This window comes from Staphylococcus sp. HMSC62D11 (assembly GCF_001839145.1).
Classification (GTDB): domain Bacteria; phylum Bacillota; class Bacilli; order Staphylococcales; family Staphylococcaceae; genus Staphylococcus; species Staphylococcus lugdunensis.
In genome coordinates, this window is record NZ_KV840184.1 from 1 (window position 1) to 57,671 (window position 57,671).

The window sequence follows — 57,671 nt, forward strand, 5'->3', positions numbered from 1 at the left end:
CATACGCATAGCGTATGGTTTTCTTTTTATAATAATGAAGCAGGCCATTTCTATGAATTTTCAATAGAAATGGCCTGCTTCAACTTGTCAGAGGCATTTACGTCTCAGTCGGTTTTTGTTGTAGGCTTATTTAAATGCTTGTTTAATTTTAGCTAATTGATCTATCGTTAGTTTGTTTCCACCTTCACCAAAATACCAAGCGTTAGATTCAAACTGATAAACTTGACCATTTTTAATGGCTTTGACATTTTTCACAACATCATTTTTTAACTCATCTGGCAATTGTTTGTCATTACCTTTTTTAGTACGATTAATAACAAAAATTTTGTCAGGGTTAATTTTTGTTAAGTATTCATTGCTAATAAGATTACCAGCAGAATTAACTTTCATTTGTTTATCAGCATGTTTGATGCCAAGATCATGATTAAGGAAGCCCCCATAACGACCACTTGAAGCAAATGCTTTCATTCCTTTATCATCAACAGCTAAGAATAGCACACGTTCATCTTTAACTGCTTTTTTTGTTTCAGCAACTTGAGTCGAAAGTTTATTGTTTAACTTTTCTGCAGCTTTTTTCTTATCGAAAATTTTTCCCATTAATGTTGTATGTGCTTTAATAGATTTAATATAATCGTCATTATCTGGACTGACAAATAAAATTTTAGCATTTGGGGCAGCTTTTTTCATTTCATCTAATGTTTTGGTATGTGCTTGTCTAAAGGAAGCAAATATAATATCGGGTTTCGCTTTGGCTAACTGATCGAAATTCGGACGTCCAGGATTTCCTAAATTCATGTATTTGTCATTTTTAAATTCAGAGAGGGAAGAAGGGAGGAAAGCGTCACCTTGACCTTTAGCAATAGCTACAATACGATTTTGAACGTTAAGCTGTTGCATGATATCTAAAGCACCGTAATCTAATACGGCAACACGTTTAGGATTAACTGGGACCTCAACTTTTTCTGTTTTCATTTCTCCTTTATCATGAGTATTGTTTTTATCTTTAAATTCATATGTATTCTTGACGCTAATCGTTTTACCATCGTGGTTACTTGAATTATCATCATTCTGACACGCTGCTAATAATAGCAATATTATAAATATCGTACATACTTGTATAATTTTTTTCATAAATAAAACCTCCTAGTTGTCATTATAAATGATATTGATAATCATTTTCAATTAAATTTTTAATTTGTTGCAATATATTTGTCGATTTGATTGCAAATTGCATTAATATCAGCATTTATAACTGAAATATGAGGTTGATTATTTAAATCATCTATATAAAATGTATTATTAGATACAAGTACACCATTAGTAGCATGTTGCAATAGTCCAATATCATTGTGATCATTACCAAATGCAATATAGGGTGCATCATTTTTTAATATTGATTGTAATGTTTTGTATTTATTGATGCCATGCGCTGTAATATCAATATTAGATTCATTTGAATGGTTGATGAGTTCTAAAGTAGTTTGATGTTGCATTAAGTGCTGAGCAATTTCTGAAAAATGATGTGATTTAATATTAAGAAAGATTACCTTTATAGGATGTGTTATTTCATCAAGTTGACGTAACTCAGCCAATTTGTGAGGATCTAAACGAGTATAAATCGTATTATTGGCGTTTACATTTGCTGCATAATCCCAGGCATCATCGACAATATAACTCAAGTTATAATTTACTATTAATTCCTTTATGAGTTCAAAATCATCTTGATTAATATAATCTATGACTTTAATTTTATTATCAGTTGAAATAATAGAACCATTGCCGCCAATCAACGTATTATTTTGAAAATCAGGTATCACTGGCAATAAGTCACGTATAGGTCGTGCTGATGCAAAAATCACTTGGTGGCCGTAAGATTGCAATTGCTTTAGACGACTAATGATTCTATTGTCAATATGTTGACCGTCGAAGCAAAGCGTGCCATCTATGTCGAAAACAAAATTCATAGTAGAAGCTCCTTAGTTAAGATATAAAATAAAGTATAGCATACTTGAAAAAGGTTAGAAGATAGTAAATATATAACTTCCTATAATATATATTATGTAAACTAAAATAAAAAAACGAAATAGGGGTGAGCATTTATAAATAGTGAGCAGTTAGTTATAGTTTATTAAGTTTTATCTGCTATATGTATGTGTTCAAGTCATACGAATTGTTTGCTGTGGTGAATGAATGATTATGACAGACAAGTTGAATTTATTGATGTACTTTATAACTAATATTAACTTTACTTGCAAATAAACAGGTTTATTCTAAGCTTTTAACACTATTTTAGCGCATTTAATATGAATCTGTACGTATTTCATTTATATGTATAATAATAAAATGTATAGTATTAGTAAAAATGCAATTAAAAATTATTGTAGAGTATAGTTGTAATAGTGAAAATATATGCTAATATTAAATTGTAGGACGCAACACGAAACTACATCTCAGATTACTCTGCCTACATCTTGTATCAAGTCTCTATCACTTGATACAAAAAAGAAAAGCATTGTGGTTGTTTACCTTAATGCTTTTCTTCTTAATATCTAGTTACTTTTTGATTTTCTTACGTATACGATCTAATGTTGTGAATAGCCAATATTTAACTTTATTAATTGGTTTATAAAAATCCCCTATTAATTCCTCAATATGAACATTGAAGCCTCGTTTAAAGCGATAAACACCGTAATCTTCACTATCTTTAGTAAAATCACCGGATACTCCATAGAAGTTATACCGATCATAGCCATGTTCAAAGCAATAGTTCATCATATACCAATGCATCATATATGGACCCATAAAATGATTGTATTTTGCTGAAGAACCTCCAGAAAAATAATTTAACTCATAAGCATTAGCAAAGTATACGCCAGCAGCTAAATTTAGTACGGCACCATCAGTTTGACGTAGTTCGCTAGAATTTAAAAGTTCTTTTTTATCGTGATCTATTTGTTTGTCTAATTCTGCAATCTTATTTAGTTGCTTATCGCTTTTATTTTCTTTAGTCATCATTTGGTCACGTCGAGCTTCTTTATCATTAATAGCATCTTGTAATGATGAAATATATTCGTCTAAATCTATATATGCTAATGGTACTAAAGCTTTATCACCATATGTATCGATGAAATTGTAGAAATAATCATCTGTTTTAGAAACAAAACCAGTGCGTTCTTCAGTTTCACGATAGAGGTCAAGGAACTGATCAAAGTCGTCTCTACCAAGGAATTTTACCTTAACTCCAAAGTTTATCGCTTTATTTATATTGCGTTTACGTTGACTATCGAATTGTTTTTTTAGTGATTGAGGTGTTTCGTTTTTTAAATATAAAACCCCCATCCACCGCACTTGACTAAAGGAATCATATTTTGTAGTGAATCCATGATGTTCATAGCCGTGAGACTTTAATAAATTAATCATTGCATCGTTTTTGTCATGATTTTCAAGCGGGTTAACATCTTTATCATAGATTTGATAAATCCAATACGGATCTAATTTGACATATAGACATTGATGATGATGTAGGTATTTGTCTAGTTCTTTTAGATAGAAATCAACTAATCCAAGATCGGTATAATCCATGACAGGGCCACGATTAGAATAATAGACATAGCTACCCATTGTTGGTATTTTTGAGAAAAGACTAGCAGCAAGAACTTTATTATTTTCATCTTTTATTCCTAATAATACCACTTGAAAACCATCATTTTCCCTTGTTACGATATTTTCCTTTACTTGGAAGTAATGACTTTCTAATGATGGATTTTGTACAAAGTTTTCATATTCTTTAATTGTTAACTCTGTAAATTTCATAATTAATCCATTCTCCTCTATAGCTTATTTTGAATTCGTTTTAACACTGAATAAAGTTTATACATAGGTTTATTTATAGGTTTTACAAAATCACCAACGTATTCAATCACTTCTGCACCATAACCTTTTTTAAAGCGAATGACACCTGCGTCTTCAGCATCATCTGAGAAGTTTCCACTAATGCCGTAGAAATTATATCTGTCTATGCCGTGTTCGATAGCATAGTTAATCATAGTCCACTGAACCGCGTAACTACCTGCAAAATGACGATATTTATTAGCGGTACCTCCAGCGTAGTATACAACTTCAAACGGATTAATAATAAAGAAACCGGCAGAGATAGGTAACTCATTACCGTGTTCCGCTTGTAACTGATTAGCCTCATTTAACTTTTGTTGATTGGCATCGAGTTGTTGTTGTAGGTTGTCTCGTTTATTATAAGCTTTTTTGTTATCTGGTCGTTTCTCAATGTCTTTAAGTGCTTTGCCTAAATCTTTTTCTAAAGTTTGTCGTTCATTCGTTAGTTCTTCTATATATTCATCAAATTTTAAATATGCTAGAGGCACAAGCACCCTATCTTTATAGTACTTAAACCGATTGTAATAAAATTGGTCGTCTCTATCAGAGAATTCTTTAGATTCTGACGTCTGCTCCATAAATGAACGAAAGATAGGTAGTTCTTCTTCAGTAAGGAACTTTACTTTGACTCCATTTTTTTGAACTTTTTTTGTATTTCTTTTACGTAAACTATCCATATTATTTAAAACATCTTTAGCTGTCTTATCCTTTAAATTAAGAATAGAATGGAATCTGATTTGTAATATTGGATCAAATCCTGTTGTAAAGCCATCATGATGGTATCCGAGTTGTTCCATTTTATTGAAAAACCAATCATTGCCAGCATTTGCCGTTATATTACCGTCATGGTCTCTATATTGATAAGGTAAGTATGGATCTATGCGGACATAGAGACAGTTATACTTTTTTAAATATTTAGTTAGCTCATTAAAGAAAAAATGTACAAGTTCTTGGTTAGCATAATCTATAACTGGGCCTCTATTGCTGTAAAAGTATTTAAAAAACTTCATGACTGGTACAGCTGTCAATAAACATGCTGCAATTACTTCGTTATTATTATTTTTAACACCAACTAAATGTGTTTCTGTTTTTTCGGCAACTTTTAAATTATAGTTACCTGTCATTTGAGTAAAATGACTATATGGCATTTGATCTGTGAAATCACCGAATTCATTTGCTGTTAAATTTGTAAACTTCATTCATATAACTCCTAATTATTATTTGATTAATTTCTAGTATTTAAATGTAGTCAATGAACATCAAAATCTCTAAAATTACTGATATATTCAATTGTAACACCATATGCTAATTGAATTAAGTATACAATAGATACTGGTAAAACTAAAATATTAACAATGATATTGAGTATATCTATTTTAGTTATATTATGATTATAATGAATGCTCAATAATTCGTATTTGATTGAATAAGATGAAATATTTTAAAACAGATGCTTTAAGATCAATTTTGGATATTAATGTAACGTATATATAAAGAAAATCTTTTATTAAAATTTGAACGTCAAAATCTTTTCTTCTGGTTTGGTTCCTTAAGAGGTACTATTTGAATGTATTAAAACGTCAATTTCTATTGTTAGCATATATTTTTATACACTCGGTACCTCCTTCATTTAGTTTAGTGAAGTCTATTAAATAAGATGAAATAATGTCAATAAATTAGCCAGTAAATGAATTAACAAAAAACTCATTTACTGGCTAATTTTTCTGGCCCCAATTCGTCCGCTTCGAGTGGTATTGACTTTGAATTTTGTAAGCTTTGCATTTATTTATGCATGCTAATGATTGAGTATAATTATCTCAGTAAGGTAATATAAAACGGAGTTAGGGTTAATCAAATTGACTGCTTAATCTTTGGCGAATTGAGTTGATGTAAGTGATAATGTCCTCTTGAGACTGAGATTTTAAGCGTTTTACAATTTCACTTCCAATGACAACACCGTCTGCATATTGAATGATTTCGCTAACTTGTTCAGGTGTACGTATACCAAATCCACAGACAACAGGAATTTGCGTAATAGACTTTAATAGCGCTAATTTTTGCTTTAATTCAGGATGAAATGATTCATTTTGACCTGTTACAGCGTTCATAGTTACTGTATAAATAAAACCTTCTGCATGTGTGGCAATTTCTCTTATACGTTCTTCAGGGGCTGTCATAGCTACTAATGAAATTATTTTAACTGAATAGTTAGTCACTTGTTCTTTTAATTTCTCAGTGAGTTCAAATGGTAAATCTGGAATAATTAAACCATATACCCCTGCTTCTTCGCATGATTTAAAGAATGCTTCTATACCGTAAGTCATGACAATATTATAATAAGTCATAAGGATATAGTTTGCTTTAATTTGATGTTGGTTCTGTTTAAGTTGTTCAAATATAGTATCAATAGTTACATTATCTTTAATAGCTTGGTTGGCTGCCTTCATAATGATTGGTCCATCGGCAACAGGATCTGAAAATGGTACACCAATCTCAATGTAATCAGCGCCATGTTCACTTAATAATTTGACATGTTGAATGAAATCTTTATCTCCCATTACATATGGAATAAATAATTTATTGTGCATGGCTATCACCTCTTTGTTGAATGTATTGTCTTATAGTTTCCATGTCTTTATCACCACGACCAGAAATCGTCACCACAAGCAACTGATCCTTATCCATTTGTGGCGCTAATTTTTCAACATAACTTAAAGCATGCGCGCTTTCTATGGCAGGGATAATGCCTTCATCTTTAGTAAAACGTATGAGTACTTCCATTGCTTCTGTGTCAGTTGCATTCGTATAATGGACTCTACCAATATCGTTATAGTATGAATGTTCTGGACCAATGCCGGGATAATCTAAGCCAGCTGAAATAGAATGTGCAAGTTCTATTTGACCGTGTCTATCTTGAATAAGATACATTTTTGCGCCATGTAGTACACCTGGTTTACCTTTGCCTATAGCAAGTGCATGTTTGTTTGTATTTGCACCTTCCCCAGCAGCTTCAACACCATATAATTGGACTTCATCTTTTATAAAAGGATAAAATGTTCCTATCGCGTTAGAGCCACCTCCAACACAAGCAACAACGGCATTAGGCAAGCGGCCTTCTTTTTCTAATATTTGTGTTTTAATTTCATTTCCGATAACACTTTGAAAATCTCTTACTATCGTAGGAAATGGATCAGGTCCTAGTGCTGAACCGAGTAAATAATGTGTATCATCAACATGACTAACCCAGTATTGTAATGCTTTATTAACGGCGTCTGATAATGTCCCTTGACCATCTTCAACTGAGACTACCTTTGCGCCTAAGAGTTCCATACGAAACACGTTTAGTTGTTGACGTTGGATATCTTCTTTCCCCATAAATACAATTAGTTCCATATCGAATAATGCTGCAACGGTTGCACTTGCTACACCATGTTGTCCTGCACCAGTTTCCGCTACCAATTTACGTTTGCCCATACGTTTTGCCAGTAAAGCTTGTCCAAGCGCATTATTTATTTTATGAGCACCAGTGTGATTTAAATCTTCACGTTTTAAATATATCTTTGCGCCGCCTAAACGTTGTGTGTAAGATTGTGCAAAGGTTAATGGTGTGGCTCGACCTACGTATTCAGTTAAATAATCATTTAGCTCTTGTTGAAATTGAGGATCTTTTTTTGCTTTATTATAAGCTTGTTTTAATTCTAATACTGCTGGCATTAATGTTTCTGGTACAAATTGTCCACCGTATTCGCCAAAAAAACCTAATTGATCTGCTTCTGTTTGAATATTGTTATACATGATAAATCGCTCCTTTAACATGTTGAATGATTGCTTTCATTTTATTTAAATCTTTATGATTGTCTGTTTCTATACCGCTAGAAATATCGTATCCAGCATGGCTCAAATTTAAGGTTTCAATATATTTTATTTTGTTCAACGTAAGCCCACCAGCTATTAAATAATTTATATCTGTAGGTAAAGACTTTAAAATCTGCCAATCATATGACTGTCCTGTGCCACCATATGAAGCAGATGGAGTATCAATAATAAAACTATCTGCAACCTCTCGATAATATTTAATTTGTTTAAGTAGTTGTGAGTTAGCAGGTAAAGCTTTAATTATTTTAATATTCTTGAAATTCTGTTTAGTTTTAGAGATAAGTTTAATATTTTCAGTTCCATGAAACTGTACGCAATTAATCTGCGCATATTGAAGTATATATTGCAAATTGTCCCATGATGGATTAACGACGACTAATACACATTCAATTGCTTTGGGAATTAGCTGTGATAAATAAGCGATTGTATCAGCTTGAATATGACGCTTACTTTTATCATAATAAACCATTCCTAGTGCATCGATGTTGAGTTGTTGTGCATTTAAAATATCTTGTTTTGTTTGGAAACCGCAAAATTTTAATTTCATAAATTTACCTTTTCTAACATAAGACTTGGCAAGAATTCAGAGATATTTGTGCAATTCATTAAAGCACCGCCAATGAGTATACCAGATATTCCTGTCTGTACTATTGATAGCACGTCTTCTCTCGAATGGATACCACTTTCAGAAATGTAGAATCTGCCAGAATGTTTTTGACGTAATATTTGATTGGTATGTTCTACATGAGTGTTAAAAGTTGTTAAATCCCTATTATTAATTCCGATTAATGATGCATTAAGTTGATGCGCACGTTGTAATTCTTTAATGCTGTGGACCTCAACCAGTACTTCCAAACCTAGTTTATGTGCATATTTGTAAAGTTGTTTTAGTTTACTATCTGTTAAACAATGAACGATTAGTAATATCATTGAGGCCCCAGCTTTCTTTGCAACATCGATTTGTATCGTATCAATAATAAAATCTTTACAAAGTATAGGAAGTGTTGTATGGCTGTATAAGTTTTGTAGACGTTCAAAACTTCCATCGAAATAATGTTCATCCGTTAATATAGAAATTGCAGCTGCGCCATTAGCCTCATATTCTTGAACTTGTTTAACTAAATCTTTTACATTGAATTTTGGAACTGAAGGACTTTTCGTTTTAATTTCAGCAATGATAGATAAATGTTTACTTTTGCTAAGTGTAGATTTAAATGTAGGCTTATTTATTGGCGTTAAATCTTTTAATGATTTTAGTTTGTTGTCATAGTAACCATTAGCTAATAGTCTTTTTTTATAATCAACAATTTCAGTTAAAATAGTCATCATTACGCATTCCCTTCTACAATTAAGCATTGTTTCATAGCAAGTCCATTGTCTATTAAATACTCAGCTATTGATATTCCAGCTTGAATGCTATGTACTTTTTCAGCGACATAAAGTGCAATTGCTGCATTAAGGACGACAACATCTCTTTTTGATGATCTGTCTTTTCCGTTTAAAATATCTAAGGTAATACGTCTATTTTCTTCTGGGCTACCTCCTTTAAGTTCGCTATCAGGTGCATATGAAAATCCTAAGTCTTGTGCATTTAATGTGTAGTGGTTTACGTTACCATTTTCATCTAGTTCATAAATTAAATTATTACCTGATAATGTGGCTTCATCCATGCCGTGCGCACCATGTAAGACAATTGCTCTACGTCGTCCTAAATCTTTTAAAGTATGGATGATTGAGTCCAATTGGTTTGGATCAAAGACCCCCATAACTTGATAAGTCAGTGCAAAAGGATTAATAATAGGACCTATTAAATTAAAAAATGTCGGTTTACCAATCATTTTTCTTACTGGTTGAATATATTTCATTACAGGATATGCTTCAGGTGCACTTACAAAGGCTAAACCTTTATTATCTAAGCGTTGACTTACGTCTTCAACTTTGGTTGTTTGAATATTAAGTTGTTGTAGTAAATCAGTGCTGCCAGAATGTGATGTTATACTTTTGTTTCCATGTTTAATAATTGGCACGCCTGCTGCTGCAACAATAAATGCAACGGTTGTAGAAATATTAAAACTATTTGATTTATCTCCGCCAGTGCCACAGACACACATTGCACCTGGGTAGGATGGTTGGACAGGGTACATCGTTTGAATTAAGCTGCGAACCAGATGTGTTAATTCTTTCTGTTGTAGTTCTCTGTCTGTAAATGTTTGTAACAACTCAACTTTGTCATGGTTTTCCACTTTGGGATCAATGAGTATTTTAATCAAGTTGTTAGCATCTGCTTGAGAAAATGGGTGATGGTTAGTTAGTGATTCTGTTGATTTCATATTGTTGTCAGCCTTTCTGTGTGATGTTTAAGAAATTAGTAATAATTTGTTCTCCATAATCGGTGGCGAATGATTCTGGATGATATTGTATGCCATAATGCGGACGTTTATTGTGCTCATATGATTGAATAGAATCTTCCGTTTTTCCTGTAATGATTAAATTTTTAGGAAAATGATTGGCATCTGAAATAAGTGAATGGTAACGCATGATATTAAATGACGAAGGACACCCTTTATACAATAATGATGAATAAGTTTGGTGCATAATATCGACTTTACCATGCATGACAGTGTCAGATTGGATTACTCGACCACCGTAATAACAAGTCAACGCTTGTGCGCCTAAACAAACGCCTAATATTGGTAAATTTTTGTATGTTTCTATTATTTGTAACAGATAATTGTTATCTAAAGGATGGCCTGGACCAGGGGAAATAATAACACCAGATACCGTTTCTTGATATGTTAATGCATCTGGATCGTCAGGATATTTTACGATGACATTTTGATGTTTTGACACTATGTCAACTAAGTTATAGGTAAATGAATCATAGTTATCGATAATTAATATCATGGTGTGACCTCCAATAAACTTTTTGCTTTTAATTGCGTTTCTCGTAATTCTTTTTCAGGAATCGAATCATAAACAACACCGCAACCTGCTTCAACATGAACTTCTTTGTCATCTATTAGCATTGTACGTATAGCAAGTGCAAAATCTAAATCTTGATTACAATTTATGTAGCCAATGCCCCCACTATAGATGCCACGTTTATATGGGTGGCTTTCATAAATCCGTTGAATAGCACGTAATTTTGGTGCGCCTGATACAGTGCCAGTTGGCAATAAACTTGCAATTATAGTCATCGGTGATAATGATTTATCGACATTGCCTCGTACTTCACTAACGATATGCATCACATGCTCGTATTTTTCAATTTCCATAAGTTTTAATATGCTGGTTGAACCTGGTAGCGCTATTCTATTGATATCATTTCTACCTAAGTCAACAAGCATACTGTGCTCGCTGCGCTCTTTAGAATCATTGAGTAGTTGTTGTGCATGAGCTAAATCTTCATCTGGTGTTGTACCACGTTGAATTGTTCCAGCTATAGGATTAGTGTAAACTTTATCTTTATGAACTTTGACAAAGCTTTCAGGAGAACTACCTATGATAATAGGCTCATCCATATTAATATAGTACATGTAAGGACTTGGATTTTGTCTTTTCAAATTTTGATACAATTGAAATGTTAATTGATGTAACTGATTGCCAAAGTGATGTTGATAACTGTAGATGCGTGATGGGACAACTTGAAACATATCTCCAGATTGAATTTTTTGTTTATATTGGCTAATCATATTTAAAAACGATGTTTTATCAATATTGCTTGTTATAACTTTATGATGTTGAAAATCAATAGTTTGATGAAGCGGTTGAATATTGTAGAGTCTTTTTATATTATTCTCAACACGTGCTTCTAATTGTTCTTGTGATGCTAATGAAAATTGATTGGTCGCAATAACATACAAATCATCTTTATAATGATCAAATACATATACATCTTCAATCATGAAAAATCTTGCATCATGTTCATTGTTTAACTTGAGTGGTGTTTTTTTCAAAATTGGAAATTCATGGCGTGCTAAATCAAAACTACATGAACCAATAAATCCTGAAATAAAGGGTAAGTCCTGCAAGTCAGAATGCGATATGGACTCATTAAATTGATTTATATAATTTTTAAAATAATCATAAAAATGAGTTGTTATCGTTTCTGATTGTTGCTGCGTCTTAATTTCTAAAAAATCATCATATAGTGTTATTGTGCCGTAATAATCTAAAGCAACAATTGAGTAGCGACCTTTGACCTGAGTTTGATTAGCACTTTCTAAAATAATCTTTTTCGTACTTAATTGTGCAAGTGCTTCTGGCGTCATCGTTGCCTTCAAAACTTTGTAATAAATTTTCATTTTAAGCTCCTTCCATAAAAAAACAGCATCCTCTATACAAAAGGACGCTGTTGCGCGGTACCACCTTGATTAACAATATCGGTTAGATATTGTTCACTTTAAAATATAATATTGATAAAATTTACTGAACCCAATTTCATCATTCAAGGTGTTAGTTTTCATCAACCACTAACTTTCTAAAACTACCGTATAAACAACTACTAATTTCAGTAATTAAAGCGTAAAAAAACACGTTAACGCTAAACACATAAGGACGCGTTACCGTGGTGCCACCTTAATTAACAATATACATTGCTCACTCATTAATATAGTCATATTTTAAACTTTGAAGACCCAATTCATTTAACACGCCGTGCTAATTTACATCACCCATTAGCTTTCTTATTGTTACGTAACGTAAAACTACTTATTCTTCAAATTATCTGATAATTCTTATATTTCAGTATATTACATCACCTTTTTAATAATGTCAACCCTTGTTCATAATATGGTTAAAATTAAAAAAGATTGATTTATTAGAGTTGTTTATAATTAATTATGTGCGTCTCCCATTGTCTATAAATAAGAGTCATTAACATCATTCATTTTGAATTCGTATTACCGTATCTGCAAGGTTAACTAGACTTGAAAAAAGCTTGGTATAAGCGTATTTTCAAGCCAGTCAACACTGCCACTTTATACAGTTCATAGTCTAAACATAATGATGTCCCAAACGGTTCTTTATTTGTAATGCTTCGTATTTTATGGTTTCGCTTTCCTAGGGTGTTGTCTCAGTCTCGGCTCTAACTAGCATTACTTCCTCAAGCGTCATGCCATATACAATATATATGTGTGTGATTTTACAACTTTTGTTTTTTACTTTTAAATTATGTTACTTAACTAAAGTTAGTCGCAAGATATTTACCTGAGACAAATAGTTCATGTTCATTACAAATTGACAATATATTTTGTAACGTATTGGCGTATGTCATTTTATCAAATAATGACTCTGTATCTAGTGGTACGTTGGTATATATTTCAGCAAGTTGTTTAGAAAGTTTTAAGTCATCAATATGACTATTAATCTTTGTTTGTTGGCCTTGGGTTAGCTTACTAATATTACTAAGGACACCTTCGACACTTTGATGTTCTTTTATTAACTTAAGTGCCGTTTTTTCACCTATACCTTTAACTCCGGGATAGCCGTCTGCTGTATCTCCCATGAAAGCTTTAACATCAATGAATTGCTTTGGTGTAATTCCATAATCTTCAAGAAAACGTTCAAGTGTGTAACGATTATATATATTAAAGCCTTTTTTGGTTAACCAAACTTCTACATTAGGATTGATACATTGCAATATATCTTTGTCCCCAGTAATAATAAATACCTCATTTTGATCTGAATAAGTTTGGGCTAAGCTACCTATAACATCATCAGCTTCATAATTGACAACACCAATATTTACAAAACCAAACTGAGTTGCGATTTCTTTGACATAATCAAATTGTGGAATGAGTTCATTTGGTGGTGCAGGACGGTTTTGCTTATATGAAGCATACATTTGATTTCTAAATGTTTCTTGTCCCATATCCCAGCAAACTGCAACATGACTTGGTGCTATATCATGAATAGCTGAAAAAATGTGTCTTACAAAACCTTGAACGCCATTTGTAGGTATACCTTTCGAATTATACATAAATTGATTGTGTAAGCTTGTTGCGTAAAAATGTCTAAATAATAATGCCATACCATCTACTAGTAATACTCTATTCGTCATAAGTGCGGCCTTCTTTCCCTTGTAAAATATGATCTAATTGACGCGCTGCATGTTCTATAGATGTGATAAGTTGATTGTCCAGTTTAAATGATAAAAGTGTTTGAATTTGTGTCTGTACTTCGTTTTCTAAGTCTAAAAATACATGTTCGTATTGATCTTCCATGTCCTTTATGACTTTTTGGAGCTTGTGACGTAAGTCGTTTAAACCATTTTGTATTAAATGTAAGGTTTGCTGTGCAATATTTTGTTGTATTTTTCTTTGAATATTATGATTTAAAATATTACGTTTTGTTAGATTTTTAGGTAATACCTTTAACATATCTTCTAATTCAATAGTAAGTATCGGTGTATTGCTAATTTCAATATTAATATTTAGTTCAGGTTGAATGAAAATATGAACTTGTTCTAATTTTTTTAATACTGGAGATAGTTGACGTTCTATATCTTGTTGGAAATGTTTTTTAATTCGTTCAGTAATAAGTGTTTGTTCTAAGTAAAAACGTTGGTGAATTTTAGTTAAATAGTCTTTTGTGGCGTCTGACTTTTGTTTTGAGAAGTCAGGATGCTGAGTCAATTGACTATTAAAAACACTTTTAACGTCGTCTAATAATTGCAATTTTAATCTATCATTTAAATAATAAATTTGGTCATCAATTTCATTAATAGATAATTGACTTGATGTTGTTATGAGTTGTGTAGCAACATGTGTTTCTTGCTGATATTGTTGTAATTTATTATTTCGAGTTCTTAGTTGTGCTTCGTTGTTATAATAATCATCAATTAATTCTGCATAGGCCTGTTTAATTTGTGCTAATTGATGTATCATTTGTGTTTCTAAAATAGACTTTGCTTCTACTTTTGCAAAATAATCAATACTATCTCTTAAGTTAATGATGCCTTCATCATTTCTTTTAAGGCCGATGCGACTTGATACTGTATAAATTTCAGACTTTAAACCCACCTGATTTAAAGCATTAAAAACATATTCTTTTACACTATCAATGTCATTTTTTGATTCTGCTAAGTCAATTGCATTTACTATCATTTTAAACGATTGATGATCATTTAATTGATTCATTGCCTTCATGTGTTCTATAAAGGCCTTATCATTATCTGTAAATGAGTGATTAAAGTAGCTAACATAGAGAATTAAATCTGCCGAAGTTAAAATTTGTTCAGTTTCATTAGTATGACGTTGGTTATTTGAATGTAAACCTAATGAATCAACAATAATTTTATCCTGTAACCATTCGATTGGCAGTTTTAAGTGTACAGTTTTTACGAAAGCGGCATACGCATCTTCAGAACTCCATTTTTTAATTTCTGCTTGTTCAATATTATGTTTTGTACCTTGAGTGAGCATAGTTTGATACAATGAAGCATGTTTTTCAATAGCATTGATAAATGCAAGTTGATTTTTAGGTAATTTTTGTTTGATTTGATTTAAATCACTTTTTAACAGTGCTTCAAGGCTATCAAATGATAAGTGATGATACTTCAGTATATCGTTTAATTCGGCTACTAATTGGTCATTTGTTTTTAACGTGATATAACTTTGTTCACCATATGACAATTCGGTAGTGGCTGCAGTTGTAGGATTAGGAGAACTAACTAAATATGTATCTCCAAGTAAAGCATTAATTAAACTGCTTTTTCCTGCACTAAATGTGCCAAATACTGCTATTTTTACTATGTTTTGGTTCATGCGTTTTAAAGTGTCTTGAATATCCATTTTTGTTTGTTTAAAAAGTGGTATATCTTTTATGATGTTTAAGCCTTCAGCTATATCGGCATGTTGTGTTTTTTCTTTATGCTTAACTGTTTCCATATGAGCGTGTTCATGTGAATCTGTAGTTTCTGATAACATATAATTTGTTTCGGTGCGTCCGATGAGTTTATCTAAAGAATCATCCAAATGTATATAATAATGACGATAATTCTTTGTTGTGAGAGACTCTTTTAACTGTTTTAATTCAATAAACCGTTCATAAATCGTTAAATCATTGTCTGCATCATCAGATAAATCGTTAGCTTGAGCATACTTAGATGCCTGCTCAAATAATGGTTCAGATTCTTGTTCTACAAATTTACGAATGGCCTTTAATGTATCATCAGAAAATGTAAGTACATAGGTATTACTAATTGCTGTTTGAGGTTGGTATAAAGATGATACCAAGGCTTCATCGATGTGATAATGTTGATTTAATATGTTTGAAGTTACTGTACTATTATTGATGAAGCGTGTTAAAAAGGACATATCTTCTCGCATAGGTTGACGAATTTGCTGATTGACTTTGTCTTGTAACATATCGATTACAAGTTTAAGGCGACGTTGTTGTTCCGCTTCCTTCTTTTTCTTCTTATTTAGAAAACCGTGCACTTTAAAATCTTTTGACATACTTTCTAGATAAAATCGTATTTGTTCACGCATATCGTGTGTCATGATATATGCATTTTCAAGTATGTCTTTCCGTTTCATTTTAAGAAAACGCAATAATTCTTGTGGATTATTTAACATCTTTGCTTCTTCGCTTACAGCTTGATTTTGTTGAAAACGTAAATATGCTTCTTGAAAATCTTGTTCCTCAATATCCAAAGTTTCTAAAATATTTTGAAGCTCACTTTGAATACATGACAGTTGTGAATGCGCGATAAAATCTAATGTTCGCTCGACGTATTGATTGATGGATTCTCTATGTTCATCCATAGTTACTAAGTCACGTGACAGGTCTTTTAATTGATTATGTGGATGTTCAAATTTAGAGACATAGTAAATTTGCTCTACATTGATATCCCATTCTTTAATGGATTGTGCTACCTTTTTCTTAAATGTATCGAAGCTTAGTTCTTCTTCCTGGTGTTTATCAATTTGATTAATAACAAATACTACGGGCAATCCTGCTTCGTTCATACGTTTTAAAAATTTGAAATTCAAAGCTGATTGCACATGATTGTAGTCGACTGTATAAACGATAAGATTGCTTGTATACATATATTGTTCGGTTGAAGATAAATGTGTTGATATATTTGAATCTACACCAGGTGTATCTTGCAATGTAAATCCTGGTTTGAATTTTGTTGAGTTAATTGCAATTTCTATTGATTCGACATCTACATTTAACCTATTCATCTGTTTGACTTCATCATACGTCTTAAGTCTGGTATATTGCTGACCGGTAATATTAGCAATAATCCCCTCTTCTTCTGCAACAGACACAATGGCTGTATTACTTGTTGTTGGAACAGGAGAACTTGGTAGTATATCTTGTTCTAATAGTAAATTGATAAGTGTAGATTTACCGGCTGAAAAATGACCGACAAATGAAATGGTAAATTGATTTAAATATACTTTTTTAATAACTTGGTTAATTGTGTTAATTAATTGTTTGTTGTTAGATTTTTCTATTTCTTTTTTTAGTTTATATAAATGGTCTAATTGACTTTGATTTATCATAAGCGCTTCCCCTTTGTCACAGTACATAGCTTTATTTTACAAATAAATACGTGCATTAATAAAGTGAAAATGGCTGGAAAATGAATATAAACAAAAAGAATTACAGTCAAAAATGATTTCAATGTTTTTCACAACAACGATTAAGAACGCAAAGCGCTTAATAAAACACTTTACGTTCTTGAAAATTTTATTGAGTTTTTTTAAAAGTTGATGTGGCTGTACAGCTTTAATTTAATTATTTTTCGACATAGTGACTTGGATTACTACATCCATGCTGGTTTGTCTCCATCAGTATTTGGCTTGTTTACGCCAATATTTTCTTTGGAGTGCAGCGATGGATTTTTTGCTATTTTAACTGCTAAATTAGCAACACTTTTTCTTGATACTTCTGTACCTTTAAATTGCTCTCCTTTTTGGGTCACTTCATAATCGGTTTCATTTTTAAATGTAAACCAGGCTGGACGAATAATTGTATAGTCTAAATTTGAAGCTTCGATAATATCAGCTGCTTTACGGTATTTTAACAATTTATTACCAAATTGTTCTTTATTAAATTGATTGAATTTATCTGGTAATTCATCATAAATTCCTGGAGCAGCGATAAAGATAAGGCGAGAAACATTTTTTTGTGCCATTGCATTTACAATAGCTGTTGCTTCAGCGTCCATAGAGCCTGATAGACTAGCAAAGACAACATCTACTTTATCCAGTGCTTTAACGATATCTTGTTCATTTTTAGCGTCACCTTCATATACCGTGATGCGATTTGATCTATAGTCGGGTATACGATGCGCATTTCTTAAAAATAAATCTACATTATAAGTTGTATTTTCCAAAAATATTTTAGTAGCTTCAATGGAAACTTTACCATTGGCACCGATAATTAAAACAGTCTTCATATTTATCTCTCCTAACTATGATGTAATTCTTCTGTATATGTTAACTAAAAACTCAGTTATCCTTACTTTACAATAGTAATGATAAGAGTGCGAATGAATTATTTGTGACTAAATTTGTTATTGCAGATTAATATTGCGGTTTTTTACCCCAATATTGATAATAATTACATTCGATATAACCGTTAAATAATTTACGACGTTTTGTCGCTTTACGATTAGCTAAAAACTCAAATTCTTTATTGCTCGTTAAAATGTAAGTTGATAAGAAGGGATGCTGTGCCATCAATTTACCAATGTAACGATACATTGTTTCGACCTCTTCTCTATCGCCGATACGTTCACCATATGGTGGATTGCCTATTAATGCCATTGGTTCTTCACGATGAATAGTTAGTGTATTCACATCTTTAACTTCAAATTGAATGATATCACTTAATCCTACCTCTGCAGCGTTACGTTTAGCAATTTCAATCATATCTGGATCGATATCATAGGCATAGACTTCGACTTCTTTATCATAATCTGCTTGTTGGTCGGCTTCGTTACGCAGTTTTTCATAAAGATCTTCTGGAATAATATGCCATGCTTCAGATACAAATTCCCTATTAAACCCTGGCGCAATATTTTGTGCTATAAGACATGCTTCAATAGCTATTGTTCCTGAACCACAAAAAGGATCGATTAATGGTGTTTGTCCTGTCCAATTTGCTAATTTTATCAAACTTGCAGCTAAAGTTTCTTTTATAGGTGCTTCACCTTGAGCTAAACGATAACCCCGTTTATTTAGCCCAGAACCAGAGGTATCTATCGTTAATAACACATTATCTTTTAAAATCGATACTTCCACAGGGAATTTTGCACCTGTTTCATTTAGCCATCCAGATTCTTGATAAGCATATTTTAAGCGTTCAACAATCGCTTTTTTAGTTATAGCTTGGCAATCAGGTACGCTGTAGAGTGTTGATTTAACGCTTTTTCCTTGGACTGGAAAGCTGCCATCTTTATCAATAATAGTTTCCCATGGTAATGATTTTGTTTGTTCAAATAATTGTTCGAAAGTTGTCGCATTAAAACGACCAACTACAATTTTTACTCGATCAGCGGTACGTAACCAAAGATTGCATTTTACTATGGCAGATTCATCGCCTTCAAAGAATATACGCCCGTTTTCTACCTGAGTTTCATAGCCTAGGTCTTGAATTTCTTTTGCGACCACTGCTTCTAATCCCATTGGACAAACAGCTAATAATTGAAACATGTTTAATCTCCTTTAATTAAGTGATTTCAAAGTCTATTTTAACGAATAATCATAGTTCTGAATAGTTTAGTAATGAAATTACATGAAAAAAGCTCTCCGCACAAAGGGAGAGCTAAACTAGTAAATGATATTTCTGTAAGCCATGTTCTGTTCCGTTGTACTCATAATGTGTACTAGCTGCACTGGTACGCGGGTGGTAATCATCTGTCTACCTATCATCTTATTTCAGATGAAATGTGTCTCGTTTATACGTTGAATTCCGCTAAACAAGTGCTCCTACCTAATTTGGATTGCTCACTCGAGGGGTTTACCGCGTTCCACCTTTTATATTTCTATAAAAGCTACGTCACTGTGGCACTTTCAAATTAATTTAACCTTATCTGATGACTTAGGTTATTTCATTGCCGTCAAATTAATGCCTTGATTTATTATTTCATCAAGCACGAACACTACAATCATCTCAGATTGTGTGAGCATGGACTTTCCTCTATATTGCTATAGCGATTACCCAAAATATCACTTTTGCGATTATACCATATTATATTTCTTAGTAACAAACGTAAATGTCTTTATTTACCAAATACAGCTTTTTCAAGATTTGAAATTCTTTTTAAAATATCGACGTTATTGTTGTTAGAGTTGGCACTGCCAGAAGCGAAAGATTTGTTGTCTTGGGGTCTAGATGTTGCTACACGTAATCTTAATTCTTCCAGTTCTTTTTTTAATTTGTTATTTTCTTCTGATAATTTTACAACTTCACTGTTCATATCTGCCATCTTTTGATAGTCAGTAATAATGTCATCCAGAAAAGCGTCTACTTCTTCTCTTCTGTAGCCACGTGCCATAGTTTTTTCGAAATCTTTCTCATAAATATCTTTAGCTGATAGCTTTAAAGATACATCTGCCATTTTATCCACCTCATTTTTCAAAACTTTAATCTTCAGCCCACTGTAAATCATTAATGAAATCTTGTAATTCATCAAACGTCACAATATCACAAGTATAGTTTGTTTTAGACATAAAATCAACTAACATCGCTTTAAAAAACTTGGGACTCCCCTCTTGCTCTTCATCATAAATAAGTAGCGTCAAATCAGAATGTTCCAGCATAAAGCGGTCAGCCTGTTTAAACTGAAAAGCCCCCTTATATTGACTATGATAAATACTATCCACATAATCTGCTTTGGCTACCAGTTGGTTATAGACTAATTGATTTTGCTCATTCCAGCGTTGCGTATGACCTTCAAATGGTGTGATAATCGCTAATTTTAGTTCGGGATATTGTGCTTTCAACTCAATAACAACTTGAGCTGTCCACAGTTCTATACCCATTTGACCTTGAATTAACACCCATTCTAGTCCTTCATCAAGATAATTTATTAATTTATGACGTATAAATTGTTTTAAATAATAAACTTCCGGAGCGTCATCTTTAAAAATATTCAACTCAAATGATTTATAACCAGTTATATAAATTGTTTTTACCATATTATTCCCCAATTTCAAGTTGTGATGCCATGTAATTTAAAACATAAGTCACATTTTTAAATTTCTCATTAAAAAGTTTGCGACTTGTTCTATAATAATGACATTCAACTGATAATTCTTTCACCATTTGTAAAAATATCTGCCATTTATATTCATTTAAATAAGGTAATGTTACGATGTCATCTTTATAATAGGAAAACTGTGTAAGAAGAGAATCTATTTGCGTGGCATAAGGCTTTACATAACGGTCAAAATCATAATTGCACTGTGATTTTTTAACTTTATTATAGGTAGATTTTATATATTTTAATTCATCATTTAATTGATTAATATATTGTTGCATTTAGGCCTCCCATAAATAAATTTAACATAATTACACAGTGACGTCATTTTAGTATCTTTTTCAGTGTTATTTATGACACATCATTAACTAAATTAACTGAAATATTGTGTTAATTGGCAATAAACGTTAAAATGAAGTGGTTAATGTATAGATTGATATTTTATACATTATTCTCATATAAAAGTTTGGAACATTAAAATGCCTCATGTATAATAAGAAGGGTTTATAACCAAACTGGTGGTGAAAGTAATGAATTATCCAAACGGGAAACCATTTAATTCAAATAAGACTAAGGTCGGACGCAATGATGCCACTATTTCAGGTAATATAGAATATGGTGGGCGCGGAATGTCTTTGGAAAAAGATATAGAATTATCTAATTCTTATTATTTAGACAAAGATATAGCTGTTATTCACAAGAAACCTACACCAGTGCAAATTGTGAATGTTCATTATCCGAAACGAAGTAAAGCAGTTATAAATGAAGCTTACTTTCGTACGCCTTCAACAACTGACTATAATGGTGTTTATCGAAGTCATTATATCGATTTTGAGGCAAAGGAAACGAAAAATAAAACGTCTTTCCCATTAAACAACATTCATGATCATCAAGTTGCGCATATGCAAAAAGCACATGTCCAGCGCGGTATTGTGTTCTTAATTATGCGATTTAAAGTACTTGATGAAGTGTATCTTCTTCCCTATTCTAAGTTTGAATATTTCTGGAAAAGGTACAAAGCGGATGTTAAAAAGTCGATAACAGTTGAAGAAATACGAAAAAATGGTTACCATATTCCTTATCAGTATCAACCTAGATTAGATTACCTCAAAGCTGTTGATAAGTTGATATTAGATGAAAGTGAGGACCGCGTATGACGGAAAAGCAAGGATCTTCTCAACCTAAGAAAGGTAATAATGGGAAATCCAAACAAAAACAGAATAAAAGTGTGAAGAGAACGATTATTAAGATTATAGGTTTTATGTTTATTGCCTTTATCATTCTCGCACTATTAGGTATTTTACTTTTTGCTTATTATGCATGGAAAGCACCCGCATTTACAGAATCGAAATTACAAGATCCTGCGCCTGCTAAAATCTATGATAAAAATGGCAAATTAGTTAAAACACTCGACAATGGTGCTAGACGAGAGCATGTTGATTTGAAGAATGTACCGAAAAACATGAGAAATGCAGTTTTAGCAACTGAAGATAATCGTTTTTATGAACACGGTGCACTTGATTATAAACGTTTATTTGGGGCCGTAGGTAAAAACTTGACTGGTGGCTTTGGTTCACAAGGTGCTTCAACATTGACCCAACAAGTTGTCAAACGATCATTTTTATCAGAAGAGAAATCTATTGGTCGTAAAGCACAGGAAGCATACCTTTCATATCGGTTAGAGCAAGAGTATAGTAAAGATGACATTTTCCAAATGTATCTAAATAAGATTTACTATTCTGATGGTGTATATGGTATTAAAGCTGCAGCTAAATATTATTTCAATAAAGACTTAAAAGATTTAAATTTAGCTGAAGAAGCATATTTAGCTGGTTTACCACAAGTTCCAAATGTTTATAACATTTATGATCATCCAAAAGAAGCAGAAAATCGTAAGGATACAGTTCTTTATTTAATGCATTATCACAATCGCATTAGTAAAAAAGAATGGGAACAAGCGAAGAAAACATCTTTAAAAGATAATCTCGTTCAACGTAGTACAAAAGAACGTCAAACTGGTACGAAAAATCAAGATACGGATTACGATTCTTATGTTAACTTTGTAAAATCTGAACTTATGAATAATGATAAGTTTAAAAATCAAAATCTTGGTGATGTTTTACAAAGCGGAATCAAAATCTATACAAACATGGATAAAGATGTCCAAAAAACATTACAAAATCGTATAGACAACGGTAACTTCTACAAAAATGATGATCAGCAAGTTGGTTCTTCAATTGTAGACAGCAAAACTGGCGGATTAGTTGCTATTTCAGGTGGACGTAATTTCAGAGATGTCGTCGATCGAAACCAAGCTACTGACCCTCACCCTACTGGTTCATCATTAAAACCATTCTTAGCATATGGTCCAGCAATTGAAAATATGCAATGGGCTACAAATCATGCTATTCAAGATGAATCTAGTTATCAAGTTGAAGGTTCTACATTTAGAAACTACGATCAAAAAGGTCATGGAACAGTATCAATGTATGATGCTATTCGACAAAGTTTCAATATACCAGCTTTAAAAACATGGCAAGCAACACGTTCTCAAGCTGGTAACAATGCACCGAAGAAATTTGCATCAAAAGTTGGACTTGATTACAAGAATGAAATTGGTCCGTCTGAAGTACTAGGTGGTTCTTCATCAGAATTCTCACCTACTCAATTAGCTTCAGCATTTGCGTCAATTGCAAATGGAGGAACATACAATAATGCACATTCTATTCAAAAAGTTGTGACTGCAGACGGCGAAACAATTGAATATGATCATTCTAGTCATAAAGCAATGAAAGACTATACGGCTTACATGTTGGCTGAAATGCTTAAAGGTACGTTTTCAGCATATGGTTCAGCATATGGACATGGTGTTTCTGGCGTTAATATTGCAGCGAAAACTGGTACTGGAACATATGGTGAAGAAGTTTATCAAAAATATAATTTACCAGATAGTGCAGCTAAAGATGTATGGATTAATGGTTTCACTCCAAAATACAGTATGTCAGTGTGGATGGGCTTTAAAGAAGTTAAACAATATGGTACAAATTCATTTGTTGGCCATTCTGAACAAGAATATCCACAATATTTACTAGAAGAAGTGATGTCTGATATTTCACCAAGAGACGGTTCAGACTTTAGTAAACCTGACTCTGTAAGTGGTAGTAATAAAGAATCATTATCAGTAGCTAATCACCCTGATAATAATACAACAGGACGAAAAGTTTATGGAAGTAGCGGTTCTAGCGACAGTACTTCAAGCTCAAATCGTTCAAGTAATTCAAACACATCAAGTGGAGCAAGAAACAACTCAAGCAGCACAGGTGGTTTAAGCTCAGTTTTCGGACGATAATAAATTCGTCATAAATGAAATTCCCTCTAAAGCTTTCTTAATTATTTAAGAGATGCTTTAGAGGGAATTTTTTATTATTTAATGCACATTTATGATTTACGGAATTTCAATCTTGTTTGATAGCTTGCAGCCATTTTTATTAATTCGCTTTTTAATGTTTTCATTTGTCTGTAACCCATAAAATGGTATTTTCTAGTTAATAGATATTGATAGCGTTCGTAGAAATTCATTGGAACGATAGGATAAAGTGAGAGTGATTCAAAATCAATTGCAGAAATTTGATTGATTTGTTTGAAGTAATCTATTAACAGTTGAAAATATGCATCAACTACTGGTTTGGCTTCAGCTGAATTTAAATTTCTGGTAGCTGCAAATTGTTCAAGTTGTTGTTCTAATACTTCAAAATCTTGCTTTTCTATCATCTGAAATCACGCTTTCTTTAATTTAAGTTTATATCGTTTTTGTCCTTCTCTACAATCATCAAACAATGGGCATATGTCACATTTTGGTTTTCTTGCAATACAATGATAACGGCCGAAAAATATTAATTGATGATGGCTTTTATTCCAGCGGTCCCTTGGGATTATTGAGCATAACCTATCTTCTACTTGTCGCACATTATCTTTCCATCTATTGATACCTAAGCGTTTTGAGACACGTTCGACATGGGTGTCGACGGCTAAAGCTGGTTCTCCGAATGCTACACTCATCACCACATTTGCCGTTTTACGTCCAACTCCTGCTAAACTTTCTAGTTCTGCATGAGTTTGGGGAATTTGACCATTAAATTTTTCAAGTAGTGAGGTACATAATTTTTTGATATTTTTTGCTTTATTACGATATAAACCAATAGAACGGATATCTTGTTCTAATTCTTCTAATGGTACAGCTAGATAATCTTCAGGTGTTTTATATTTAGTGAATAATGTAGCGGTTACTTTATTTACTAAGTTATCCGTACATTGGGCTGACAAAAGAACTGCAATTGTCAGTTCGAATGCATTATTATGCCTTAGTTCGCATTCTGCATTTGGAAACATATCAGCGATAATATCGATCATTTTTAGCGCTTTCTTTTTACTTATCATCTAAGTTCTCTCCATTTAACCAGTCAAATTTAGGGACTTCTTTAACTGTATGTTTCATTTTAGGCTTATGAAACTGTTCACGAATTTTATTTGTATCATCGATTGTTTTTACATTATTTTTCTTCCAATTAAGCAGTATTCGATCCATATATTTAAAACTAAGCTTATTTTGCCCCACTGCTTCATCCAAAGCTGCTTGGATGATACTAATGTCGTGATGATCCACATCAATCCACTGATTTAACGTTTCAATTTCATAGGGTGATAACGGTCTAGCAAATATTTGTTCTATCAAAGTGAATAACTGTTGGAATTGATTATCTTCTTGCTTATTTTGACTCTTAAGTTCTTGTTGCTTGAGCAAGGATAATAATTTAGTATAAAACGGATCCAAGTTCATATATTCGGTAAATTTACCTTCTTCATCTTTATTCACATTTAATTCCAATAAATCTAATTGGATAAGATGTTGTATAATTGTGGTGATTTCTCTAGAATCTAGTGTCGATCCTTTTCTTAAGGCTTCTATTGAGGGCTGTTTATTAGAAGTTTCTGCAGCATAAATTAATTTAATAAGAATAACCAAATCTTGTTCATCCATACCTAATTCACTATAATGATCAAATAATTCTCTTCTTAATACGACTGGTCTTGTCTTGAGTTGAAAGATATCCATATATTATCACCTCAATATATTTAGTTTCTATAAAATGGGAGTGAGACAGTTTGTTATCCCACTCCCCTAACCAAAATTCTAAAGTTGTAGATTGCGAGCATTAATAGGCAATCAGTTTAGCGTTAAAATTGTTTATGCCTAATCAATAAGCTTATCATTTCTTACTTAATAAACATGTAAATGTTATGGATAAAGTCTATTTAGTAAGCGTGGGAATGGTGATGTTTCTCGAACATGTTCAACACCTGATATCCATGCAACTGTTCTTTCTAAACCTAAACCAAAACCACTATGTGGAACGCTACCATAGCGACGCAAATCTAAGTAGTAACTATAGCTTTCCTCATCTAAGTGATATTGCTTGATGCGTTCTTCAAGCAATTCTAAATTGTTAATACGTTCTGAACCACCTATAATTTCACCATAACCTTCTGGCGCGATTAAATCGGCACAAAGCACAGTATTGTTATTGTCTGGATTTGGTTGCATATAAAATGGTTTAATTGATGTTGGATAATTTATGATAAACACTGGCAAGTCATAATGATTAGCAATAGCTGTCTCATGCGGTGCACCGAAATCATCGCCCCATTCGATATCATCAAATCCTTGTTCTTTGAGATAATCAATCGCATCATCATAGGTAATACGAGGAAATGGTGTAGCTACCTTTTCTAATTTTGAAGTATCTCTATCTAATAATTTCAATTCTAAAGTACAATTTTCTAATACGGATTGGACCACATGCGCAACATATTGCTCTTGAACCTCTAAACTTTCAGCATGCGTTGTAAAAGCCATTTCTGCTTCAATCATCCAAAATTCAATTAAATGACGACGTGTTTTAGACTTTTCAGCACGGAACGTTGGACCAAATGAAAAAACATTTCTATGAGCCATAGCCGCAGCTTCAAGATATAATTGACCACTTTGAGATAAAAACGCATCTTGATCAAAGTATTTTGTATGGAATAACTCACTTGTGCCTTCAGGTGCACTTGCCGTTAAAATAGGTGGATCAATTTTAGTATAGCCGTGCGTATCAAAAAATTCATAGGTAGCTCTAATAATTTCATTTCTAATTTTCATAACAGCATGTTGTTTTTTTGAACGCAGCCATAAATGACGGTGGTCCATTAGAAATTCTGTGCCATGATTTTTGGGAGTAATTGGGTAATCATGTGCTTCGTGAATTACTTGAATTGATGTGACTTGCATTTCATAGCCGATATCAGAACGATTATCTTCAGATATTGTACCTGTAACATAAAGTGAAGATTCTTGTGTAATATCTTTAGCAAGTTGGAAAGTCTCTTCATCTACGGCAGACTTAACCACGACACCTTGCATAAAACCAGTACCATCTCGAAGTTGTAAAAATGCAATTTTACCACTTGAACGTTTGTTTGTTAACCAAGCTCCAATTGTTACTTCTTGGTTAAGATGTTGTTTTGCTTGCTTAATTGTTGTCTTCATAACTCGTCTCCTATTGTGTATTTCTGTTTATTAATACTCTTTCATTTTAACAAAAGCACTATGTAAGTTCTAGTTGTCCATATTTTATTTTTACTAGTGTTTCAAGCTTATTTAATCTTATTGAGTAATTTATTGAATTGCTGGATATCACCTTTATTCTGACGATAATCTACAAGTACTTGAGAAAAGAAATTTTTATAGTTACTATGAATTAATCTGTCATCAAATGAAATGATTAAACCTTGATCTTCTTCGTTACGAATTAAACGTCCTAATCCTTGTCTAAATCGTGTAACTGCATCAGGTAATACATATTCTTTAAATGTAGATTTGAACTCTGAATCCATCAGCCAATATTTTGTATTATATTTATTCATAAATGGTAATTTAGCAATCATGACACATTTAATGCCATTTGATTGAAAATCAAAACCTTCAAAAAATGTTGATGTGCCTAAAAGTATTGCTTTATCAAAACTATTGAATTGCTGCACAATTTTATAATTTTGATTTTGTTGTTGTGTCAAGACGATATAATCTTCAAATGATGGTAAGTCATTGATAAGTTCTTGTACCATGTGCATCATTTTATAGCTGGTAAATAGAATGAGACATTTTGATTGCGTTTTTTGTGTATAAACTTCTAAATATTGCACGATTGAAGAAACATAATCTTCAATGCTTAAATAGTTATAAGGTTCTACATCAGTAGGTATAAACACATTTGTATTTTTAAGTTGTGGCATTGGATTTTGAACTTCAAATGTATTAAATGAGACAGTTTCGGTAAACCAATTTTTAAAGGCATCAAACGAATGGTTAAATGTTAAAGTACCAGATATAAAAGTTAAAGATTTAAATTTATCTAAAATTTGTGAGGTTAAAACGTCTTTGACATTATAATCTTTAATAAATAAACGAATGGTCGATTTTTGCTGTAAATTTTTTATGGCAATAAACGTCGTGTGATGTTCTAATAAACTGTTTTCAATTGCCTTGTAGCGTTCATTAAGATATAGGAGTTGTTTTCTAAATGATTTAACAGTTTTATGACTCATACCATTAAAGAATTCCAAGGTTTTATTAACTTTTGTAATGACTTGATGTAAATCATTCAAAATGGATTGTGTATCAAAATCATAGACATAATGGTATCGATGAGTGTCATCATCGTGTGTTTCACTGCTGTGTATAATATCAAACATTGTAGTAAATAAGCGTTCATTTAATTCATGAATATCAGTTATATGAGATTTCAAGCCAAAAATATCAATGGGTGGGATGTCTAATTTTTCTAGAATACGTTGTTGTTCTAAGTGATCAATAGCTTTCAATAATTTTTCATTTTCATTTTTACCGATTAAGCCAAGTTGATATTTTATATCTGCATAGTTCAATTCGTTAGTGACTTGATTTAAAGCATAGTCAGGAAGACGGTGTGCTTCATCTATAATACAATCGTCAAATAATTCATAAATAGAATTTTCGTGATCAGAATGAATGAGGTGTGCATGATTTGTTACACCAATTTGAATGTTTTGTGCATTGCGTTTAATATAATTATAAAAATGAACATCGTTTTTTTCTGGAACATATGTTTCAATTTTTTGGTCAAAGTACATCTTTTGACCGCCTTTTAAATTAAGCTCTTGTATGTCGCCAGTTTCAGTCTCAGTTAGCCAGATGAGCAGTTTCATCTTCAAGATACTTACTTCATAATTGATATTTTCATCTTTCAATATTTGACTGATTAATCCTAATGAAATATATTCACTTTTGCTTTTAATCAATAAGGCATTAATTTTAAATTCTAATGCTTGATTGAGTTCAGGGATATCTTTATAAAGTAGTTGATGCTGTAAAAGCTTTGTATTCGTTGAAATCATGACATGTTTATCCGTTTCAATGTTATACATTAAGGCTGCGAGCAAATAAGCTAAGGACTTGCCACTTCCTAGTGGTGCTTCTATCATGGCTTTATCACTATGCATTAATTGATCAAGAATAATTTCAGATAAGTATAATTGTTGTGGCCTATAAGTTAACTTTAATTGCGCCACTACTTTTGAATATAAGTCTTTTAAAGAGCCATTAAAGTCTGTTTTTGGCGCTTTTAAATCGATTTGTTTTTTATACATAATTTGTTCAAAACGGTCGAATTTGTTACCTGGCAAAGCGTTTTTATATTGGCGTACCATTTCAAACAAAATATGATACAAGTCATATTTTAAGTTTTTGCTTAAATAATATAGTTGTTTTAACGTGTCTAGTGGTAATGTTTCAAACTTTTGAAATGCTTTAATCATTAATTTTGCAGTTGTTGTTGCATCTTCATCGGCACGGTGCGCATTATCTAATGGAATATGGTGTGCCTCTGCCAATTCACTCAGCTGATAACTTTTATCTGTAGGGAAAGCAATTTTAAATAATTCAACAGTATCAATCACCTTTTTGGGTTGAAAATGGATATGATTACGTTTAAATGCCTTTTTAATAAAAGTTAAATCGAAAGAAACATTGTGCGCAACAAACACGGAATCTTTAAGCTGTTTATAGACGTCTTCTGCAACTTCATGAAAATATGGTGCTTGCTTTAACATATCTTCTTCTATTGAAGTGAGCGCTTGTATAAATGGAGGGATTTCTACATCAGTGTTAATCATTGAATGGTAGGTACCTACAATTTTTTGGCCACGAACGAATGTGATACCTATTTGAATAATTTCATCGTAATCAAGCTGGTTACCGGTCGTTTCTAAGTCAACAACGGCGTAACTTGTTTGCCCCATGATTATCTCTCCTTAACTCATGATTATATTTCAATATCTGCACTCATTAAACGGCGCATATTCCCTTGGTTATCTCTGACAATTAAAAAGCCGTTATAATCTATATCTTCCGCTTCACCCATAAATTGCGTGCCATTTTCAGTGAATTTTATTTGACGCTGCCAAATGTTAGATGCTTTGATATATTCATCACGGATGGTATTAAATGGCTGTGTAAGAAACTGTTGATAGCGATAAACAATTTGTGAGATAAGCTGATCAAAAAATGCATAGCGATTAATTTTATGTGTGGCATGGAGGCGTATGCTCGTTGCTCTGGACTTAATTTCTTCTATAAAATCATCTTCAGTATGATTCATATTAATGCCAATACCACAAATGATTGCTTCAACAGCATCGTAATTCGCAACCATTTCAGTTAAGAAGCCGCAAACTTTTTTATCACCGATATAAATATCATTTGGCCATTTTATTTTAACCTCATCATTCGCAAATGCTTGAATAGCATCGCGAATACCTAAAGCAATAAATAGGTTGAACTTAGGCATCATATCAAATGGTACATTAGGTCTTAAAACAACTGACATCCACAAGCCTTTCCCTTTAGAGGAACTCCAATTTCGGTTAAAGCGACCACGTCCTTTTGTTTGTTCATCACTCAATATTAGATAAGATTTAGAATTATTAACTAACATTTGTTTAGCAATTATTTGTGTCGAATCGGCTGTGCGATAAACTTCTATTTGATCAAATATCTGATGTTTGTTAACAATAGGTTTAATAATGCCTAAATACCATTGATCAGGTAACGATTTCAACTGATGTCCTTTGTGATTAATCGATACGATGTCGCAACCTTCGACTTTTAATTGGTCAATAATTTTCTTTACAGCTGCACGTGAGATGTTTAATTGATTGGCAATATGCTGTCCTGAAATGTATGTGTTGTGATGTTGATATAGCATATTAATCACATCTTGACTATATTTCGACATGTTTTTTCACCCACTTCAATATCTGTTCTTTATTATTTTGCACATTGTTGTTGACAATTGCTACTTCAATCATTCTTAATACCGTTTTAATCCAAGGACCACGTTTTTTATTGAAGAAGTTAATTAAATCATAACCACTTATTGCGATATCTTGACGCTGATTTATAATAAGTGATTGTGATATATCGTGAATCACTTCAGGATTAATGATAACAGGATTACCTACTTTTATATGCTGATCTTGAAACATTTGACGATGGTTTAAGATTTCTAATAAAGAATGACTGCCATAGTCATATACTAATAGACGTAAATCTTGTTTTGATTTTATCTTATTCAAAAGTTGAAGCAAAGATAGCAATTGTTTAATCTTTTGTTTCTCGTTGTTACTTATTTTGAGAGAAGTAAGAGAAAATTGACTATTTGTTGCAAACAACAATGATGCAATCCATAGTTCGAAAGACATAGGCTCTGTTACTATAAATTTGTTCATATCTATAGATTCAAAGAATGGGATATGGTTAAACAACCCTAGCTGAATCATATGCTTGTAACTGGATGACACATAATGCCCTTGTATTAATTTTTTTAATTCAACGATAATACGTTCTATAGATAAGTAAGCTGTATCTGCCACACGTTGTTGCATGGCAAGAAATGTTGTTGTATCAATTGTAAAGCCTAATTGAGCCTCGAAACGGAGACCACGTAATATTCGCAGAGCATCTTCTTCAAATCGCTCATGAGGCTCTCCTACCGTTCGGATAATGTGTTGCTTAATATCAGCTTGTCCACCAAAGTAATCGTAGATTTGATAAGATTTGTCCATTGCAATGGCATTCATGGTAAAATCACGACGTTCAACATCTTGATACAAATTTCTGACAAACGTTACCTCACTAGGGCGACGATGGTCTGTATATTCTTCTTCTGCTCGAAATGTAGTTACTTCATAATTATGCTGTCCATAAACAACATTGATTGTGCCATGTGCTTTGCCAATAGGAATTGTATGCTGAAATATTGTTTCAATTTCATCAGGTGTAGCGCTTGTTGTGATATCAATATCATGTATATCTCGTCCCATAATATAGTCACGCACTGATCCACCTACAAAATAAGCCTCGTAACCGTGTTGCTGAATTTTTGTTAGTAAAGGTTTTGCTTGTTCAAATAATCTATATGACATCTGATACCTCTTTTACTGTAACATTTTATTGTAATAATATTCATATTGGTCAGTAATAAGTTCTGAGCCAAAACGTTCTTTAATATCCTTTAGCATATTGTGTTGTATCGTCTGATATAATTGTGGATTATTTAATAGTTCTAGCACATATTCACTAGCCTGTGCACTATCACCAACGTCAACGATATAACCTGTTTCTCCATGCTTGATAACTTCTTTAATGCCTCCTGCGTTTGAGCCAATCGGTACGACGCCTGTCTTCATCGCTTCCAACAAGCTTAACCCAAAACTTTCCTTTTCACTTAAAAGTAAGACAATATCTGCAAGTTGATAAAATTCACTCACACAATCTTGCTTTCCTAAAAATAACACATGATCTTCTACATTAAGGTCACGTGCTTTTTGACGCATATCACAGAGTTCAGGGCCATCACCCAACAATAATAACTTACTTGGTATGGATTGATGTACTTTTGCAAAAGTCTCAATTATAGTATCTATGCGTTTAACACGTCTAAAATTAGATACATGAATAAGTACGCTCTCCTCAGGAAGAATACCATACATGTTCTTTAGAGACTCATCATGTTTTGTCGGAAATTCATCCTCACGCACAAAGTTATAAATAGGAATGATATCTTTGTCAGTCTCAATAATATCTTTAGTTTGTTTAGCTAATGACTGACTGACGCTTGTCACTATGTCACTTTCTTCGATTCCGAATTTTATAGCATCTTTTAATGTGTGGTCATAACCAAGTACTGTGATATCTGTGCCATGAAGTGTTGTCATGATTTTTATATCTTTACCAGACATTTGGCGAGCAAGTATGCCGCAAACAGCATGTGGAACTGCGTAATGCATGTGTAATATATCTAAATCATACTCTTTAATAACTTCCGCAATTTTTGTACTTAAAGTGATATCATAAGGCGGATATTGAAATACGGCGTATTGATTAACTTCAACTTGATGAAAAGTGACGTTTGGCAAAGGCTTTCTAATTCTAAATGGTAGATTTGAAGTAATAAAATGAACTTCATGACCACGTTCTGCCATCTTAATGCCGAGTTCTGTAGCAATAATTCCCGAGCCACCCATTGATGGGTAGCATGTAATCCCAATTTTCATTTAGCCATAACTCCCTTCCTATTACATCAAGACTTGCGCTCAAAACGGTTTTTATCACGTGTATTAAACTTTTTCATCGTTTCATTAAAGCTGTCAGTCATATCAATGTTTAAAGAGTTAGCGATGCAAAGAAGTACAAATAAATTGTCCCCTAGTTCGGCTTTTACGGTGTTATCTTCTTCTGAATCTTTCTTTTGTTTCTCACCATAATAATGATTAATTTCTCTAGCTAATTCGCCAACTTCTTCTGTTAAGCGTGCTAAGTTGGCTAAAGGAGAAAAGTATCCCGCTTTAAATTGACTGATGTATGCATCGACTTCTTTTTGCATCTCTTTCATAGATTTAGTCATTGTCATTCTCCTTTAATAATTATGTCTTATATAGTATATATCAAAATTTCTGAACATGCATTCGTCGTGCAATGACAAATAAAAAACAAGGTACAACTTGTGCACCTTGTTAAAGAATATGGCTATACGAATATCTCAAAATTGTAGCATTAAATGCTATATTTACTTGTTAATCACTAGAACGCGCAATAAGGATAAGTCTTACAAGTTCAGCAACAGCTGTTGCAGTAGCTGCCACATATGTCATCGCAGCGGCTGATAAAACTTTTTTAGCATGTTTATATTCTTTTTCATTTACAATATTTAAGCTTTGTATTTGTTTCATAGCACGTGAGCTGGCATCAAACTCTACTGGTAAAGTAACGATTGAAAACAATACGGCTAGTGACATTAATCCTGCACCAACCCATAACGCTGTTGAGCCAAAAGCACTACCAAGTGTTGTTAATACAATACCTAATAAGACAAGCATATAACTTAGTGAACTACCAATATTTGCAAAAGGTACTAACGCTGTTCTAAAGCGTAAGAATGCATAACCTTGTGCATGTTGAATTGCATGCCCAACTTCGTGCGCAGCAATTGCTGTGCCAGCTACAGATGGACGATCAAAGTTAGCTGGAGATAAACAAACGACTTTCTTTTTTGGATCGTAGTGATCTGTTAAAAAGCCTTCTCCTCGTACTACTTCGACATCATAAATACCGTTAGCATGCAGGATTTCTTCAGCGACTTCACGTCCTGTTTTACCACTTGTAGATCTGACTTGTGAATATTTTTCATAATTTGACTTTACGTTGTGTTGTGCCCACATAGGAATCGCCATAATGATGACAATATAAATTATATAAGACATTAAAGACATTAAACTCACTCTCCCTTTGATAATATTTTACTGAGAACACGCACATTAAGCAAATAATTTAAACTTTAATATGGAACCAAATATATAATATAACAGAATACTCATGAAACTTAAACATACTGTAAATACAGCAATTGGAACAAGGTGCATAGCGATAAAGTCATATATAGGATACTGCTCAAATAGATAGTCTATCGCATCGTTAATGAATAGCCATAATGAACCAACTGCTATTGCAAAAGACGAACGTTGTAGTCGTGGATAAATATAACATGCTTCCATAGCCATTATGGCGTGAGATAATAGCAGGAGTAGACCATTTATTGTTATATCATGATTTTCAATAAACATTAAAATGTTCATGCTGACAGCCCAAATACCATATTTAAACAATGTTAAAAAAGCTAGAGTACCAACAATACCACAACGTTTATTGTTCAAGAAGCAATATAATGTTAAACATAAAAATAACGAAGCGGTTGGACTATCAGGTACAAATGGTAAAAAATACCATGTTGTTGAAGATAATTGTTCAGCATACCAGTAATAGCCATATAACGTACCTAAAACATTGCAAAACAAAAGCAATAAAAGAAACGGTTTATAATATAAGGATAGTTCCCAAATTTCACGAATGCGCATAATTTAATCCTCTAGATTGTTATTAGTCATGTGTTGAGCTTTAATCGTATTTAGAACATGTGTTAATTGCGTAAAACGTTCTGTGTCATGCATCAATAAACTTAAATCAATATTTTCATACAGCTGACTTAAAAATTGATGTTGTAACGTACTATTTGAAGATAAGGTATGAATATAAGGTAAATAGGATTGGTATCGCTCAGATTGTACTATTTGTGCTAAAATAAGCTGTTCTAATTTCGCATCCGGTCCGACGTGAAGTGGAAAATGTATTAAGATATCAAATGGTGTAGATTGTGAAATAATGACATTAAAAATCTCATTAGAATTAATAAGGTGGTTATGATGATATTTATACTGAATTGCTTCATCATCAGCACCAACAAGTGAAAGCTCAAGTGTTGGGTGAGATGGAATCTTTTCTACAACAAAATGAATTTGGCTAAGCATTTTATCAGATGCTTTAATATAGTTAAGTAACCAAACACTTATACGTGATTTAAAATGATAATGAAACAAAGCATATTCTATATAGCTTTGTTTCATTTGTGTAAGTGAATCCATCTGCACTATATTACCCCCTCTTATCAATTTTCAAGTCTAGCGGTTTCTTCGTGCCAAATTTCATTGCTAGGATCTAATTCTAACAGTTGATTTAAAATTTGTTGCGCATGATTTTTGTCACCAATTTCTAATAAATAGTAATAATAATCACTTAAAAATGCACTCTGCGTCTTAAGGGTTGGATAGGCTAATTCAAAGAAATGCTGAGCCTCTTTATCGCGTTCTTCTTGGCCAAAAGCAAAAGCAAGGTGCCATGTAAATACGGGATCTAAATCTTCTTCGTCTACATATTTCAAGAGGTTAATCAACGCTTCATAATCTTCTTCAGAACGGAATAAATCAGCTAATAATAGTAATGGCTCGTGATAAGCATTATCCACTTCTAGAGCTTGTTTGAGTAATGCGACACCTTCATTAGCGTCTCCATGTTCTATTTCAATACTACCAGTTGAAACCATTAACTCTTTATAAAATTGACTTAATCGTAGACCTTCTTTACCAATTTCTATTGCATCAGCATAATTCTTTTCATGTTCATATAACTGTTGAAGGTAATAATAACCTTGTAAAAAGTCTGGATCTTTGGTTAACAAAGTAGTCATGATTTTAATGGCTTCTAATGACAAATCATTTTTCTCATACGCAATTGCTTTTTTAAAATAATCATCGGATGTCATTTCTTCATCGCTGATTTCATCAAATAAACGGATGGCATCGGAATAATTACCACTTTGTAAACTACAATCAGCCATACGCGCAAATAAATTAATACCATTAATTTCATATTCACCAGTGTCTAACACTGTTTGGTACTCATGTGTCGCGCGCAGATACTGACCGTCATAATACAATATTTCTGCCAAAGCAAAGTGTATAATTGGATCGTTGGGTTCGAGATCTCGAGCTTCTATTAATTTATCAATAGCGACCTCTAACATATTTATTTGTTGATAAAGGTCGGCTTCAAGCATTAATTTCTCTGTTGAGGTTTCAACGTGGCTTAAATATTCGAGCGCTTCATCTGTTTGATTTTCAGCCATTAGTCCCTCAATAAAATAAATCAGCAATTCACTTTCATCGGGATATTTATGATAAAGTGTTCTAAAAACTTCTAATCCTTGAGGCATGAGGCCAAAATTATACAATGTTTCGCCTAAGATAAACAAAGCATCATCATTTGGAGATGTTAATGCATCGTTTACACGAGAATCTATATTGTCTATTTTTTGTAGATTGATATCGTCTATCAATTTGTAGATATCTTCCATTTGTTATTCTCCCTCATTTTCTAACTGCTTTAATTTTGATAAGAAACCTGGAAAAGAAACATTTACAGCATCGAACTGTTTAATTTCAAGTGGTTCTGATGAAAGTAATGATCCAATGGCTAACATCATACCAATACGATGATCGGATAAGCTATCAACTACTGCAGCTCTCGTCAATGATGATGGATGGATGATTAGGCCGTCCGCAGTGGGTTGAATATCAAATCCTAATAAGCCTAGCATATCTGCAGTTGTATCAATACGGTTTGTTTCTTTCACTTTTAATTCTGTAGCATCTTTAATAATGCTTGTACCTGTTGCTTGTGTACATAGTAACGCGATAATTGGTAATTCATCAATCGATTTAGGCACAAGCTCACCATCAATATGAATTGGTTTTAAATTTGGTGTATATTGAACATGAATTGATGCAGTAGGTTCAGCCTCTTGTGTTTGATTTAAAAGTTCAATGTGCGCACCCATTTTTAGTGCGATATCTATAATACCTGATCGTGTTGGATTAATGCCAACGTTATGAATTGTAATATCACTGCCAGGTGTAATTAAAGCTGCCACAATAAAGAAAGCAGCTGATGAAATATCGCCAGGTACAGTGAAATCACGTGCTTTAATATGTTGAATAGCATTCTTTGGTACTGTAATAGATTTACCATCAATCGTAATTGGAATATTAAAATGTTTAAACATTGTTTCAGTATGATTTCTACTTAATTCTTTCTCTATAACTGTCGTGCTATCATTGGCAAATAAACTTGCAAGCAGTATCGCACTTTTAACTTGTGCACTTGCAACCTCCATCTCGTATCGAATACCATGAATATTTCCTGGTTGAATAATGAGTGGCGTGTAATTATTATCAACACTTGAAATATTAGCTTGCATTAATTGCAGGGGTTTAAGTATACGATCCATAGGTCTTTTTCCAATTGAAATATCACCTGATAAAACGCTTTGAATCCCAACGCCACTTAGTAATCCTGCTAATAATCTTGTTGTTGTACCTGAATTACCAGTATATAGTACTTGATGAGGTGTCTTAAAGTTCCTATAACCAGGAGAATCGATATAAACATTATCATCTTTAATGGTAATATCTACACCAAGTAACTTGAAGATATTTAATGTTCTCAAACAATCTTCACCTAAAAGCGGTTGATAAATAGCTGTTTTTCCAGATGCTAATGAAGCTAACATAATAGCGCGATGTGTCATAGATTTATCACCAGGAACCGTTATTTCACCTTTGAGTGGACCTGTAATATGAATGGTTTGTGTCATGCTATATCACCTACTTATAATATGATAATAAATCTTTAAATGCCTTATGAAGTATGTCTTTTTCTACGTGCTGAACAACCGGTTGTCCAATAGATTTAAGTAATACCATTTGAATACCCTTACCATTATTTTTCTTATCACCTAACATGAGATTATATAGTTGATCAAACTGCATTGTTGAAATAAATTGCGTTGGGTATTGTAATTTCTCTGCATAGTCTACAAAGTGTTTAATATTAAAGTTTGATCTTAATATTTCATTAGCAACTATAAATTGATAAATGATACCGAACATAATCGCGTGACCATGAGGGATTTTATATTGATATTCTATTGCGTGACCAAAAGTATGACCCAAGTTTAAAAATTTTCGTTTGCCTTGCTCTTTTTCATCCTCAGTGATAATTTCAAGTTTAGTTTGAATGCCTTTAAAAATAAAATGCTCAATATCTTTTAAAGATTGTAATTTTGATTGGTTTGGAAAGGCGTTTTCTATAGATTGAAAGTCATACGGATTGGATAATAATGCATGTTTATATACTTCGGTATAACCACTTAATACTTCTTCATATGGCAATGTTTGAAGAAAATCCAAGTCATAGACGACAGCATTAGGACGATGAAATGCTCCAATTAAATTCTTACCATGTTGAGAATTAATGCCTACTTTACCACCAACGCTTGAATCATGAGCCAAGATGGTTGTTGGCACTTGAATAAAATGGACACCTCTTAATAAGGTTGCTGCCAAAAATCCTGTAAAATCTCCTGTAGCACCACCACCAATCGCAACTAAACATGTTTCACGCGTTGGTTGATAACTAAGTATTTGTTCAATGACTTGATGATAATGGTCAAATGATTTGGTACGTTCTCCTGCTGGAATGGTAATTTTGATTGCATGTTGCGCAGTTACATAATCATTAATTTTGGCTTTGAAGTTAAAATCTACATATTCATCAACTATAACGAAAATTTTATCATAGTCATCTGTGACGCTTGATAGATATTGAAATGCACCGTGTTCTACAATAATGGGATAATTATTTGTGTCATAAGTTGTTGTTAATTCCATTGAATACACCTTCTATTTATTGATTAAACTTGTCTAAAATTCAATATTTAATTGACGACGTTCTTCGATTTGTGACACAAGTTGCTCCATGTGGTTAGATTGAAATTCTTCAAGTATTGCTTTCGCTATTTCAAAGGCAACGACATGTTCACAAACTACACTTGCGGCAGGTACAGCACAACTGTCGGAACGTTCAATGGTTGCTTTAAAGTCCTCTTTCGTATTAATATCTACTGAATTTAAAGGTTTATATAATGTTGGAATAGGTTTCATCACACCATTAATAATTAGTGGCATACCGTTTGTCATTCCACCTTCAAAGCCACCTAGATGATTTGTAGCTCTATAATATCCTTTATTTTTATCGTAATGAATTTCATCTTGAATCGCACTTCCAGGTTTTTCAGCAGCTTTAAATCCTTCACCGAAACTCACACCTTTAAAGGCATTAATACTAACAACACCTTGAGCAATACGACCATCTAATTTTCTATCGTATTGTACATAACTGCCAACACCAACTGGCATATGTTCAACCATCACTTGAACAACACCGCCAATTGAGTCCCCTTCTCGTTTAGCTTCGTCTATTTTATCGCGCATTGCTTGAGCAATCTTGTCATCAACCACACGTACATCATTTTTATCAATATTTGATTTGAAAGTGTTTGGATCGTATAAAGCTTTGTCTTTAATACCACCAATCTCTACAACACGACTGTACATATTTATACCAAGCTGTGCCAATAATAGTTTACATACTGCACCTACAGCTACGCGTGCAGCTGTTTCTCTTGCAGAAGAACGCTCTAAGACATTTCTCAAATCTCTATGATTATATTTCATACCACCAATTAAATCGGCATGACCTGGTCTCGGTTTAGTAATGGTTCGCTTCATTTCTTGTTGTTCTTTTGCTGTGATTGGTTCTACACCCATGATATTGCGCCAATGAGTGAAATCATCATTTGTTACGACAATAGTAATTGGACTTCCCAATGTATAGCCATTTCTAACGCCAGAAACAATTTGTACGGCATCTTTTTCTATTTGCATTCTACGTCCTCTTCCATAACCGCCTTGACGTTTAAACATTTCCTTATTAATATCTTCTGCGTTGATCGCTAAATTTGCAGGAACACCTTCAATAATAACAGTAAGTTGTGGACCATGTGATTCACCGGATGTTAAATATCTCATGATGATTAGCTCCTTCCCATATGTTAATAATTCTCATATGTTCTTATGTTACCATATATGGAAAAGTAAAATAATAAAAATTAAGGGAGTAACTATTTTAGATCAAGCTATTAGGAATAGATATGACTATAGAACAATCTTCTTTAATTAACTGTCTGGGACATAAAGTTCTTAGACAAGTAAAAAAGGAAAATTTCTATTGAAATAGTATTGAAATTGCCTTTTCTAAGTATGTTGATATAAAATTACATATCAATGAGACGTATTGAATAAAAAAGAAGCATTCAGATGAATTGAATTGAATTCATCTGAATGCTATTTTTCTAGGAATTATGCCCTAGATTGCTAGAGATATAGATGTCATACCTCTTAAGATTGGATAAAATGAACTTATGAAATTATTCGTATAACCACTTATCCCTAGGTGCTGAATAGTTACTGATTTCATTTTCATCAAACCATAAATGAATTTCTCTTTCAGCCGAAGCTAATGAATCAGAACCATGAATAACATTTCTCCCAACAGTTAAACCTAAATCACCTCTAATTGAACCTGGTGCTGCTTCTGCTGGATTAGTTTGACCAATAATATGACGAGACACATTAACGGCATTCTCTCCTTCAACTACCATTGCAAATACAGGAGCTGAAGTGATAAATGAAATCAATCCATCGTAAAAAGGTTTACCTTTATGTTCGGCATAATGTGCTTCGGCTAATGAAGTTGATACAGTCATCAGCTTTGCGCCTACAAGCTTTAAACCTTTATTTTCAATTCTAGAAATAATATTTCCTATTAAATTACGCTGTACAGCATCTGGTTTTAGCATTAAAAATGTTCGTTCCACTGTGTATCCCCCTGTTTTCATGTTCCAAAAATGATTATCCTTTACACTATTTTTATGTATATGTGTGTGTAGCATGTAAGAAACCTGCTACTAACTTAATAGTAACAGGTGTTTAAAGCGCTTTCAAGATATTAATTTGTGCTTATATTTCTCGGGAACCCATTTTTTTAATTAATTTTCGGAATAAATTTTGAGCATGTGGCTCGTTTAAACTATCTATAAGTTTTAATGCTTTATCTAAATAATGATCACTTACTTCTTTAGCTTCATGAATACTCTCAGAATTTCGTATATCTTGGATACATATTTCGAAATGCTCTTTAGGGCTTTCAGATGTTAAATCTGTTATTTTTTTCTTGAATTGACTGTTACGTCGCATTTCAAGTAATACAGGTAATGTAATATGTCCGTTCATTAGATCACTGCCAACGGGTTTTCCTAATTTATTTTCAGAACTTGTGAAATCAAGAATATCATCTATAATTTGGAAACTCATACCTATGTAATGACCAATCATTTTTAATTTATAAACGGTTTGTTGAGAGGCATTAGATGTTAAAGCACCTACCTCTGTAGCCAATTGAATCAATAGTGCAGTTTTACGATTAATACGTCTTAAATAATTAGATATTGTTTGGTTACTGTTGAATTGATCTTGGAATTGAAATAGTTCTCCACGACAAACATCCACTATAGATGTAGAAATAATGGTATGAATTCGCGGGTGATTAACTTCTGATAATTGTTCTAAGCCTAGCGCTAATAAAAAATTGCCAGTTAAAATAGCGGTAGTTTGGTCCCACTTTTTAGAAATTGTTAATCGACCTCTGCGTTTATCACTTTTGTCAATTACATCGTCATGCACAAGTGTTGCCATATGGATGAGTTCTAATGCTACAGCTACTTTATATGTATCTTCTGACTGTTTTGATTTACCAAATTGACTACTCAGTATGACAAATGCTGGTCTCACTCTTTTGCCTCCAGATGACAATAAATGAAGAGATGCTTCTTCAAGCACAGTATCATTACTTTTGATTATTTGTTCAAGAAGATTATTTACTTTTTTAATTTCATTATTTATGTTTAACTTTGCCACGTTAATCACCTTTGGTAGAACTTTTTTCTTTATAGCCAAGGTGCATTGCAGCAACGCCACCTGTAAAGCTACGTACTTTAATGTTACTAAAACCAGCTTGACTAAATAGTCGTTTTAACTTTTCTTTATCTGGAAAATTAAATGTTGATTGTTGTAGCCATTCGTATTCTTCTTTAGATTTTGCAAAGAGTTTGCCAAAAATAGGCATAACGAATCTAAAATATAATTTGTAAACTTGTTTGAAAACAGGCATTGTAGGTTGACTAGTTTCTAGGCACACAACCATACCGCCTGGTTTTAGTACGCGATGCATTTCTTTCAGAGCGCCTAAATAATCTGGTACATTACGTAAACCAAAACCTATTGTTACATAGTCAAAAGAGTCATCTTCAAAAGGCAAATGCATAGCATCACCATGAACAAGATGAACATTATCCATAGCGGAAGTTTTTTCTTTTCCAACTTTTAACATATTTTCACTAAAATCAAGTCCAGTAACCTCACCGTTAGGGCCGACTGCTTTGCTTAATGCAATTGTCCAATCTGCCGTTCCACAGCATACGTCCAATGCAACGCTGTCTTTTTTAACACGCATTTCTTTCATTACATGTTTACGCCAAACTTTATGTTGTTCAAAGCTAATAATATTGTTTAAGCGATCATATTTTTGCGAAATATTTTGAAAAACGGTATGTACTTGTTCTTTTTTTGCATTATTGTCAGCCATTATGATTTACCTCTACTTTTTTTCTATAAAACTTTGATTAATTTTTTGAATATCAATTTTTGCTTTTTCTTTGCTATACATTTTTAAATATGATGGATAATATGTTTCAATATCTTCAAAAAGATACTTATAGATATTTGCTATGTCAATTTCTTCACTAAAATAAGATATCGTGATTTGGGGAAATATCGCTTCTATCTTTATGATAGCATCTGTGACTTCTTCTTCGGAAAGTGTTTGCTGATGCAAAGAAGACTTGATTTCATTTACTGTTATAATTGCCTTACTCATTGATAATTGAAAAGCTGGTTCATTTAAATCAGCTAACAATGTATAAAAATGGGCACTTAGTAAGTCACCAATAAGTATAGAATGTTTTGATAAGTTATTATCTGTTATACCATCTAGATGTCTCATTGATGTATCAATTGTGAGGCATGCAAGTTTCGCTTGTTCAGGGATATCGTATTTATCTAATAAACTACCAAGCTTTTGGTTAATATGGATTGGCTCATAGTCTGATATACCCTTTAACCTAACATCAATTTGTTTATTTAGTTTACTTATAGTCGTTTCCATTTTCACACCTCACGATATTATCAATATACATCTTAACATTATCTGCTTGAAAATTAAATAAAGATAGAACTTCTATCTGATGTCAAAGTTAAAACGCATGAGCATGTTGTTAATAAATATTAAAATTTTCTTATTTTGATCAACCTGTGATATTTGAATACAGTAGAGACGGAGTACAATTAGATTTTAAAGTTTAATTGTAACGAAACTTATGTTATTTATGCATTTTTAACTATAAATAAAAAAGCCCTTTTAAAAGGGCTTTAATAAGTAAACTATTTAACAGCATCTTTTAATGCTTTACCAGCTTTAAATGCTGGTACTTTACTTGCAGGTATTTCGATTTCTTTGCCAGTTTGAGGGTTACGTCCTTTACGTGCAGCACGTTCACGTACCTCAAAGTTTCCGAAACCAATTAATTGAACTTTTTCACCTTTAGATAAAGAAGTTTGGATTGATTCGAAAACAGCATCTACAGCTGAACCAGCTTGTTTTTTAGTTAAGTCAGCTTGTTCTGCAACTGCATTAATTAAATCTGTTTTGTTCATATCAGATTCACCTCCTGATAAATGATAATGATAACTTAATACCATTATGGTATGACTTTAACACAATGAGACTAATAACCGCAATGATTTATGTGCGATAAACCTTGAAATAGAGCGATTTATTGATAAGTTTTTAAGTTAATATGCATTTATAGTGTAAAAATACACATTATTCCGATTTTTTATCTCTTCCCATTAATTTTTTTACGCCATCTTTAACAGGTTCGTTTTCAAATAATACTTCATATAAAGCATTGGTAATAGGCATATCAACGTGGAGCGATTTAGCTAAATGGTAAACAGATTCTGTAGTGTATATACCTTCTACAACCATATTCATTTCATTTAATGCTTCGTCCATCGTTTTACCTTGACCTAATTTGTATCCTAGAGTAAAGTTACGAGAATGTGTTGATGTACATGTTACGATTAAATCACCTATTCCACCCAACCCTAAAAACGTCATAGGATCAGCACCTAACTTTTCCCCTAAACGACTAATTTCTGCTAAACCGCGAGTCATTAATGCTGCTTTAGCATTATCGCCAAAGTTAAGTCCTGCTACAATTCCACTTGCTACTGCAATAATATTTTTTAATGCGCCACCTAATTCAACACCAATTAAATCGTTGTTTGTATAAACGCGTAAATAATCATTCATAAATAAGTCTTGAATGAGTTGACTAACTGCTTCATCTTTTGAAGATGCCGCTACTGTAGTTGGTTGTTTAATCACGACTTCTTCTGCATGACTTGGCCCTGATAAGACACCTATACCTGCATTATGTTCTGGAGCAATTGTATCTTCCAACATTTCTGATACACGTTTGAATGTGCCATTTTCAATTCCTTTTGCGACATGAATAAATGTTTTTTTAGAAGATAAGTGCTGATCAATTTCACCTGCTACTTCTCGCATCGCTTTTGTTGGTAAAGCCATCAGAAAAACGTCTGAAAATTGTATAGCTTGATTAATATCAGTTGTAGCTTTAATGCTATCACAAAGTTTAGCTTCTTTAAGATATTGTGGATTCATATGATGTTCATTTAGATTATTTACATTTTGTTCATTTTTCCCCCACATTAATACATCATGGCCGTTTTCAGCTAGTACATTTGCTAATGCGGTTCCAAAACTTCCCATACCAAAAATAGATATCTTTGTCATAATGATCCTCACTTTCTTTAATTTCGTTTTCTTGGAATAATATGAATCGGCGTGCCTTCAAAACCAAAAGCATCACGAATTTGGTTTTCTAAATAGCGTTTATAAGAAAAATGCATCAATTCAACATCGTTAACAAATATAACGAAGGTTGGTGGTTCAATTGCTACTTGAGTAGCATAGAAAACATTTAAACGGCGACCTTTATCTGTAGGTGTTGGATTCATTGAAATCGCATCTGTAACTACTTCATTTAGTGTAGAGCTTTGAACACGTTTTTTATGATTTTCGCTTGCTTCATTGATATAAGGGAACAGTGTACGTAATCTTTGTCGCTCTTTGGCTGAAACAAATGCAATTTGTGCATAATCTAAAAATTGAAAGTTTTTACGAATATCATCTGTAAATTTTTTCATTGTTTTACTATCTTTTTCGACAGTGTCCCATTTATTGACAACAATTACGACCGCTTTTCCTTCTTCATGTGCATAACCTGCAACGCGTTTGTCTTGCTCGATAATACCTTCTTCAGCATCAATAACAATAAGAACGACATTAGACCGTTCAATTGCTTTTAATGCACGTAAAACTGAATATTTTTCGGTAGACTCGTAAACCTTCCCTTTTTTGCGCATACCTGCTGTATCTATTAAGACATAATCTTGGTTATCATAAGTATACTCAGTATCGATTGCATCTCGAGTTGTACCCGCTACATTAGAAACAATAACGCGTTCTTCTCCAAGAATGGCATTCACTAAACTTGATTTTCCAACATTTGGACGTCCGATAATTGAAAGTCTAATTGTATCTTCATCATATGGATCCTCAGTTTCTTTATTGAAGTGCTTAACAACTTCGTCGAGTAAATCACCTAAGCCTAAGCCGTGGGAACCAGAAATTGGATAAGGTTCGCCAAAACCTAAAGCGTAAAAGTCATAAATATCAGTTTTCATTTCTGGATTATCGACTTTATTTACTGCAAGAACAACTGGTTTTTTAGATTTATATAAAATTTGAGCAACCATTTCATCACTTTGAGTTAAACCTTCACGTACATTAACCATAAAAATGATAACATCAGCTTCGTCAATTGCAATTTCCGCTTGTGCTCTGATTTGAGTTTGAAATGGCGCATCTCCGATTTCTATACCACCTGTATCAATGATATTGAATTCATGAGTTAACCATTCGCCTGAAGAATAGATACGGTCACGTGTGACACCAGGAGTATCTTCTACTATAGATACACGTTCACCGACTACTCTGTTAAAAATTGTAGACTTGCCTACATTTGGCTTACCTACAATTGCTACTACAGGTTTAGTCATTTGTTAATTCCTCTCTTTCTTAAATCTCTATAATTTTATCATATGCGTACTTTAAATCAAATAAACATTAATTTCTAGAGCTATAGCATCACATCATTTTTAAAATAATAATAGCCCAATTAAAGTAGATACCTTAACTGGACTAAATAAAAACGGATTATAAAAATAACGAATTAGAATTTTAAATCTTTAAATTTGTCTCCGAACATATCTCCTAATGTTGGATTGTCATCATCGCTATCATTATCTATATAAGATTGTGTTGTTGCCTCATCACTTTCAATGACATCTTCATTAGGTAAAGTTGCTTTAATTGAAAGTGAAATACGTTCATTATCTTCGTCAACACCAAGAATTTTGACATTGACTTGTTGGCCAGGTTCAAGTTTTTCACTTGGAGAACCGATGTGTTTATGGTCTATTTCTGAAATATGGACTAATCCTTGAACACCTGGTGCTACTTCAACAAAGGCACCAAAAGCAGCTAATCTTACAACTGTACCTTCGATAACATCACCTTCATGGAATTGGCCTTTAATGCGTTCGAAAGGTGTTGGAAGTGTGTCTTTGATAGACAGAGAAATACGTTCTGAATCTTTCTCTACAGATTTGACTTTCACTTCTACTTCTTGTCCTACACTAACAACGTCTTCAGGAGAATCTACATGTTCATGTGAAAGTTCTGATACATGTACAAGTCCATCTACACCACCAATATCAATAAAGGCACCAAAGTTTGTTAAACGTGCTACTTTACCTTTAATAACGTCTCCAGCATTAAGAGAATCAAGTAAAGATGCTTTTTTAACTTCATTTTCTGCTTGTTCTACAGCTTTACGGCTTAAAATGACTCTATTTTTTTCCGGTTCTAATTCTTCGACTTTAATTTTAATAGTTTGACCGTCAAACACAGAGAAGTCTTCGATAAAATCTGTTGAAATAAGTGAAGCGGGCACAAAGCCTCGTTGACCTACGTCTACCACTAAACCGCCTTTAACTACTTCAGTAACTTTTGCTTCAATTACTTCATCGTTATTAAGTTTCTCTTGTAAGTATTCATAGGATTTTTCAGTTTCAAGTTGTCTTTTAGATAGAATGTAAGCACCTGATTCATTTTCTTCATCAACTTCAATTTTAGTGACATATGCTTCGATGCTGTCACCTACGCTAACTACTTCATTTGGATTATCAATATGATGTGTAGAAAGTTGACTTATTGGAATGATACCATTGTATTTACCACCATTAATGTGAACTACAACTTGTTTATCTTCAACTTGTTGAACTTCACCGGTGATTTTGTCACCTTCTTTTATATCATTGATCATTGATTCGTTGAATTCTTCAGTCATCTTGTTTGCCTCCTTATACACTACATAATTATAACATCTTATAATATGACAGAATTGTCAAGAAATTCCTTCTCATGCGAATCATGAAACATAAACTTGTCAGAGCTTCTTGAAAAAAGTAATGAAAAAGATTATTGAATATTCAAGAATTTAAAAAGTAATTTTTAGGTCTTTAATTGATATATACACGTAATATATACAACTTTATTATATGCCTTAATGTACTTTTGATAAAAGAAAAGCAACTATGATTTTAAACGTTAATCATAGTTGCTAGTAACATTATTTAATTTTGTCTACCAAATTTAAAATTTCATCTGTAACTTCTTCGATTGATTTTCCTGTTGTATCTAATGTAATGGCATCTGTAGCTTTTTTTAGTGGTGAAATTTCTCGGTTCATGTCATATTGATCACGTTCAGCAATATCAATCTTTAATTGTTCGATATTAGATTCAATGCCGCGTTGTTCATTATCTTTTTGACGACGTTCAGCACGCTCTTCAACGGAAGCTATCATATACACTTTAAGTTCTGCATCAGGTAGAACTACGGTACCAATGTCTCTACCATCCATAACAATCCCTTTTTGATGTGCAAGTTTTTGTTGGATTTTAACTGCGAATTTTCGAATTGGTGCCTTTGATGCGACATATGACACGTGACTCGTGACTTCGTTATCACGCAAAAAATCTGTAACATCTTCGTCATCAAGAAGGATGCGTTGGCCTTTTTCAGGATCATATGTAAGCTGCAAGGTTGTATGTTGGATTAAATCTTCGAAGTCTTCCGTTTTATTTAGTTTTAAATATTTATATGTTAATGCCCGATACATCGCACCAGTATCCACATATATCATTTTTAATTGAGTTGCAACACGCTTTGCAATCGTGCTTTTTCCTGCTGCTGCTGGTCCATCCAACGCAATATTAATTGAAGCCATTATTAAATTACCTACCTTGTTGTTTTATTTATAATATTTTATCATAAATATGTAAATGATAACTAGGAGGACACATATGAAAAAGTTACTTGTCATTCATACAGGCGGAACGATTAGTATGTCACAAAATCACTTAAATAAAGTGATAACTAACAAGAATAATCCAATTTCTCAACATGAATCATTGATACAGCAATATGCTGACATCCAAGAGGTACATCCTTTTAATGTGCCCTCCCCACAAATAACTATTGAACATATTATTCAGTTAAAAGATATTATTGAATCTGCAAATATCAATAATGAATATGATGGATTCGTTATAACTCATGGTACAGATACTTTAGAAGAAACAGCTTTTTTACTGGATTTAATTATTAGCATTGAGGCTCCAATTGTCATTACGGGTGCAATGCGTTCCTCAAATGAAATTGGTTCGGATGGCTTATATAATTTTATAAGTGCCATTAGGGTTGCAACGTCTAAAGAGGCGCAGAATAAAGGTGTAATGGTTGTGTTTAATGATGAAATTCATACTGCACGTAACGTAACAAAAACGCACACGTCTAATATCAATACTTTTCAAAGTCCTAATCATGGCCCATTAGGTGTCTTAACAAAAGATAATGTTCAGTTCCATCACCGTCCATATCAGCAGACTGTATACTCAAAAGTGAATGCCGACCTTGTAGTACCTTTGATTAAAGCGTATTTAGGAATAAGTAGTGATATTTTTAACTTTTATGCTCAGCAACAAGTTGATGGCATTGTTATAGAAGCGTTAGGACAAGGAAATTTACCAACAACATGTTTAGCTGGATTAGAACGTTGTATACAACAGCAAATCCCTGTAATAATTGTTTCTCGTTCATTCAATGGTATTGTAAGTCCGACTTATGCTTATGAAGGCGGTGGTTATGATTTAGAATCGAGAGGTTGCATTTTTTCAAATGGATTGAATGGGCCTAAAGCGAGATTAAAATTATTAGTTGGCTTGAGTAATCAATTAACACTTAAACAATTGAATAGTTATTTCAATTTTTAATGTTTAATAATAAATAAGGTTGATAAGTCTAGTTAGAATACTTTATGTAGTTAATTATTTTAAACAATGAATAATTAGAATTAAATATGGAAACTTAATTATTTTATATGGGTAGTAGATCCGGGATATTATTATGTTTTAGGCTATCAACTAAATACTGGCAGTAGTTGACTGGATTGAAAATACGCTGATACCAACCTTTTTCAATTCTAGTCAACCTTTGCCGGGGCGGGACTACGAATTCATAATGAACGCTGTCCTGTTCCCTCCTGCGCTAGTATTAACATTAACTAAAAACTATCTTTAAATCTTGGGAATAATGTGAGTGCATTATTTCTTTTAACATCTTCAATCTTTTGAGGGTTAAAATTAGCATCATTTTCTATAGTGTTAATCATTAATTTGTCAATTTTTTCAGGTGCATAGTGGGCGTCACTACCAAATAGAATATGATCATCTGTTGTTGTCTCATCTAATGCTTTGAATGTTGCTAACTGTGTTGATAACGCAGTATCGTAATAAAAATCACTTATATAGTCTTCAGGTGATTTAGAAAGGGTTACATATTTACTATTATCCATTGTTTGTTCAATAAGTTCGTAACATTGATTAATTCGCCATGTTAGATATGGAAGTGTGCCACCTGCATGAGCTAAAATAATTTTAATATTAGGATATCGGTCCATCGTTCCACTCAAAATCAGATTAGCAGCTGCTCGTGTAGTATTAAATGTAAACTCAGCCATAAAGTCGACTGGCATGTATTTTGGTCGGGGTACATAATCTGGCGGTGTACTTGGATGAATAAAGAGAACTGCTTGTCTGTCATTTAAAACTTTCATTAAATCCTCAAATTCAGGATCTCCTAAAAATGATTCACTATAGTTTGACAACAATGCCACACCATCTAATTTCAGCGTATCTAAAGCATAAATTGCCTCTTCTATAGCGCCTTCAACGTCAGGAAGTGGTAAAGTAGCGAATGCTCCAAAACGATTTGGATAATCATTGATGAGTTTTGCTTGAAGTTCGTTAATATTTCTTGCTACGTCTTTCCTTTTTTCTAGATCTAATGGTTCAAGAGCAGGATCAGAAATAGAAGTAATACCCGCCTCGATACCTAACCGATCCATCATCTCAATGCTATCTTGGGGTTCCCATTTTTTTATTTTAAGTCCACCAGCTTTATCGATGCCACTATCATTTAATGCTTTTAAATAAATTTCGGGAATAATATGATGATGAATGTCTATATATCCACTACGTTTAACCATAAATAAACGCCTCCAATTTTTAAACTTCTATACAACTCGACTATTTATAGACAACTTGTATAGAAACCATGTTACGCTTAGTATGAATAATTTCAATGAACAAAAATTATTAAATTGTATATTAAACTACAAAATATTCATTAGTGTAAATAAAATATAAGATTATAGATAAAAATATGAGTTATGACTAATAAACGTCAAAAATTTAACTTAAACTATTGAAAGAAAAAATATAAATTAAATTGGGGTTTCAAAAGGAAAAAATATAGGTCTAGTCTTCTCTAAAATAAAAAAAGCTATGAAGAAATCAATGAGTATAAAATTTCTTCATAGCTTTTTTATTATGTTGTATTTATAAATGGTTAAGTCTCTAAAGGTGTTTGCTTTTTAGTTAAAATGCTTTGTGTAATGACGCCACCATGGTATTTTCCGTTTTCAATAAAAATCGAATTATTGTCATTTCCAGCAGTGATGACCCCTGCAATATAACAGTTTTCTACATTTGTTTCATAAGTTTCTTTATTATGGACTGGTGCAGTGCCATATTCGTTTGTATTAATTTCAATTCCGATTGACTCTAAAAAGTCATAATCAGGATGATATCCAATCATAGCAAAAACATAGTCATTTGGTATTTCGATAAGCTTACCATCTTTTTTATATGTAACGGTAGTTTCGCTAATCTTTTCTACTGTTGCATTAAATTCCATCTTTATTTTCTCATGATTAACCAATGATTCGAAGTTTGGCAAAATCCACGGTTTAATAGCGGCTGAATAACGGTCTCCTCTATATAATACGGTAACATTAGCACCTGCTTTTTCTAATTCCAGTGCAGCATCAACAGCAGAATTTTTACCGCCAATGACCACAACATTTTGATCAAAATATGGATGTGCTTCTTTAAAATAGTAAAAAACTTTAGCTAAATTTGCACCTTCAGCTTCTAATTGATTATGCTGACCATAGTATCCTGTAGCGACAGTTAAGAATTTACATTGATATACATCTTTAGTAGTCGTTATAGTAAATTTATTGTCAATTTTTTTAACCGTTAAAACTTCTTCAAAGGCGTGTACATTTAATTGATGGTGTTTGACTACTTCACGGTAGTATACGAGTGCTTGATTACGATGCGGTTTACTTTCTTCAACAATAAATGGAATATCACCTATACTTAGTTTGTCACTTGAAGAAAAGAATGTTTGATGTGTAGGATATTTGTATATTGAATCAACAACATTACCTTTTTCAATGACTAAGGTTTCAATACCTTTCTTTTTTTGTTCTATAGCTGCACTTAAACCACATGGGCCTCCTCCAATAATAATACTTTCATAACTTTGCATTTTTATGGCCTCCTTTAATCCCTTAATTATTATAGCAGTTGGTTTCTTATTTCTAAATAAAATTGTTTGATGTATTTAAAAGAGATTTAGCAATGAATATGATTAAAAAAGAGCGGGACTATGAATTCATAATGAATTCTGTCCCGCCCCGGTAAGGTTGACTAGGGTTGGAAAGAGCTTATTATAAGCGTATTTTCAATCCAGTCAATTACTGTCAATATATATTTTTATATGGTTATATTTTTGAAGGTACCTTTTTTAGACGTATCGTTTTGGTTATTTATTTGTCTTATCTTGGTATAACTAAATGTTGTCCATTAGAAATGTTATTACTTGTTAAGCCGTTTGCGGCTTTTATTTTATTAACATTTTCTGGAGAACCATTACCATAATATTGAATGGCGATACGATAAAGATTTTGGTTACCAACAACGGTATGCGTTTGTTGGCCTTGTGCGCTATTTGACTGTGACGCTCCGTTTTGTTGTTGTTGCGCATTTTGATTGTTAGCTTGATTATTTACACCGTTTGAATTATTAGCTGATGCGTTATCAGAGTTTGCTTCAGAATTGTTGTCATCATTTGATGCATTGTTACTACTATTATCATCTTTTTTATCTTTACTATCTGATTTTTCTTTGTTGCTTTTATCATTGTTACTAGCTTTATCTTTCTTATCTTGTTGTGCTACTTTTTGATTGTCATCTGCTTGATTATCACCGTGATCTTTATTCAAATACATACCTAAAAAGATAGCTAGCGCGGCAAGCACAAGCAATAAAGCTAATAATGGCAACAATAAGCCTTTAATTCCACGTTTGTTCGATTCCTTATCATCATGATGCTCCGGTCTGTTCGTATTGTTGTAATGATTGTTTTGACTTGCTGCTCCAGCTGCACCTGCTGTACCACTACCTGCAGCCTTTTTCTTATCATTTTGGGTTGATCTCTGTTTATTTTCTTGTTGGGTAGAATCATCATTGTTATTTTTATTGTTATGATTTGCTGCTGCACCTATTCCAGCGGCTCCAGCAGCTCCAACGCCTGCAGCTGTTGTTTTGTCTAATTTAGACGACTTTTTTTCTGGATTATTTTGCGCTTGATCATCATCTGCTATTGCTTGCTTAGATTCATTTTGAGTACTTTGATTGTTTTGTTTGTTGCTTTGTTGTTCGCCAGTATTTCGAGTATCGTGTCTATTGCTTACTGATTCCTTATTATCATGACTTGCTGCGCCAACACTTGCACTGGCCGCACTTTTACGGTTCTGAGAATTCGCATTTTTGTGTTCTGTTGGCTTTGCTTCTTGTTGCGGTTTAGTTGAATCATGTGATGGTTGTCTTTCATCTTCCGTTTGATGGTTTTGATTGTCTTTTTCATTATAGTTATGAACTTGTTTATCTTGATTGCTTTTGGTGTTCCGCTGACGTTTACGTTGACGACGTTGTGCATTTCGGGGTGGAAATTGTTGGTTGTTGTCTAAATTTTCTTGTACTTGCTCCTTTTCATTTGTTGTGTGTTCTTCTGTGTGGTGTTCTGATTTATCTTCGTGCTGATTCGTGTCAATTGATTGACGGTTTTTTTCAAAATCATCTTTAAAATTATTAGACACACTCATCATCCTTTCTCTACTGCGAATTAATTATTGTTAGTTATAGTTTACCCAAGAAAATTTATAATATGTACTTATAAATACAATTTATTACAATAATTATAGCGTTACTAAATATTTATAGCAAAGGAAGTACTTAGCTAAGAAATAAATTTTTAAGTTTATCTTCATAAGACATTTGACGTTTGACCTTTTTTCGATTATAAATTTTAAGCGGTTTTATATCAGTATCATGGTCACAACATATAGATGGAATATCAGGGACTTCTCCAAAAAATTCTAATAAGTATTTTCGACGACATTGATCAAGTTGGCTATAACTAAGCATACGATTAAGTGCGAGTTGTTTTCTTTCTTGTGCTATTTGGAAAATCTGTTTAAGTTGTGCATAAGTGAAATGAGAATGTAAGATTTCTAATATATCTTGCTTCAATGGCTCAATGTTTGCACCAAGTTCGTAGCAGTCAATATCATAAGGTAAAATCATATCTGCAAAAAGGATGGTTTCTAATAAATAGCGATCATCCGGTTGAAATAGGCTAATTGCTTGGCTCGGTTGCTGATCACGCCCGGCTCTTCCTATTTCTTGTAGATAACTAGACGGACTGGTAGATAGATGAAAATGAATAACCGTGCGAATATCCTTTTTATTGACTCCCATACCAAATGCACTAGTTGCTACAATGACTGGTATATCATTATTGATAAATTGTTGTTGGACGGTTTGTCGTTCTTGATAAGATAAATCACCATGGTATATCCCTGTTAAATACCCATGTTTATATATAGTCTTGGCTAATTCAACACACATTTTTTTAGACGAAACATAAATAATTGTTGGACCAGATTGTTCTATATAGTGCATTAACCAATTCATTTTTTCTTGATCATTTCTAAAGTTAATGTGCTGAAAACTAATATTAGGTCTATTCATATGTGTTTTGATAACATGAAATGACACATTTAACAGCTGATTTAAATCCTGTTCCAAATGTGGCGGAGCAGTAGCAGTTAGCGCAAGGATGGTAGCATTTTTATAATAGTTGGTTATTTTACTAATAAGCGCATAATGCGGTCTGAAGTCATATCCCCATTCAGAGATACAATGTGCTTCATCTAGTACAATAAGACCAAAATCGATAGTTGAAATTAGTTTGAAGTTTTGAGGTTGTAATATAAATTCAGGACTTAAAAATATAAAGCGACTCTTCGCTAAGCGTTTCATATTCCAGTTTTTTTCATTATCATCCATACCTGAATGAATGTATGCAACAGACTGTTCTCCACTCATTTTTAATTGTGCAACCTGATCGTCCATCAAAGAAATAAGCGGGGAAATAATTAAAGTTGATTGCTGTAATTCATAAGTAGCCATTTGATAACATAGACTTTTACCGCTACCAGTCGGTAAAATGCCCAATGTATGATTTGAATCTAATACACTTTTAATAATTTCCTTTTGTCCTGCTTTAAAGTTATCAAAACCAAACCAGGATTTTAATTTATCCTCTAGCAATAAGCTCACCTCTTTCAATTCCAACAATCATTAGTTTTATTTCAAAATAAGACAAGTTTGGGAAGGCCTGTTTATATGCTTTTAATCGCTCTCCACGATGTTTGTTATAAAATTCATTAAATTGATGGAAACCGTCTTCAGATATGAAATCAAAATAATGAGTGATATAACCTTTAATAAATAACTCTAGTATATGATCTTCGATTGTATTCAGTTTGACGTGTTGTTTTTGAGCAATTTGCGTCATTGAAAAACGTTGTTTTAATTGTTGTTGGGTTATGTGTGTTTTATGTAATAATGACGGTTTAATGATACATTGACTAAGTATTGGATAACGATATTCTATTTCTAGTTCATACATTAGTGTTACAAGTTCATTCATTTCTAGGTTAAATAAATGCTGTTCAGGTATACTTTCAATCAAACTGATTTGTTGGCGGGTATACATTGGTTCTTCATAGCCTTGTAAATAATAATGTAGACAACAATAATTGTTATTATTTGTATATAGAGCTTTAAATAATTGATTTAGCTCAGTGATAAATGCGCTATCCTTATCTTCTTTTTTTATATAGTAGTAGATTTGTTTAACTTTTCTTTGGATAAGGCCATGCTGTGAAATAGGTATAAATGAATAGACATTTGTTGCGTGTTTGACAACGTTTGAATAAGTAATTGAATACAATTGAAAGTATGTACTAAACTATCATACGTATATCTTGGATGAACTTTTATCGTCATGCCATTGTTAACATTTTGTGCCATAAATCGCTCGAAAGACGGATATTTTAAATTGGGTAAACTGTGATATAATGATAAAAGTTGTTGACTGCAGGCGTCAAAAAAGGTTTGATGTGTTTTTTTGCCTGTTAATAAATTAAAAATGCTTTTATTTGTTTTATAAGTGAATGAATGTTGTTTAGAATAAAGTATAATATCTTTCAATCTCGACCCTCGCTCTTATGAAACTGATAAATTAATAAAAAGTTTTTTCGATGTATACATGAGTATTTGTTATACTAGTGTAGCATGTTTATCAAAGGAGGCGAATGAAAATGGCTAAATATACAATCGTTGATATGGATACGTGTATTGCATGTGGTGCATGTGGTGCGGCCGCTCCAGATATTTATGATTATGACGATGAAGGTATTGCTTTCGTAATCCTTGATGATAACCAAGGTACTGCCGAAGTGCCAGAAGAGTTATATGAAGATATGGAAGATGCCTTAGAAGGTTGTCCAACTGATTCCATCAAAATAGAAGAAGAACCTTTTGATGGTGATGCTTTAAAATTCGAATAGCACATAGCTATTTTATATATAGTAGATTAGTAGTT

Annotated in this window: 51 protein-coding genes, 1 other RNA gene and 1 pseudogene; 4 read left to right on the forward strand and 49 right to left on the reverse strand. The window is 32.7% G+C overall.

Translation table 11 applies throughout. From position 1 onward, the window contains the following. Nucleotides 1-126: 126 nt before the first annotated feature. The 19 genes from HMPREF3267_RS02925 to HMPREF3267_RS03015 form a co-directional block, all read right to left on the reverse strand. Nucleotides 127-1,131: a siderophore ABC transporter substrate-binding protein gene (locus HMPREF3267_RS02925; protein ID WP_062077639.1), complete on the reverse strand. Its 1,005-nt coding sequence runs from the start codon at nt 1,129-1,131 to the stop codon at nt 127-129. Nucleotides 1,132-1,190: 59 nt separating this feature from the next. Next, nucleotides 1,191-1,964: an HAD-IIB family hydrolase gene (locus HMPREF3267_RS02930; RefSeq protein WP_002459118.1), complete on the reverse strand. Its 774-nt coding sequence runs from the start codon at nt 1,962-1,964 to the stop codon at nt 1,191-1,193. A 589-nt stretch (nt 1,965-2,553) separates the two neighbouring features. Then, the gene (locus tag HMPREF3267_RS02935; RefSeq protein WP_037544507.1) at nt 2,554-3,813 is read right to left on the reverse strand and encodes an aminoacyltransferase; all 1,260 of its coding nucleotides are present in this window, start codon (nt 3,811-3,813) and stop codon (nt 2,554-2,556) included. Between the two features lie 17 nt (nt 3,814-3,830). After that, entirely contained in the window at nt 3,831-5,090 is a 1,260-nt protein-coding gene (locus HMPREF3267_RS02940; protein WP_002478197.1) for an aminoacyltransferase, read from the reverse strand. A gap of 648 nt (nt 5,091-5,738) precedes the next feature. Then, a complete protein-coding gene (gene trpA, locus HMPREF3267_RS02945; protein WP_002459114.1) occupies nt 5,739-6,479 on the reverse strand; it encodes a tryptophan synthase subunit alpha in 741 nt (246 codons plus the stop codon). Then, nucleotides 6,469-7,686 carry a tryptophan synthase subunit beta gene (trpB, locus tag HMPREF3267_RS02950; RefSeq protein WP_070823839.1) on the reverse strand — a complete coding sequence of 406 codons (1,218 nt, stop codon included), beginning with the start codon at nt 7,684-7,686 and terminating at the stop codon, nt 6,469-6,471. Before trpB ends, trpA begins: the two co-directional genes overlap by 11 nt. Further along, nucleotides 7,679-8,314, reverse strand: coding sequence for a phosphoribosylanthranilate isomerase (locus HMPREF3267_RS02955; RefSeq protein ID WP_002491882.1), 636 nt, complete (start codon nt 8,312-8,314; stop codon nt 7,679-7,681). Before HMPREF3267_RS02955 ends, trpB begins: the two co-directional genes overlap by 8 nt. Further along, nucleotides 8,311-9,093 carry an indole-3-glycerol phosphate synthase TrpC gene (trpC, locus tag HMPREF3267_RS02960; protein ID WP_037540405.1) on the reverse strand — a complete coding sequence of 261 codons (783 nt, stop codon included), beginning with the start codon at nt 9,091-9,093 and terminating at the stop codon, nt 8,311-8,313. Before trpC ends, HMPREF3267_RS02955 begins: the two co-directional genes overlap by 4 nt. A gap of 2 nt (nt 9,094-9,095) precedes the next feature. Continuing rightward, nucleotides 9,096-10,097, reverse strand: a complete 1,002-nt coding sequence (trpD, locus tag HMPREF3267_RS02965; RefSeq protein WP_002478193.1) for an anthranilate phosphoribosyltransferase — start codon at nt 10,095-10,097, stop codon at nt 9,096-9,098. A 7-nt stretch (nt 10,098-10,104) separates the two neighbouring features. Beyond that, nucleotides 10,105-10,671, reverse strand: coding sequence for an anthranilate synthase component II (locus HMPREF3267_RS02970; RefSeq protein WP_002491878.1), 567 nt, complete (start codon nt 10,669-10,671; stop codon nt 10,105-10,107). After that, nucleotides 10,668-12,071 carry an anthranilate synthase component I gene (locus HMPREF3267_RS02975; protein WP_002459108.1) on the reverse strand — a complete coding sequence of 468 codons (1,404 nt, stop codon included), beginning with the start codon at nt 12,069-12,071 and terminating at the stop codon, nt 10,668-10,670. Before HMPREF3267_RS02975 ends, HMPREF3267_RS02970 begins: the two co-directional genes overlap by 4 nt. A gap of 875 nt (nt 12,072-12,946) precedes the next feature. After that, a complete protein-coding gene (locus tag HMPREF3267_RS02980) occupies nt 12,947-13,828 on the reverse strand; it encodes a 5'-3' exonuclease (protein ID WP_002459107.1) in 882 nt (293 codons plus the stop codon). Beyond that, a complete protein-coding gene (locus HMPREF3267_RS02985) occupies nt 13,818-17,282 on the reverse strand; it encodes a dynamin family protein (protein WP_062077645.1) in 3,465 nt (1,154 codons plus the stop codon). Before HMPREF3267_RS02985 ends, HMPREF3267_RS02980 begins: the two co-directional genes overlap by 11 nt. A 263-nt stretch (nt 17,283-17,545) precedes the next feature. Continuing rightward, nucleotides 17,546-18,181, reverse strand: coding sequence for an SDR family oxidoreductase (locus tag HMPREF3267_RS02990; RefSeq protein WP_002459105.1), 636 nt, complete (start codon nt 18,179-18,181; stop codon nt 17,546-17,548). A 127-nt stretch (nt 18,182-18,308) separates the two neighbouring features. Further along, on the reverse strand, nt 18,309-19,439 hold the full coding sequence (locus HMPREF3267_RS02995; RefSeq protein WP_002478188.1) for a THUMP domain-containing class I SAM-dependent RNA methyltransferase: 1,131 nt from the start codon (nt 19,437-19,439) through the stop codon (nt 18,309-18,311). Nucleotides 19,440-19,570: 131 nt separating this feature from the next. Continuing rightward, nucleotides 19,571-19,955, reverse strand: an RNA gene (gene rnpB, locus HMPREF3267_RS03000) — RNase P RNA component class B. 53 nt (nt 19,956-20,008) lie between these two features. Then, complete coding sequence (gene gpsB / locus HMPREF3267_RS03005) at nt 20,009-20,347, reverse strand: cell division regulator GpsB (RefSeq protein ID WP_002478187.1); 339 nt, start codon at nt 20,345-20,347, stop codon at nt 20,009-20,011. Nucleotides 20,348-20,372: 25 nt separating this feature from the next. Further along, nucleotides 20,373-20,927, reverse strand: coding sequence for an SLOG family protein (locus HMPREF3267_RS03010; RefSeq protein WP_002459102.1), 555 nt, complete (start codon nt 20,925-20,927; stop codon nt 20,373-20,375). Nucleotide 20,928: 1 nt separating this feature from the next. Further along, a complete protein-coding gene (locus HMPREF3267_RS03015) occupies nt 20,929-21,270 on the reverse strand; it encodes a DUF1798 family protein (protein ID WP_002478186.1) in 342 nt (113 codons plus the stop codon). 249 nt (nt 21,271-21,519) lie between these two features. Here HMPREF3267_RS03015 and recU point away from each other — a divergent pair, with 249 nt between their 5' ends. After that, a complete protein-coding gene (gene recU / locus HMPREF3267_RS03020) occupies nt 21,520-22,146 on the forward strand; it encodes a Holliday junction resolvase RecU (RefSeq protein WP_002459100.1) in 627 nt (208 codons plus the stop codon). After that, entirely contained in the window at nt 22,143-24,338 is a 2,196-nt protein-coding gene (locus HMPREF3267_RS03025; protein WP_002459099.1) for a transglycosylase domain-containing protein, read from the forward strand. Before recU ends, HMPREF3267_RS03025 begins: the two co-directional genes overlap by 4 nt. A gap of 89 nt (nt 24,339-24,427) precedes the next feature. Here the strand turns inward: HMPREF3267_RS03025 and HMPREF3267_RS03030 are convergent, their stop codons facing one another. From HMPREF3267_RS03030 to cmk, 25 genes are all read right to left on the reverse strand, one after another. Further along, entirely contained in the window at nt 24,428-24,760 is a 333-nt protein-coding gene (locus tag HMPREF3267_RS03030; RefSeq protein ID WP_002459098.1) for a YpoC family protein, read from the reverse strand. A gap of 6 nt (nt 24,761-24,766) precedes the next feature. Then, nucleotides 24,767-25,426, reverse strand: coding sequence for an endonuclease III (gene nth / locus HMPREF3267_RS03035; protein WP_002478185.1), 660 nt, complete (start codon nt 25,424-25,426; stop codon nt 24,767-24,769). Further along, on the reverse strand, nt 25,416-26,102 hold the full coding sequence (locus HMPREF3267_RS03040; RefSeq protein WP_002459096.1) for a DnaD domain-containing protein: 687 nt from the start codon (nt 26,100-26,102) through the stop codon (nt 25,416-25,418). Before HMPREF3267_RS03040 ends, nth begins: the two co-directional genes overlap by 11 nt. A 183-nt stretch (nt 26,103-26,285) precedes the next feature. Further along, a complete protein-coding gene (gene asnS / locus HMPREF3267_RS03045; protein ID WP_002459095.1) occupies nt 26,286-27,578 on the reverse strand; it encodes an asparagine--tRNA ligase in 1,293 nt (430 codons plus the stop codon). Nucleotides 27,579-27,685: 107 nt separating this feature from the next. Continuing rightward, nucleotides 27,686-30,367, reverse strand: a complete 2,682-nt coding sequence (locus HMPREF3267_RS03050) for a helicase C-terminal domain-containing protein (RefSeq protein ID WP_062077647.1) — start codon at nt 30,365-30,367, stop codon at nt 27,686-27,688. A 23-nt stretch (nt 30,368-30,390) separates the two neighbouring features. Next, a complete protein-coding gene (locus HMPREF3267_RS03055) occupies nt 30,391-31,362 on the reverse strand; it encodes a biotin--[acetyl-CoA-carboxylase] ligase (RefSeq protein WP_002478183.1) in 972 nt (323 codons plus the stop codon). After that, nucleotides 31,349-32,551 (reverse strand): CCA tRNA nucleotidyltransferase, encoded by a 1,203-nt coding sequence (locus HMPREF3267_RS03060; protein ID WP_002459092.1) that lies wholly within the window; start codon nt 32,549-32,551, stop codon nt 31,349-31,351. Before HMPREF3267_RS03060 ends, HMPREF3267_RS03055 begins: the two co-directional genes overlap by 14 nt. 12 nt (nt 32,552-32,563) lie before the next feature. Further along, nucleotides 32,564-33,682, reverse strand: a complete 1,119-nt coding sequence (gene bshA / locus HMPREF3267_RS03065; protein ID WP_002478182.1) for an N-acetyl-alpha-D-glucosaminyl L-malate synthase BshA — start codon at nt 33,680-33,682, stop codon at nt 32,564-32,566. A 26-nt stretch (nt 33,683-33,708) separates the two neighbouring features. Then, nucleotides 33,709-34,032 carry a nucleotide pyrophosphohydrolase gene (locus HMPREF3267_RS03070; RefSeq protein ID WP_002478181.1) on the reverse strand — a complete coding sequence of 108 codons (324 nt, stop codon included), beginning with the start codon at nt 34,030-34,032 and terminating at the stop codon, nt 33,709-33,711. A 169-nt stretch (nt 34,033-34,201) separates the two neighbouring features. Then, complete coding sequence (locus HMPREF3267_RS03075; protein WP_002459089.1) at nt 34,202-34,897, reverse strand: zinc metallopeptidase; 696 nt, start codon at nt 34,895-34,897, stop codon at nt 34,202-34,204. 45 nt (nt 34,898-34,942) lie between these two features. Continuing rightward, nucleotides 34,943-35,539: a DUF1405 domain-containing protein gene (locus tag HMPREF3267_RS03080; RefSeq protein WP_002459088.1), complete on the reverse strand. Its 597-nt coding sequence runs from the start codon at nt 35,537-35,539 to the stop codon at nt 34,943-34,945. Nucleotides 35,540-35,542: 3 nt separating this feature from the next. Continuing rightward, the gene (locus HMPREF3267_RS03085) at nt 35,543-36,103 is read right to left on the reverse strand and encodes a YpiB family protein (protein WP_207754588.1); all 561 of its coding nucleotides are present in this window, start codon (nt 36,101-36,103) and stop codon (nt 35,543-35,545) included. A gap of 23 nt (nt 36,104-36,126) precedes the next feature. Continuing rightward, nucleotides 36,127-37,371, reverse strand: a complete 1,245-nt coding sequence (locus tag HMPREF3267_RS03090) for a tetratricopeptide repeat protein (protein ID WP_070823838.1) — start codon at nt 37,369-37,371, stop codon at nt 36,127-36,129. Between the two features lie 3 nt (nt 37,372-37,374). Beyond that, nucleotides 37,375-38,670, reverse strand: coding sequence for a 3-phosphoshikimate 1-carboxyvinyltransferase (aroA, locus tag HMPREF3267_RS03095; RefSeq protein WP_002459085.1), 1,296 nt, complete (start codon nt 38,668-38,670; stop codon nt 37,375-37,377). Nucleotides 38,671-38,680: 10 nt separating this feature from the next. Further along, a complete protein-coding gene (gene aroB, locus HMPREF3267_RS03100; protein ID WP_062077651.1) occupies nt 38,681-39,745 on the reverse strand; it encodes a 3-dehydroquinate synthase in 1,065 nt (354 codons plus the stop codon). A gap of 33 nt (nt 39,746-39,778) precedes the next feature. Further along, entirely contained in the window at nt 39,779-40,945 is a 1,167-nt protein-coding gene (gene aroC / locus HMPREF3267_RS03105; protein WP_002459083.1) for a chorismate synthase, read from the reverse strand. 398 nt (nt 40,946-41,343) lie between these two features. After that, nucleotides 41,344-41,793 (reverse strand): nucleoside-diphosphate kinase, encoded by a 450-nt coding sequence (gene ndk, locus HMPREF3267_RS03110; RefSeq protein ID WP_037542929.1) that lies wholly within the window; start codon nt 41,791-41,793, stop codon nt 41,344-41,346. A 142-nt stretch (nt 41,794-41,935) separates the two neighbouring features. Continuing rightward, nucleotides 41,936-42,892, reverse strand: a complete 957-nt coding sequence (locus HMPREF3267_RS03115) for a polyprenyl synthetase family protein (RefSeq protein WP_002478175.1) — start codon at nt 42,890-42,892, stop codon at nt 41,936-41,938. A gap of 1 nt (nt 42,893) precedes the next feature. Then, nucleotides 42,894-43,619 carry a demethylmenaquinone methyltransferase gene (locus tag HMPREF3267_RS03120; RefSeq protein ID WP_002492336.1) on the reverse strand — a complete coding sequence of 242 codons (726 nt, stop codon included), beginning with the start codon at nt 43,617-43,619 and terminating at the stop codon, nt 42,894-42,896. Nucleotides 43,620-43,631: 12 nt separating this feature from the next. Continuing rightward, nucleotides 43,632-44,198 carry a hypothetical protein gene (locus HMPREF3267_RS03125; RefSeq protein WP_002478173.1) on the reverse strand — a complete coding sequence of 189 codons (567 nt, stop codon included), beginning with the start codon at nt 44,196-44,198 and terminating at the stop codon, nt 43,632-43,634. Nucleotides 44,199-44,473: 275 nt separating this feature from the next. Next, entirely contained in the window at nt 44,474-44,746 is a 273-nt protein-coding gene (locus HMPREF3267_RS03130; protein ID WP_002478172.1) for an HU family DNA-binding protein, read from the reverse strand. Between the two features lie 169 nt (nt 44,747-44,915). Beyond that, complete coding sequence (locus tag HMPREF3267_RS03135) at nt 44,916-45,914, reverse strand: NAD(P)H-dependent glycerol-3-phosphate dehydrogenase (RefSeq protein ID WP_002492343.1); 999 nt, start codon at nt 45,912-45,914, stop codon at nt 44,916-44,918. 17 nt (nt 45,915-45,931) lie between these two features. Beyond that, nucleotides 45,932-47,242 (reverse strand): ribosome biogenesis GTPase Der, encoded by a 1,311-nt coding sequence (der, locus tag HMPREF3267_RS03140; protein ID WP_002459076.1) that lies wholly within the window; start codon nt 47,240-47,242, stop codon nt 45,932-45,934. Nucleotides 47,243-47,415: 173 nt separating this feature from the next. Further along, nucleotides 47,416-48,594 (reverse strand): 30S ribosomal protein S1, encoded by a 1,179-nt coding sequence (gene rpsA / locus HMPREF3267_RS03145; RefSeq protein ID WP_002459075.1) that lies wholly within the window; start codon nt 48,592-48,594, stop codon nt 47,416-47,418. A gap of 282 nt (nt 48,595-48,876) precedes the next feature. Continuing rightward, nucleotides 48,877-49,536 carry a (d)CMP kinase gene (gene cmk, locus HMPREF3267_RS03150; RefSeq protein ID WP_002459074.1) on the reverse strand — a complete coding sequence of 220 codons (660 nt, stop codon included), beginning with the start codon at nt 49,534-49,536 and terminating at the stop codon, nt 48,877-48,879. 76 nt (nt 49,537-49,612) lie between these two features. On the opposite strand from cmk, the gene HMPREF3267_RS03155 reads away from it, so the two are divergent. Continuing rightward, on the forward strand, nt 49,613-50,581 hold the full coding sequence (locus HMPREF3267_RS03155) for an asparaginase (RefSeq protein ID WP_002459073.1): 969 nt from the start codon (nt 49,613-49,615) through the stop codon (nt 50,579-50,581). Nucleotides 50,582-50,871: 290 nt separating this feature from the next. Here HMPREF3267_RS03155 and HMPREF3267_RS03160 read toward each other — a convergent pair whose 3' ends face one another. From HMPREF3267_RS03160 to HMPREF3267_RS03180, 5 genes and pseudogenes are all read right to left on the reverse strand, one after another. Beyond that, nucleotides 50,872-51,855, reverse strand: a complete 984-nt coding sequence (locus HMPREF3267_RS03160; protein WP_062077653.1) for an amidohydrolase family protein — start codon at nt 51,853-51,855, stop codon at nt 50,872-50,874. A 362-nt stretch (nt 51,856-52,217) separates the two neighbouring features. Continuing rightward, nucleotides 52,218-53,204 (reverse strand): bacillithiol disulfide reductase YpdA, encoded by a 987-nt coding sequence (gene ypdA, locus HMPREF3267_RS03165; RefSeq protein WP_002478167.1) that lies wholly within the window; start codon nt 53,202-53,204, stop codon nt 52,218-52,220. A gap of 289 nt (nt 53,205-53,493) precedes the next feature. After that, nucleotides 53,494-54,822 carry an elastin-binding protein EbpS gene (gene ebpS, locus HMPREF3267_RS03170; RefSeq protein ID WP_237450160.1) on the reverse strand — a complete coding sequence of 443 codons (1,329 nt, stop codon included), beginning with the start codon at nt 54,820-54,822 and terminating at the stop codon, nt 53,494-53,496. Between the two features lie 130 nt (nt 54,823-54,952). After that, a complete protein-coding gene (locus HMPREF3267_RS03175; protein ID WP_002459069.1) occupies nt 54,953-56,332 on the reverse strand; it encodes a RecQ family ATP-dependent DNA helicase in 1,380 nt (459 codons plus the stop codon). Continuing rightward, nucleotides 56,319-57,277 (reverse strand): annotated as a pseudogene (locus tag HMPREF3267_RS03180) (helix-turn-helix domain-containing protein). The gene HMPREF3267_RS03175 and the pseudogene HMPREF3267_RS03180 overlap by 14 nt, the downstream one beginning before the upstream one ends. A 110-nt stretch (nt 57,278-57,387) precedes the next feature. On the opposite strand from HMPREF3267_RS03180, the gene HMPREF3267_RS03185 reads away from it, so the two are divergent. Continuing rightward, complete coding sequence (locus HMPREF3267_RS03185) at nt 57,388-57,636, forward strand: ferredoxin (protein WP_002449743.1); 249 nt, start codon at nt 57,388-57,390, stop codon at nt 57,634-57,636. The last annotated feature ends 35 nt before the right edge of the window (nt 57,637-57,671 follow it).

Coding starts and splice junctions, on each gene's coding strand:
- HMPREF3267_RS02925 (WP_062077639.1), bottom strand. CDS start 1,131: ATGAAAAAAATTATACAAGTATGTACGATATTTATAATATTGCTATTA.
- HMPREF3267_RS02930 (WP_002459118.1), bottom strand. CDS start 1,964: ATGAATTTTGTTTTCGACATAGATGGCACGCTTTGCTTCGACGGTCAA.
- HMPREF3267_RS02935 (WP_037544507.1), bottom strand. CDS start 3,813: ATGAAATTTACAGAGTTAACAATTAAAGAATATGAAAACTTTGTACAA.
- HMPREF3267_RS02940 (WP_002478197.1), bottom strand. CDS start 5,090: ATGAAGTTTACAAATTTAACAGCAAATGAATTCGGTGATTTCACAGAT.
- trpA (WP_002459114.1), bottom strand. CDS start 6,479: ATGCACAATAAATTATTTATTCCATATGTAATGGGAGATAAAGATTTC.
- trpB (WP_070823839.1), bottom strand. CDS start 7,686: ATGTATAACAATATTCAAACAGAAGCAGATCAATTAGGTTTTTTTGGC.
- HMPREF3267_RS02955 (WP_002491882.1), bottom strand. CDS start 8,314: ATGAAATTAAAATTTTGCGGTTTCCAAACAAAACAAGATATTTTAAAT.
- trpC (WP_037540405.1), bottom strand. CDS start 9,093: ATGACTATTTTAACTGAAATTGTTGATTATAAAAAAAGACTATTAGCT.
- trpD (WP_002478193.1), bottom strand. CDS start 10,097: ATGAAATCAACAGAATCACTAACTAACCATCACCCATTTTCTCAAGCA.
- HMPREF3267_RS02970 (WP_002491878.1), bottom strand. CDS start 10,671: ATGATATTAATTATCGATAACTATGATTCATTTACCTATAACTTAGTT.
- HMPREF3267_RS02975 (WP_002459108.1), bottom strand. CDS start 12,071: ATGAAAATTTATTACAAAGTTTTGAAGGCAACGATGACGCCAGAAGCA.
- HMPREF3267_RS02980 (WP_002459107.1), bottom strand. CDS start 13,828: ATGACGAATAGAGTATTACTAGTAGATGGTATGGCATTATTATTTAGA.
- HMPREF3267_RS02985 (WP_062077645.1), bottom strand. CDS start 17,282: ATGATAAATCAAAGTCAATTAGACCATTTATATAAACTAAAAAAAGAA.
- HMPREF3267_RS02990 (WP_002459105.1), bottom strand. CDS start 18,181: ATGAAGACTGTTTTAATTATCGGTGCCAATGGTAAAGTTTCCATTGAA.
- HMPREF3267_RS02995 (WP_002478188.1), bottom strand. CDS start 19,439: ATGTTTCAATTATTAGCTGTTTGTCCAATGGGATTAGAAGCAGTGGTC.
- gpsB (WP_002478187.1), bottom strand. CDS start 20,347: ATGGCAGATGTATCTTTAAAGCTATCAGCTAAAGATATTTATGAGAAA.
- HMPREF3267_RS03010 (WP_002459102.1), bottom strand. CDS start 20,927: ATGGTAAAAACAATTTATATAACTGGTTATAAATCATTTGAGTTGAAT.
- HMPREF3267_RS03015 (WP_002478186.1), bottom strand. CDS start 21,270: ATGCAACAATATATTAATCAATTAAATGATGAATTAAAATATATAAAA.
- recU (WP_002459100.1), top strand. CDS start 21,520: ATGAATTATCCAAACGGGAAACCATTTAATTCAAATAAGACTAAGGTC.
- HMPREF3267_RS03025 (WP_002459099.1), top strand. CDS start 22,143: ATGACGGAAAAGCAAGGATCTTCTCAACCTAAGAAAGGTAATAATGGG.
- HMPREF3267_RS03030 (WP_002459098.1), bottom strand. CDS start 24,760: ATGATAGAAAAGCAAGATTTTGAAGTATTAGAACAACAACTTGAACAA.
- nth (WP_002478185.1), bottom strand. CDS start 25,426: ATGATAAGTAAAAAGAAAGCGCTAAAAATGATCGATATTATCGCTGAT.
- HMPREF3267_RS03040 (WP_002459096.1), bottom strand. CDS start 26,102: ATGGATATCTTTCAACTCAAGACAAGACCAGTCGTATTAAGAAGAGAA.
- asnS (WP_002459095.1), bottom strand. CDS start 27,578: ATGAAGACAACAATTAAGCAAGCAAAACAACATCTTAACCAAGAAGTA.
- HMPREF3267_RS03050 (WP_062077647.1), bottom strand. CDS start 30,367: ATGGGGCAAACAAGTTACGCCGTTGTTGACTTAGAAACGACCGGTAAC.
- HMPREF3267_RS03055 (WP_002478183.1), bottom strand. CDS start 31,362: ATGTCGAAATATAGTCAAGATGTGATTAATATGCTATATCAACATCAC.
- HMPREF3267_RS03060 (WP_002459092.1), bottom strand. CDS start 32,551: ATGTCATATAGATTATTTGAACAAGCAAAACCTTTACTAACAAAAATT.
- bshA (WP_002478182.1), bottom strand. CDS start 33,682: ATGAAAATTGGGATTACATGCTACCCATCAATGGGTGGCTCGGGAATT.
- HMPREF3267_RS03070 (WP_002478181.1), bottom strand. CDS start 34,032: ATGACTAAATCTATGAAAGAGATGCAAAAAGAAGTCGATGCATACATC.
- HMPREF3267_RS03075 (WP_002459089.1), bottom strand. CDS start 34,897: ATGTCTTTAATGTCTTATATAATTTATATTGTCATCATTATGGCGATT.
- HMPREF3267_RS03080 (WP_002459088.1), bottom strand. CDS start 35,539: ATGCGCATTCGTGAAATTTGGGAACTATCCTTATATTATAAACCGTTT.
- HMPREF3267_RS03085 (WP_207754588.1), bottom strand. CDS start 36,103: ATGGATTCACTTACACAAATGAAACAAAGCTATATAGAATATGCTTTG.
- HMPREF3267_RS03090 (WP_070823838.1), bottom strand. CDS start 37,371: ATGGAAGATATCTACAAATTGATAGACGATATCAATCTACAAAAAATA.
- aroA (WP_002459085.1), bottom strand. CDS start 38,670: ATGACACAAACCATTCATATTACAGGTCCACTCAAAGGTGAAATAACG.
- aroB (WP_062077651.1), bottom strand. CDS start 39,745: ATGGAATTAACAACAACTTATGACACAAATAATTATCCCATTATTGTA.
- aroC (WP_002459083.1), bottom strand. CDS start 40,945: ATGAGATATTTAACATCCGGTGAATCACATGGTCCACAACTTACTGTT.
- HMPREF3267_RS03120 (WP_002492336.1), bottom strand. CDS start 43,619: ATGGCTGACAATAATGCAAAAAAAGAACAAGTACATACCGTTTTTCAA.
- HMPREF3267_RS03125 (WP_002478173.1), bottom strand. CDS start 44,198: ATGGAAACGACTATAAGTAAACTAAATAAACAAATTGATGTTAGGTTA.
- HMPREF3267_RS03130 (WP_002478172.1), bottom strand. CDS start 44,746: ATGAACAAAACAGATTTAATTAATGCAGTTGCAGAACAAGCTGACTTA.
- HMPREF3267_RS03135 (WP_002492343.1), bottom strand. CDS start 45,914: ATGACAAAGATATCTATTTTTGGTATGGGAAGTTTTGGAACCGCATTA.
- der (WP_002459076.1), bottom strand. CDS start 47,242: ATGACTAAACCTGTAGTAGCAATTGTAGGTAAGCCAAATGTAGGCAAG.
- rpsA (WP_002459075.1), bottom strand. CDS start 48,594: ATGACTGAAGAATTCAACGAATCAATGATCAATGATATAAAAGAAGGT.
- cmk (WP_002459074.1), bottom strand. CDS start 49,536: ATGGCTTCAATTAATATTGCGTTGGATGGACCAGCAGCAGCAGGAAAA.
- HMPREF3267_RS03155 (WP_002459073.1), top strand. CDS start 49,613: ATGAAAAAGTTACTTGTCATTCATACAGGCGGAACGATTAGTATGTCA.
- HMPREF3267_RS03160 (WP_062077653.1), bottom strand. CDS start 51,855: ATGGTTAAACGTAGTGGATATATAGACATTCATCATCATATTATTCCC.
- ypdA (WP_002478167.1), bottom strand. CDS start 53,204: ATGCAAAGTTATGAAAGTATTATTATTGGAGGAGGCCCATGTGGTTTA.
- ebpS (WP_237450160.1), bottom strand. CDS start 54,822: ATGAGTGTGTCTAATAATTTTAAAGATGATTTTGAAAAAAACCGTCAA.
- HMPREF3267_RS03185 (WP_002449743.1), top strand. CDS start 57,388: ATGGCTAAATATACAATCGTTGATATGGATACGTGTATTGCATGTGGT.